At 39.2% G+C, this 57,671-nt stretch carries 61 protein-coding genes and 1 tRNA gene (1 of these 62 cut by a window edge); 47 read left to right on the top strand and 15 right to left on the bottom strand.

The features are described 5' to 3' along the window. Positions 1-551, top strand: the final stretch of a protein-coding gene (locus G4Y78_RS18400) for a COG3014 family protein (RefSeq protein ID WP_163834420.1). It extends 862 nt beyond the left edge of the window; only the last 551 of its 1,413 coding nucleotides appear in the window; its start codon lies off the left edge, out of view; its stop codon occupies positions 549-551. A 13-nt stretch (positions 552-564) separates the two neighbouring features. Beyond that, entirely contained in the window at positions 565-1,587 is a 1,023-nt protein-coding gene (locus G4Y78_RS18395) for an LPP20 family lipoprotein (protein ID WP_163834419.1), read from the top strand. Between the two features lie 74 nt (positions 1,588-1,661). Here G4Y78_RS18395 and gbpA read toward each other — a convergent pair whose 3' ends face one another. Next, positions 1,662-3,140 (bottom strand): N-acetylglucosamine-binding protein GbpA, encoded by a 1,479-nt coding sequence (gene gbpA / locus G4Y78_RS18390; RefSeq protein WP_163834418.1) that lies wholly within the window; start codon positions 3,138-3,140, stop codon positions 1,662-1,664. A 612-nt stretch (positions 3,141-3,752) separates the two neighbouring features. On the opposite strand from gbpA, the gene G4Y78_RS31410 reads away from it, so the two are divergent. Continuing rightward, positions 3,753-4,217 (top strand): thioesterase II family protein, encoded by a 465-nt coding sequence (locus tag G4Y78_RS31410; RefSeq protein WP_163834417.1) that lies wholly within the window; start codon positions 3,753-3,755, stop codon positions 4,215-4,217. Positions 4,218-4,263: 46 nt separating this feature from the next. Then, entirely contained in the window at positions 4,264-4,524 is a 261-nt protein-coding gene (locus G4Y78_RS31405) for a thioesterase II family protein (RefSeq protein ID WP_268934993.1), read from the top strand. A gap of 76 nt (positions 4,525-4,600) precedes the next feature. On the opposite strand, the gene G4Y78_RS18375 is transcribed toward G4Y78_RS31405, so the two are convergent. Then, complete coding sequence (locus tag G4Y78_RS18375) at positions 4,601-5,041, bottom strand: universal stress protein (RefSeq protein WP_163834415.1); 441 nt, start codon at positions 5,039-5,041, stop codon at positions 4,601-4,603. A gap of 228 nt (positions 5,042-5,269) precedes the next feature. Here G4Y78_RS18375 and G4Y78_RS18370 point away from each other — a divergent pair, with 228 nt between their 5' ends. After that, positions 5,270-6,247 carry a retention module-containing protein gene (locus tag G4Y78_RS18370; protein ID WP_163834414.1) on the top strand — a complete coding sequence of 326 codons (978 nt, stop codon included), beginning with the start codon at positions 5,270-5,272 and terminating at the stop codon, positions 6,245-6,247. 45 nt (positions 6,248-6,292) lie between these two features. Here the strand turns inward: G4Y78_RS18370 and G4Y78_RS18365 are convergent, their stop codons facing one another. Then, a complete protein-coding gene (locus tag G4Y78_RS18365) occupies positions 6,293-7,963 on the bottom strand; it encodes an amidohydrolase (protein WP_230425615.1) in 1,671 nt (556 codons plus the stop codon). 273 nt (positions 7,964-8,236) lie between these two features. Here G4Y78_RS18365 and G4Y78_RS18360 point away from each other — a divergent pair, with 273 nt between their 5' ends. The 5 genes from G4Y78_RS18360 to G4Y78_RS31750 all read left to right on the top strand — a co-directional run bounded on the left by G4Y78_RS18360 (position 8,237) and on the right by G4Y78_RS31750 (position 11,375). Then, positions 8,237-9,544, top strand: coding sequence for a M20/M25/M40 family metallo-hydrolase (locus tag G4Y78_RS18360; RefSeq protein WP_163834412.1), 1,308 nt, complete (start codon positions 8,237-8,239; stop codon positions 9,542-9,544). A 153-nt stretch (positions 9,545-9,697) separates the two neighbouring features. After that, positions 9,698-10,201 (top strand): hypothetical protein, encoded by a 504-nt coding sequence (locus G4Y78_RS18355; protein ID WP_163834411.1) that lies wholly within the window; start codon positions 9,698-9,700, stop codon positions 10,199-10,201. A 178-nt stretch (positions 10,202-10,379) separates the two neighbouring features. Beyond that, a complete protein-coding gene (locus G4Y78_RS18350; RefSeq protein ID WP_163834410.1) occupies positions 10,380-10,763 on the top strand; it encodes a DUF805 domain-containing protein in 384 nt (127 codons plus the stop codon). 233 nt (positions 10,764-10,996) lie between these two features. Further along, positions 10,997-11,203, top strand: a complete 207-nt coding sequence (locus tag G4Y78_RS18345) for a hypothetical protein (protein ID WP_222937528.1) — start codon at positions 10,997-10,999, stop codon at positions 11,201-11,203. A gap of 1 nt (position 11,204) precedes the next feature. Further along, complete coding sequence (locus tag G4Y78_RS31750; RefSeq protein WP_408022100.1) at positions 11,205-11,375, top strand: ClpX C4-type zinc finger protein; 171 nt, start codon at positions 11,205-11,207, stop codon at positions 11,373-11,375. Between the two features lie 107 nt (positions 11,376-11,482). Here G4Y78_RS31750 and G4Y78_RS18335 read toward each other — a convergent pair whose 3' ends face one another. Continuing rightward, positions 11,483-12,052, bottom strand: coding sequence for a hypothetical protein (locus tag G4Y78_RS18335; protein ID WP_163834407.1), 570 nt, complete (start codon positions 12,050-12,052; stop codon positions 11,483-11,485). 219 nt (positions 12,053-12,271) lie between these two features. On the opposite strand from G4Y78_RS18335, the gene yidD reads away from it, so the two are divergent. Further along, positions 12,272-12,565, top strand: coding sequence for a membrane protein insertion efficiency factor YidD (gene yidD / locus G4Y78_RS18330; protein WP_408022077.1), 294 nt, complete (start codon positions 12,272-12,274; stop codon positions 12,563-12,565). Between the two features lie 71 nt (positions 12,566-12,636). On the opposite strand, the gene G4Y78_RS18325 is transcribed toward yidD, so the two are convergent. Further along, positions 12,637-13,629 carry a GlxA family transcriptional regulator gene (locus G4Y78_RS18325; protein ID WP_163834405.1) on the bottom strand — a complete coding sequence of 331 codons (993 nt, stop codon included), beginning with the start codon at positions 13,627-13,629 and terminating at the stop codon, positions 12,637-12,639. A 233-nt stretch (positions 13,630-13,862) separates the two neighbouring features. Between G4Y78_RS18325 and G4Y78_RS18320 the strand changes: the two genes are divergently transcribed. Next, entirely contained in the window at positions 13,863-15,707 is a 1,845-nt protein-coding gene (locus tag G4Y78_RS18320; RefSeq protein ID WP_163834404.1) for a beta-ketoacyl synthase, read from the top strand. 359 nt (positions 15,708-16,066) lie between these two features. Then, positions 16,067-16,885 (top strand): hypothetical protein, encoded by an 819-nt coding sequence (locus tag G4Y78_RS18315; protein ID WP_163834403.1) that lies wholly within the window; start codon positions 16,067-16,069, stop codon positions 16,883-16,885. A 348-nt stretch (positions 16,886-17,233) separates the two neighbouring features. On the opposite strand, the gene G4Y78_RS18310 is transcribed toward G4Y78_RS18315, so the two are convergent. The 5 genes from G4Y78_RS18310 to G4Y78_RS18290 form a co-directional block, all read right to left on the bottom strand. After that, positions 17,234-17,611, bottom strand: a complete 378-nt coding sequence (locus G4Y78_RS18310; protein WP_163834402.1) for a hypothetical protein — start codon at positions 17,609-17,611, stop codon at positions 17,234-17,236. A 28-nt stretch (positions 17,612-17,639) separates the two neighbouring features. After that, the gene (locus G4Y78_RS18305) at positions 17,640-18,794 is read right to left on the bottom strand and encodes a glycosyltransferase (RefSeq protein ID WP_163834401.1); all 1,155 of its coding nucleotides are present in this window, start codon (positions 18,792-18,794) and stop codon (positions 17,640-17,642) included. 142 nt (positions 18,795-18,936) lie between these two features. Further along, positions 18,937-19,347 carry a CBS domain-containing protein gene (locus tag G4Y78_RS18300; protein WP_163834400.1) on the bottom strand — a complete coding sequence of 137 codons (411 nt, stop codon included), beginning with the start codon at positions 19,345-19,347 and terminating at the stop codon, positions 18,937-18,939. Positions 19,348-19,444: 97 nt separating this feature from the next. Continuing rightward, positions 19,445-20,896, bottom strand: a complete 1,452-nt coding sequence (locus G4Y78_RS18295; RefSeq protein WP_163834399.1) for a dihydrolipoyl dehydrogenase — start codon at positions 20,894-20,896, stop codon at positions 19,445-19,447. Between the two features lie 214 nt (positions 20,897-21,110). Further along, complete coding sequence (locus G4Y78_RS18290; RefSeq protein WP_163834398.1) at positions 21,111-21,842, bottom strand: glutathione peroxidase; 732 nt, start codon at positions 21,840-21,842, stop codon at positions 21,111-21,113. 191 nt (positions 21,843-22,033) lie between these two features. On the opposite strand from G4Y78_RS18290, the gene G4Y78_RS18285 reads away from it, so the two are divergent. From G4Y78_RS18285 to G4Y78_RS18265, 5 genes are read left to right on the top strand one after another with little or no spacing between them, the layout of a single operon-like run. Further along, positions 22,034-23,443, top strand: coding sequence for an efflux RND transporter periplasmic adaptor subunit (locus tag G4Y78_RS18285; RefSeq protein ID WP_163834397.1), 1,410 nt, complete (start codon positions 22,034-22,036; stop codon positions 23,441-23,443). Positions 23,444-23,456: 13 nt separating this feature from the next. Beyond that, positions 23,457-26,600, top strand: a complete 3,144-nt coding sequence (locus G4Y78_RS18280; RefSeq protein ID WP_163834396.1) for an efflux RND transporter permease subunit — start codon at positions 23,457-23,459, stop codon at positions 26,598-26,600. A 5-nt stretch (positions 26,601-26,605) separates the two neighbouring features. Continuing rightward, positions 26,606-28,009: a DUF4139 domain-containing protein gene (locus G4Y78_RS18275; protein WP_163834395.1), complete on the top strand. Its 1,404-nt coding sequence runs from the start codon at positions 26,606-26,608 to the stop codon at positions 28,007-28,009. Between the two features lie 7 nt (positions 28,010-28,016). Further along, positions 28,017-28,715: a Sir2 family NAD+-dependent deacetylase gene (gene cobB / locus G4Y78_RS18270; protein ID WP_163834394.1), complete on the top strand. Its 699-nt coding sequence runs from the start codon at positions 28,017-28,019 to the stop codon at positions 28,713-28,715. Positions 28,716-28,750: 35 nt separating this feature from the next. Next, complete coding sequence (locus G4Y78_RS18265) at positions 28,751-30,481, top strand: sugar phosphorylase (protein ID WP_163834393.1); 1,731 nt, start codon at positions 28,751-28,753, stop codon at positions 30,479-30,481. An 89-nt stretch (positions 30,482-30,570) separates the two neighbouring features. Here G4Y78_RS18265 and G4Y78_RS18260 read toward each other — a convergent pair whose 3' ends face one another. Next, positions 30,571-31,782 (bottom strand): glycosyltransferase family protein, encoded by a 1,212-nt coding sequence (locus G4Y78_RS18260; protein WP_163834392.1) that lies wholly within the window; start codon positions 31,780-31,782, stop codon positions 30,571-30,573. Beyond that, positions 31,775-32,587: an HAD-IIB family hydrolase gene (locus G4Y78_RS18255; RefSeq protein ID WP_163834391.1), complete on the bottom strand. Its 813-nt coding sequence runs from the start codon at positions 32,585-32,587 to the stop codon at positions 31,775-31,777. Before G4Y78_RS18255 ends, G4Y78_RS18260 begins: the two co-directional genes overlap by 8 nt. A gap of 325 nt (positions 32,588-32,912) precedes the next feature. On the opposite strand from G4Y78_RS18255, the gene G4Y78_RS18250 reads away from it, so the two are divergent. Together G4Y78_RS18250 and G4Y78_RS18245 are read left to right on the top strand one after the other, a co-directional pair. After that, on the top strand, positions 32,913-33,101 hold the full coding sequence (locus G4Y78_RS18250) for a hypothetical protein (RefSeq protein WP_163834390.1): 189 nt from the start codon (positions 32,913-32,915) through the stop codon (positions 33,099-33,101). A gap of 331 nt (positions 33,102-33,432) precedes the next feature. Continuing rightward, a tRNA-Ser gene (locus tag G4Y78_RS18245) sits at positions 33,433-33,523 on the top strand. 150 nt (positions 33,524-33,673) lie between these two features. On the opposite strand, the gene G4Y78_RS18240 is transcribed toward G4Y78_RS18245, so the two are convergent. Beyond that, on the bottom strand, positions 33,674-34,519 hold the full coding sequence (locus G4Y78_RS18240; protein ID WP_163834389.1) for an HDOD domain-containing protein: 846 nt from the start codon (positions 34,517-34,519) through the stop codon (positions 33,674-33,676). A 626-nt stretch (positions 34,520-35,145) separates the two neighbouring features. On the opposite strand from G4Y78_RS18240, the gene G4Y78_RS18235 reads away from it, so the two are divergent. The 26 genes from G4Y78_RS18235 to G4Y78_RS18110 all read left to right on the top strand — a co-directional run bounded on the left by G4Y78_RS18235 (position 35,146) and on the right by G4Y78_RS18110 (position 55,337). After that, positions 35,146-36,300 carry a tetratricopeptide repeat protein gene (locus G4Y78_RS18235; protein ID WP_163834388.1) on the top strand — a complete coding sequence of 385 codons (1,155 nt, stop codon included), beginning with the start codon at positions 35,146-35,148 and terminating at the stop codon, positions 36,298-36,300. A 224-nt stretch (positions 36,301-36,524) separates the two neighbouring features. Further along, complete coding sequence (fliQ, locus tag G4Y78_RS18230; protein ID WP_163834387.1) at positions 36,525-36,797, top strand: flagellar biosynthesis protein FliQ; 273 nt, start codon at positions 36,525-36,527, stop codon at positions 36,795-36,797. Continuing rightward, positions 36,794-37,510 carry a flagellar biosynthetic protein FliR gene (locus tag G4Y78_RS18225; protein WP_222937527.1) on the top strand — a complete coding sequence of 239 codons (717 nt, stop codon included), beginning with the start codon at positions 36,794-36,796 and terminating at the stop codon, positions 37,508-37,510. The genes fliQ and G4Y78_RS18225 overlap by 4 nt, the downstream gene beginning before the upstream one ends. A 5-nt stretch (positions 37,511-37,515) precedes the next feature. Beyond that, on the top strand, positions 37,516-37,719 hold the full coding sequence (locus G4Y78_RS31745; protein ID WP_408022076.1) for a flagellar biosynthetic protein FliR: 204 nt from the start codon (positions 37,516-37,518) through the stop codon (positions 37,717-37,719). Between the two features lie 44 nt (positions 37,720-37,763). Continuing rightward, positions 37,764-38,603: an EscU/YscU/HrcU family type III secretion system export apparatus switch protein gene (locus tag G4Y78_RS18215; protein WP_163834385.1), complete on the top strand. Its 840-nt coding sequence runs from the start codon at positions 37,764-37,766 to the stop codon at positions 38,601-38,603. A gap of 65 nt (positions 38,604-38,668) precedes the next feature. Further along, the gene (locus G4Y78_RS18210) at positions 38,669-40,753 is read left to right on the top strand and encodes a flagellar biosynthesis protein FlhA (RefSeq protein ID WP_163834384.1); all 2,085 of its coding nucleotides are present in this window, start codon (positions 38,669-38,671) and stop codon (positions 40,751-40,753) included. After that, on the top strand, positions 40,746-41,438 hold the full coding sequence (locus tag G4Y78_RS18205; protein WP_163834383.1) for a flagellar hook-basal body protein: 693 nt from the start codon (positions 40,746-40,748) through the stop codon (positions 41,436-41,438). Before G4Y78_RS18210 ends, G4Y78_RS18205 begins: the two co-directional genes overlap by 8 nt. A 3-nt stretch (positions 41,439-41,441) precedes the next feature. Continuing rightward, positions 41,442-42,203, top strand: coding sequence for a flagellar hook-basal body protein (locus tag G4Y78_RS18200; protein ID WP_163834382.1), 762 nt, complete (start codon positions 41,442-41,444; stop codon positions 42,201-42,203). Next, positions 42,154-43,173 carry a flagellar basal body P-ring formation chaperone FlgA gene (gene flgA, locus G4Y78_RS18195; protein WP_163834381.1) on the top strand — a complete coding sequence of 340 codons (1,020 nt, stop codon included), beginning with the start codon at positions 42,154-42,156 and terminating at the stop codon, positions 43,171-43,173. Before G4Y78_RS18200 ends, flgA begins: the two co-directional genes overlap by 50 nt. Before the next feature lie 2 nt (positions 43,174-43,175). Next, complete coding sequence (locus G4Y78_RS18190; RefSeq protein ID WP_163834380.1) at positions 43,176-43,730, top strand: flagellar basal body L-ring protein FlgH; 555 nt, start codon at positions 43,176-43,178, stop codon at positions 43,728-43,730. Positions 43,731-43,732: 2 nt separating this feature from the next. Then, complete coding sequence (locus tag G4Y78_RS18185) at positions 43,733-44,857, top strand: flagellar basal body P-ring protein FlgI (RefSeq protein ID WP_163834379.1); 1,125 nt, start codon at positions 43,733-43,735, stop codon at positions 44,855-44,857. Positions 44,858-44,868: 11 nt separating this feature from the next. Next, positions 44,869-45,258, top strand: a complete 390-nt coding sequence (locus tag G4Y78_RS18180; RefSeq protein WP_163834378.1) for a flagellar basal body rod protein FlgB — start codon at positions 44,869-44,871, stop codon at positions 45,256-45,258. Next, on the top strand, positions 45,258-45,665 hold the full coding sequence (flgC, locus tag G4Y78_RS18175) for a flagellar basal body rod protein FlgC (protein ID WP_163834377.1): 408 nt from the start codon (positions 45,258-45,260) through the stop codon (positions 45,663-45,665). The genes G4Y78_RS18180 and flgC overlap by 1 nt, the downstream gene beginning before the upstream one ends. Then, positions 45,665-45,949 carry a flagellar hook-basal body complex protein FliE gene (gene fliE / locus G4Y78_RS18170; protein ID WP_163834376.1) on the top strand — a complete coding sequence of 95 codons (285 nt, stop codon included), beginning with the start codon at positions 45,665-45,667 and terminating at the stop codon, positions 45,947-45,949. The genes flgC and fliE overlap by 1 nt, the downstream gene beginning before the upstream one ends. 36 nt (positions 45,950-45,985) lie before the next feature. Continuing rightward, complete coding sequence (gene fliF, locus G4Y78_RS18165) at positions 45,986-47,380, top strand: flagellar basal-body MS-ring/collar protein FliF (protein WP_163834375.1); 1,395 nt, start codon at positions 45,986-45,988, stop codon at positions 47,378-47,380. Further along, positions 47,370-47,828, top strand: coding sequence for a hypothetical protein (locus G4Y78_RS18160; RefSeq protein ID WP_163834374.1), 459 nt, complete (start codon positions 47,370-47,372; stop codon positions 47,826-47,828). The genes fliF and G4Y78_RS18160 overlap by 11 nt, the downstream gene beginning before the upstream one ends. Next, on the top strand, positions 47,809-48,546 hold the full coding sequence (locus tag G4Y78_RS18155; protein WP_163834373.1) for a FliH/SctL family protein: 738 nt from the start codon (positions 47,809-47,811) through the stop codon (positions 48,544-48,546). The genes G4Y78_RS18160 and G4Y78_RS18155 overlap by 20 nt, the downstream gene beginning before the upstream one ends. Positions 48,547-48,559: 13 nt before the next feature. Further along, positions 48,560-49,888, top strand: coding sequence for a FliI/YscN family ATPase (locus tag G4Y78_RS18150; RefSeq protein ID WP_163834372.1), 1,329 nt, complete (start codon positions 48,560-48,562; stop codon positions 49,886-49,888). A gap of 13 nt (positions 49,889-49,901) precedes the next feature. Next, positions 49,902-50,363: a hypothetical protein gene (locus G4Y78_RS18145; RefSeq protein WP_163834371.1), complete on the top strand. Its 462-nt coding sequence runs from the start codon at positions 49,902-49,904 to the stop codon at positions 50,361-50,363. After that, positions 50,364-51,029, top strand: coding sequence for a hypothetical protein (locus G4Y78_RS18140; protein ID WP_163834370.1), 666 nt, complete (start codon positions 50,364-50,366; stop codon positions 51,027-51,029). A 5-nt stretch (positions 51,030-51,034) separates the two neighbouring features. Further along, a complete protein-coding gene (locus G4Y78_RS18135) occupies positions 51,035-51,442 on the top strand; it encodes a flagellar hook assembly protein FlgD (protein ID WP_163834369.1) in 408 nt (135 codons plus the stop codon). A 19-nt stretch (positions 51,443-51,461) separates the two neighbouring features. Next, positions 51,462-52,646, top strand: a complete 1,185-nt coding sequence (locus G4Y78_RS18130) for a flagellar hook-basal body complex protein (protein WP_163834368.1) — start codon at positions 51,462-51,464, stop codon at positions 52,644-52,646. A 53-nt stretch (positions 52,647-52,699) separates the two neighbouring features. Further along, entirely contained in the window at positions 52,700-53,437 is a 738-nt protein-coding gene (locus tag G4Y78_RS18125) for a FliM/FliN family flagellar motor switch protein (RefSeq protein ID WP_163834367.1), read from the top strand. Further along, positions 53,437-53,754: a FliM/FliN family flagellar motor switch protein gene (locus G4Y78_RS18120; RefSeq protein WP_163834366.1), complete on the top strand. Its 318-nt coding sequence runs from the start codon at positions 53,437-53,439 to the stop codon at positions 53,752-53,754. The genes G4Y78_RS18125 and G4Y78_RS18120 overlap by 1 nt, the downstream gene beginning before the upstream one ends. A gap of 102 nt (positions 53,755-53,856) precedes the next feature. Beyond that, positions 53,857-54,621, top strand: coding sequence for a flagellar type III secretion system pore protein FliP (gene fliP, locus G4Y78_RS18115; RefSeq protein ID WP_230425613.1), 765 nt, complete (start codon positions 53,857-53,859; stop codon positions 54,619-54,621). Positions 54,622-54,629: 8 nt separating this feature from the next. Next, positions 54,630-55,337, top strand: a complete 708-nt coding sequence (locus G4Y78_RS18110) for a sigma-70 family RNA polymerase sigma factor (protein WP_163834365.1) — start codon at positions 54,630-54,632, stop codon at positions 55,335-55,337. Here the strand turns inward: G4Y78_RS18110 and G4Y78_RS18105 are convergent. Both G4Y78_RS18105 and G4Y78_RS18100 read right to left on the bottom strand, forming a co-directional pair. Beyond that, positions 55,334-55,708 carry a hypothetical protein gene (locus G4Y78_RS18105; RefSeq protein ID WP_163834364.1) on the bottom strand — a complete coding sequence of 125 codons (375 nt, stop codon included), beginning with the start codon at positions 55,706-55,708 and terminating at the stop codon, positions 55,334-55,336. The genes G4Y78_RS18110 and G4Y78_RS18105 overlap by 4 nt on opposite strands. An 11-nt stretch (positions 55,709-55,719) precedes the next feature. Next, complete coding sequence (locus G4Y78_RS18100) at positions 55,720-56,322, bottom strand: tetratricopeptide repeat protein (protein WP_163834363.1); 603 nt, start codon at positions 56,320-56,322, stop codon at positions 55,720-55,722. 1,030 nt (positions 56,323-57,352) lie between these two features. On the opposite strand from G4Y78_RS18100, the gene G4Y78_RS18095 reads away from it, so the two are divergent. Next, complete coding sequence (locus G4Y78_RS18095) at positions 57,353-57,652, top strand: hypothetical protein (protein WP_163834362.1); 300 nt, start codon at positions 57,353-57,355, stop codon at positions 57,650-57,652. Positions 57,653-57,671: the final 19 nt, after the last annotated feature.

Genomic DNA, 57,671 nt, shown 5'->3' with positions numbered 1-57,671 from the left:
GAGTTAATCCACTGAGATTGAGTGTTAATGGTGACAGCTATTATACAGGTGCAATTGAAAGTGTAGAAAAAATGGCTCGAGAAGATCTCGATGCACAAAGTACCGTAATATATACCACTGCTTTGGCGCGTATGGTGGCCAAGCACATGACAATTAAAGCCAGCCAAAATCAAAATAATGATAATCTGACGATGTTACTCAATATTGCATCTATATTTAGTGAAGCGGCAGATGTTAGAAGTTGGAATATGTTACCTGCTTCTATTCAAGCTGCAACTATTCAATTGGCACCGGGTCGCTATCAATTATTTTCTAATCAGTTTACTCCCATATCTCAACACACTAATGCTAATAGTTTACTTGACTGGTTTTTTACAACTGATGATAAGAATGTGGTGGAAAATAGTGGGGCTACTGAGCATGAAACTACCATGATTAAACAAGGAGTAAGGCCAGATCAGTTTACTTTGGATATTAAAGCAGGCCAGAAGGTGCTGTTGTTTGTGCCAAGAGTTAGTAATCGTGTTTATAGCACATATTTACATAATTAAGTGGGCAGAATATATGAGTAATCAATTTCATAAAAAAACATTAAAACTAAGGCGCTGGTTTTATTTCCCTTTATTGTTTGCTTTTATAGTCTTTGTTACTGGTTGTTCTACGCACCAAAAACAACCTGATTGGATTACGACACAACCAGATGGTTATCCTGCAAAACAATATTTGGTCGCAGTAGGGGAGGCAGATAATCAGGCGCTGGCTGATAATAGAGCACTCGCCAATTTAGCTAAAATTTTTGAGGTGTCTATTGCTGATACCTCTACTGATTTAGTGCAGTCAAGTGTGTTGGGGTTTGGTGTAGATAAAAAAATAACAACAGAACAGCAATTAAGTCGTTCAGTAAGTACTGAAGTCAGACAAGTATTAGAAGGGGCCAGAATCACTGACCGATATAAAGGAACAAATGGATTATACTATGGTTTGGCTGTACTCAAAAAGTCTGAAGTTGGCCGTAAACTGAGAAGATCGATCTTAGCGGCCGATAGGGAAACGACTGATGCAATTAGCTATGCTCAGCAACAAGTGACAACTAATCCATTTCTTGCTTTAGCCACTTTAGAAAAAGCACGACAAGTACAACTAAAGCGAGCCAGTGATAATCGTAAACTGCATGTATTGGCTGGCACAGGGGTACGGGAAAAATCCAATAGTGCTGACATAGAGCAAATGATTCGCCAAGTCATTGCAGGTTTACAGTTTGATGTTGATGCAGATACCAAGCAGGAATTTGAGTTATTAACAGCTGCATTGAGTAGTGTGGGAAGTCAAGTTACAGAGAATGCCCCTTATTTTGTTAATCTGAAGTTGGATAAACTACCCATTAAATACCGACAAAACTGGTATTGGCAACGAGGCTCTGTAGAGTTAACTATTTATAATGCAAGTGGAGCGTTGTTAAAAAAACGTTGGTCGTTTAAGGTGTCAGGGCAAGAACCTGAATTAACTGAGCAGCGTTTAAGTGACCATTTAACAAAGGAGTTACCTGGTTATTTTTATTCGATGCTGACCTCGGAAATAGCCAAGTAACATTTAATTATATATTTTGGGGTTGTAAAAAGTTGTAGCAGCAAGTTTTTCGCTGCTACAGTATTCAAGTTATATTATTTTACATCCCATGCTGACTGCCAAGCACTACCTACGCCAGGTTCAAACTGGTTTGCATACTTTGACCATTGTTGGCAATAACCGCTGTATGGGAATGGTTTACATTGGTAAATTTTCCCATCTTTTGGCTGTAGCACTTTGGTTCCTGCTTTATAGCTGGATAGACCGTCAGGGAATTTAAAATCAAAATCACCAGAGGGGCCTGGATTAGGCTTATCGCCACCATCTTTTATCAATTCAAATTGATAGGTTTGTTGCATAAAGCTGCTAGCAATGCCCTGTGATTTAGCTTTTATTACCAGTGTATGTTTGCCTGGTTTTGCATTGGCTATATTAGTCTGAATATTTTTAGATGCGTTATCAATTGACTCTGAACCAAAGGCGACTTGTGAATTATCAGGGCTATAAATGGCATAGTCCACTTTCAGTTTAGCCTGAGTCGTTAAAGTAAAATCTACAGTTGCTTGGCCATTAGTAATGATATATTGGTCTTGTAAACCACCTACATCAACTTGTGGGTCAGGCTGTTGATCTTTATTGATTTGAGTTTCTACTCGTGTAATGCCACTATCTTTTTTTGCATAAACATTATTTTTACCCATAGCAGGCACTACATTGCCTTTATTATCCAGGTGACCTGCGGCAATAGCTGTGTGCTTTTCATTAATGGCTTTAGCCAACAAATAAGGCCAGCGGTTTTTATTTCCATCCTCTGTCGTATTAATGGCTAATTCTGTTGCCATATCTGGCAACTCACCTTGATCATTAAATACTCTCGCTTTAACACTGTCTCCAGGCTGAAGGGTAATGGTTGGATTGATATTACCAATATCACTCCATTGGTTGGTGGGCGTGGGATCTGGGTCTGGATTGGTGCTGCCATTAATATTGACATCTATTGCTTGATAAAAACTCATGACCGTATCACCAACATCCCAAACAGCTAAGATAACATGATAACCTTTTCTATTGGGTACATTACATTGATGGGTTACATCAACGGGTGGTCGTGCATTATTGCCTGGAATAGTACAAAAGGGTTGTAAGTCAAACGAACTGCGACTTAATTGTGCATTTGGGTTCCAATTTGGTTTGGTTATATAATAATTAAAGTTTTTAGTGACGTGGTTGGCGGTAAAGTGCCATGAAAATTTATTAGGCCCTGGTTTTAGATTGGTTTTATTCCAGCGATTAACCGTTTGCTCGTTAAGCTGGGAGAATTGACTAAGCCCAGCGCTGGCGATTTTTCCATCTTCTGGTCCACCATTAGGAAATCCATCAGGGCCTTCGACACTTTGTGGCTCATACTGTACAGGGCCACATTTTACATTATCACCTTGTTTGCATTTGAGTGAACGTGATTCCGGCTGCGATACATAGCCATGGGCAAAAACACCTTGCGCGATAATGATCGAACTCACTAAAGCCAGTTGCGTTAAATTAAATGGGATAAAACTTAGGTATTGTTTTTTCATTAAAAATACCTCACTTATTTATTGATTAATTATTTATAAAAGAAACTAGAACAACTACTAAAAATAGTAATTTTTTTGATAGCAACGTATGAAGCCGTTGTCGATGGCCACAGAGTATAAGTAATACATGAGGACCTACGTAGCTAACACAGCTATCTCAGAAAAAGTGCATTTTTAGAGGTGCCCACTATTTTATTATTACAGTATAGATGACTGAGATAACTATAATCTGTTGTATTTCAAGATTTCGGAAATATATAAAAATTCAAATAAATAATGATTTGTAAAAAATTTTGTAAGAACCGGGTCATAATTGAGTAGTGGTTTTTGATTGGAGTTAATATTCAGAAATTCTGTGGTATAAATCATGAGAAAATACTGCAGAGAGTTTGCTAACTATTATTTATTGTTTCTGCTGCTTCTTTGACTCAGTAGGCATATTTTCATGTCTTCTATATTGGGGTGTTTGAAAATAAAAGGTGGTTGGTTGATGCTAATAATGGCTTAATAGTGGGGGGGGTAGTTATAAAGTCAATGCTATTTTGCCTTGACTGCTTTTGGGTATAATGTTGTTGCTAACCATAATCAGGTGTTAATTCGTTAGGAGTTAAGTTGATAAATAATAAACAACAACCCACTAAAGGGTATTTTGATCATGATCTATTAATAGCTGATCACAATAAGCTAAGACTTTTTTGTTTCCCTTATGCTGGAGGGAGTGCTGCTATCTATCGGAGTTGGCCAGCGTGGCTGGATTCATCAATTTCCCTGTGCCCTGTATTATTACCAGGACGAGGTACCCGTCTTAATGAATCACCTATTGATCAGATAGACTGTTTAATTAACGCTCTATTTGCTGTTCTAGCTGATAATATAGATAAACCTTATGCATTTTTTGGCCATAGTATGGGAGGGTTAGTTGCTTTCGAGTTGGCGAAAAAGCTTCATCAAGCGGGTTTAAGACAGCCTGAACACTTGTTTGTTTCGGGTAGGCAAGCCCCACATTTGTCACGAAAAAAACGTAATATACATGACTTGCCTGATAACGAGCTAAAGCAAGCTAAAGCAAGCACTTAAGTTATTGAATGGTACACCACAAGAAGTATTAGATTCTGAGGAGTTAATGGAACTCATGCTACCAGTTGTGCGTGCTGACTTAAAATTAGTCGAAACGTATGCGTATCAGCCATTAGGATCATTATTGACTATGCCCATTACTGCTTTTACAGGTATTGATGATGTTGATATTCCATTGGTTGATGTTATTGAATGGCAAAAATTGACGCAAAATAAATTCAGCTATTATGAGTTATCAGGTGATCATTTTTTTGTTCATCAGATGGGGTATGAAATTTGTGGAGTTATTAACCAGCAATTGTGTTAAATCAACCATTATACTCTTCGCAAATTTTTTTAGGGGTCTGCAATAACCCCTAAAAAGGCTTTATCTTGTACTATCTTTAATCGTCTTCCTCTCTCCTTAATACCAGAACAGGGCAGGGGGCAAGTCTAACAACTCGTTCTGCCACTGACCCAAGCATAAGACGTTTTATGCCATGATAACCATGAGAAGGTATAATGATTACACTTGCGTTTATCTCTTTTGCATAGGTGACAATTTCTTCGCCTGGTTTGCCAGTGAGAAGCTTCCAGTTAAGTGCTTCCCATTGATGTTTTTGCATAAACTGTTGAAAGTGATCTTCTATCTGTTTTTTATGTTCTGCCTCATCAAGCTGCACATAGGCTGTACCACAAGTAATGTAAGTGGTTGGATACTTTACATGAACAAGGGTCACCTGTTCAGGTGAGTCCACTTGTGCCAATGCTGTTTCAACGGCACCCACACACGCTTCTGAAAAATCAATTGGAACAATGACTGAGTTAAAGGAAAGTAAGTTCATTTGAGGGCTCCTAACAGTTTGTTGTTGTCTTTACTCTTAAGTATCTAGAATCAGTGGCAACCATGAGATGATCTAAATCAATATCATCACTTTTGCTGGCATCAAGGCATCGGCTTACTACCATTTTTATCATTGTCTACTAACCTAGGGGATAGAGATAAGTATATTTATTAATCATTTTCAACAACATTACAGACAGTTATATTTTCCATATCAGGTAGTATCAAAATGGCCACAGCAGCTCAGTTAAAGGCAACCCCAATTGGTTTTGTGAAAAAGTCTTATGGTGAAGTATACGCTTATGATACGGGCGGGAAGCAGCGTAGTTTAAAGACAGGCGATGAGATTTACGCATTTGACACCATTAAAACCCATTCTGGGTTTATCATGGTGGAGTTTATTGATGGTAGCTGGATGGATATGGGAGCCTATGATCAATTGACGTTTAATGAAAGCCTATTTGGGAAAGAGGCATTAACGGCTTTAATGATGACAGAGCCTGATGATGTGGAACTGATAAAAGAAGCATTAATAGCTGGTAAAGATCCGACTGATATAAGTCAACCTACTGCTGCAGGTAGCCCTGAAACAGAGGCGACGATTGAGGATCTTGGATCTGTTCCGCCTGTTGTTGAGCATGAGTCCCCAGCAATTTTAGTAGCAGAAGATCAACCTTCGATAAGCACCACTGAAATTCAGCAAGATGTCGGTCAGGCGCAAACCTTTTCAGAAATTGAAGTGGATGAACCAGATAAAACGGTTGCTGTTGCCCCTGTTAGCATTATAGGGAGTGCTGCCGATGATATTATTTTGGGTACATCTGGCAATGACTTAATCCAGGGCGGTCCGGGCAATGACACTATTACCGGAGGTGCTGGAGCAGATGGATTTATTTGGAACCAAGGTGATGATGGAACAGCCATAGCGCCTGCTATTGATACAATTACTGACTTTAGTCGTAGTGAGGGTGATTTTTTAAATTTCAGTGATTTGTTGGTGGGTGAGAACGCTGGTAATTTAGATCAGTTTTTACAGCTTAATTTTGCTGGAGGAAATACCACCGTTAATGTTAGCCCTGATGCTTCAGGAGTGGTTACACAGCAAGTGTTGCTCGCTGGAGTTGATTTATCTGTTGACTTTGGTACCGCTGATTCAGCCACTATCGTCAATAATTTACTTGATGAAGGCAGTGTTGTAATCACCTAAGTCTATCTACTCTGCCCTTGAACAGGGCTGAGTAGATAGTGATCTTTATTGTTTCGCCAACTGAGTAATGGGTTGTTGATAAACGGGTTTGCCTGCCACCCATGTTGCTAACACTTTGGTTTGCCAGAGTGTCTGTTTTTGGGTCGTAAATGGATCCCTGTCTAGCAAGATAAAATCGGCCCAATACCCTGGTCGTAAATTACCGACTTTATTTTCCTGGTGTGCGGCATAAGCAGCATTATAAGTAAATAGTTTGAGTGCTTCTGCCACCGTTAGCTTTTCTTCTGGATACCACCCTTTGCTTGGCTGGTTATTATGATCTTGACGGGTAACGGCTGCATGAATCCCATAAAAGGGATTAGCCGGTTCAACTGGAAAATCTGAGCCACCCGCAATAAGGGCGTTGTGGTTAGTTAATTTACGCCAGGCGTAGGCCCCTTTAATACGCTGTGGTCCAAGTCGATCCTCGGCCATATTTTTATCGCTGGTAGCATGAATAGGCTGCATGGAAGGGATGATATTAAGTTTGGCAAAACGAGGAATATCTTCAAGCTGAATCACTTGGGCGTGTTCTATTCGGTGGCGCAAGGATGAATGGGGATTCAATGGGCTCAGTTGCTGGAAGATATTCAGAGCCTCTGAATTGCCACGATCACCAATGGCATGAATATTGACCTGAAAACCATTATGTTGAGCTTGTTTGGCTAGCTGTAATAATTGTTTTGGTGAATAAAGTAATAGCCCTTTGTGGTTTTTTTTATCTGTATAACTGGTATGTAAAGCAGCACCTCGGCTACCTAAAGCCCCATCAAAAAATAATTTAACACTACGAATAGTTAGGTAGTCATTAGCTGATTCAAATGGGCCTGCTTGAAGTAATTGGTCGTAGTCTTTACTTGAGCCTGATAGCATGGCATATACTCGAATAGGTAACTGTGCTTGCTTAACTAGAGTTTTATAGGCAGTTGCTGTTTGACTATTGATGCCGGCGTCATGAACACTGGTGAGCCCCACTTTTGCTAAACGTTTTAATGCTTCAGGCAATAGGGATAACTCCTCTTGCAATGAGGTTTCAGGGATATACTGACTAATGAGGTCCATTGCATTATCAATAAAAATACCCGTAGGATTACCTTTGCTATCGCGAACTATTTGTCCACCATCTGGATCAGGTGTTGTACGATTAATACCGGCTATTTTCATTGCTTTGGTATTAGCCCAGCCTGCGTGACCATCAACCCGTCTTAACCAGATTGGGCGGTCTTTGATAACTGCATCTAACATTGCTGCTGTAGGGAATTGTTTACCAGCCCATAGTACTTGGTTCCAACCTCTTCCTTGTAACCATTGTAAATGTGGGTGCTTAGTACTATAAGCCATTACCTTGTTAACTGCATCGGTTGCAGATATTGTATTTCGTAAATTAATTTGTAGTTTAGCCAGTGCATAGCCTTTGATATGACCGTGAGCATCAATTAATCCAGGTAGCATCGTCTGACCTTCGCCATTTAACCGTTTACCTTGAAAAGTTTTGGGGATATCAGCTTGGTTTGGATAAACTGCTTTTACTTTGCCTTCATTCAGGTGAATGGCTTTAAAGGATTGCCACTGATTTTTTTCCAGAAAATAACCATTAAGATTGTAAATAAGTAATTCCTTTGCCTGGGAAAGGCAAGATAACCATAATATGGTAATGAGCAGGATTGTTTTTAACATATCTTTTATCATAATTGTGTTGGTTGGTTTAAGTAAGAAGAAGGTATTTGTAGTTTTATAAAAATCCTCACTGAAGAATTTATTCCCCAGAATAGAGTATAGAAAGCAAAAGTTAATTGCAGTTATATTAAAGCATCCATAAAATTAGAGATGCCCCAAGGAAAGCCTACCATCTAAATAGAAATGGCACGTTAATATAAAATATAAGCAGTACAACTCAAAAATTAACAACCAACAAAAGAAGCTAGAGCCAAAGTGCAGGAACTCAGACTAATGATAAGACTAATCAAAGGAATACTCGCATCAAGCATAGTCGCCACATTTTTAATTCAGCCTGTAGTGGCACACACAGGTGATCAAGAGCAAAAATGGATTACATTAGGTAAAGATGCAGCGCTTAAAATAGAGAAGTTAATACCTGGATTATTAGTTGAGAGAAAAAAACAAAGTAAGTCAAATGATAATGCGGTGAGTGATAACTACGTTAATTTACTTGAAGAGAAAAAGAAGTCTACAACAATTGTTGTGAGAGCGATTAATACAAAACGTATTGGGCTGTTATCTATTTATATGCATCGCTTATTTAACCGATGTGGTGGGTTTGTCGTCCATTCAAACTATCAGGCTGCACAAAAGCACCTAAAGCAAACCTATGGTTATTTAGCTAAAGCAAAACGACGTATGTTAAGTGAGACGGTTGCAGATACATATTCAATTAATCAACAGCTGTTAGTCACTGAACTATTGCATCAAGTGGCAGAAACCCAAATCAGACATACTATTGCCAAACTATCAGCCTATCAAAACCGTTATTATTTAAGTGAAACAGGAGTAAGTGCTGCTAAATTTATCAAGCGACAGTGGGCTCATCTAGCACGTAATCGGAATGATGTCATGGTTAAACTATATAATCATGACAGCTATCCTCAGCCATCAGTGATAATGACCATACCCGGCAAGTCTAAGCCAAATGAGATAGTCATCATAGGCGGGCATTTAGACTCAATTAATGGTGGTAATCCCCGGTTGAATTCGCTTGCTCCAGGGGCTGATGACAATGCTTCAGGTATTGCTAGCATCACTGAAATTATTCGAGTTTTGCTAAATAATGATTTTTACCCAGAACGTACTATTCAGTTTATGGGGTATGCAGCAGAAGAAATAGGCCTATTAGGTTCATCTGATATTGCTGCAGAATATCGAGATACAAATAAGACTGTAGTAGGAGTAGTTCAGTTTGATATGACTAACTTTCAGGGCAGTACCAATGATATTGTGTTAATGGAAGACTTTACTGACTCCCTACAGAATCAATTTTTAGCTCGACTAGCTAGAACTTATTTACCTGACATGCAGGTTGGCTACTCAAAATGTGGCTATGGCTGTTCAGATCATGCCTCTTGGACTGCAAATGGCTATCCTGCTTCTTTTCCTTTTGAAGCTACTATGGATAAATTAAATCAAAAAATTCACTCAACTGAAGATACAATAGCACAGTCAGGTGGTCACGCCTTACATGCGCAAAAATTTGCTAAGTTGGGTGTTGCTTATGTAGTGGAAATGACTAAAGAACAGCTCTAAAAATGCACTTTTTTCACGATAGCTGCGTTAGCTCCGTACTCAGCTCCTCATGTATTGCTTGTACACTGCGGTCTCCCGTGTGGTGCTGCCTTGCTCTCCCGAAAAAGTTACTATTTTTAAAAGTGCACTTTATTTATGGATAAGGATGTTGAAATGAAAACGAAATGGCTAGTTAAATCACTAGCAATCATTGGCTTTAGTTGTCAGCTTAGTTGGGCAAGTGGATTAAATGAAGGAATTACTTGTGGGCTGATTGATCAAACCACAGAATCAGTTAAATCAACTCAGGCAAACTTGCCAAATCAGTTAAGTTATTCAGCAGCAATACACCAGATAATGAATTATTTATTTACTCCCTTGCCAGACAGTGGTTATGAATTTGATAATTTTTTATCCTATTTAAATGTTTTGTATGAGGATAGTTTAGGTATAAGTATTACTCCAAGGGAGTTAGACTTATTGCTCTGCACCTTTTTAAGTGAATCGACTATTGAGTTGTATTCAGACCGTGGTGAAGCTGGTTTAGCAGAGTATTTACCAGAGAATTATTATTTATTTCATTTAAAACTCAATGTTTTAGATGGGTTTATTGCCCATGGCTGGCTATTGGTTAATAAACAGAGTGGACAAGTGAGCTTAGTAGGGTTGGATGACTAAAAATTATTTGATTGTTAGGGCCTGTTAATAGGCCCTAGTATTTAGCAGGGTATCACTGAAGTTGATGAGTTTTTTTAGTCGTTTGTTTGAGTGGCACTCGACGAATGGCCAAGCATAGATAATAATCAGGTTTACATTACCTAACTTCCCAGGCTGTTTGAATAAAAGAGAGTTGCTTATGGAACAAAATAATGTATATCAAAGCCCTAATAGTGACTTAAGTAAAGAAGGGCAGGACGAGATTTATGGTGATCTGAACATACTGAATGCAAAAGGCAGAATAGGGCGAGTTCGGCTACTTGTCTGGGGTATTATGGTAGGTTTATTATTTATAGGGCTCACCGTAATCGTTAGCGTGCCATTTGCTGCTATTGGCGGGGCTGCAACATTAGTTGGTGGAGGCTTAACGATCATTCTCTATGTTGCTTTGCTATACTTTTATGTTATTTATACTATCCAGCGTTGCCATGATATTAATATATCAGGTTGGTTTTCAATTTTATTTATAATTATCCCATTTGTGTATCTCGTTTTGTATTTTATACCCGGTACTAAGGGTTAAAATAAATATGGCCATCAGCCACCGCCGAATTCTCGTAAAGTAATTGTAGCTGCGCTTGCCGTACCTATTATTGTTGGAATTTTAGCTGCTATTGCTATTCCTGCATATCAGGGTTATATAGAAAGAGCTCAGCAAAAACAGTTAGGGAACTGAGAGGTTTTTGAGTATTGTTAATTTTACTCATTATTAATTATTATCTTTATGAACTATGGTTAGGTTTGAAATTTATATCAATGGAAAACTCTATTCCGAAGCTGATGTGGCAGCTGGAAACGGCTGTATTCAAATTAGTCGGTGATGAAGGAATGGGTATGGTCGTGACTGCTTATTTACCAACTTCCCTTGAAGCAAAAAAAATTTTGCACTGGGAATATGAGTGTTTAGATGTAGGTGATGAAATAACAATTAAACTGGTTAAAGCGGAGTCATCAGTAAACTAAGATAATAGATCATTCTGAGTCTGAAAATGAAGAAGAAGGTGAAAGCACTTTATTTTGCTCGTTTTGTGGAAAAGGTGATATGGAATTAAAAAATATTATCAAAGGAGAAACTGGTAATATTTGTGATGAGTGTATAGAGCTTTGTTATAGTATGATTGACGATGAAAAGTGACGTTGGAAAAATAACTAAAGATATCAGATTAGTGGTTAGCATTAGGGTTGGAGCATCAGTGATACCATGATACTCCTAATCTAAGCTTTATATTTCATTACAATAAACTATGACTCTTCTGTGCAACACTGAAAGACATATCCCATTAAATATTCATGAATTTCTTTACACCGTTCATGCTCAAGACCATAAACAGAAGACTCTTCTGGAAAATAAACTTTCCATTGCCCTTGGTCTTGTGGGGTTAAGGTAATTTGGGTATTAGTGGTTGCGAGCTTGACAGGGGTGGTGGAGGCTACCACAGGAATAACTAAAGCGTCACCAACTTGGACATACAAACCCTCTCGACCAGTGCTTTCAGCTCCTTTGCAACCTGCTAGTAAACAAAACTTAAAACGAGTGGGGATTAGTCCTAAGCTAACAATTTGTTTGGCAACGTCGTTACCTGATTGATAGGTTTTATAGCCACCACTATTGTAATCGGTAATAAAATTTTTATTGTTAGCGTGGCTAAGCAGGGTGATTGGGTGTATTTTTCCGCCGTTGTAACTATTTAGGTCTGGGTCTTTCCAATAACGTTTGGCTACACAGGCCGCATCGGTACTGACAATTTGTAAATAGTCATCCAATGCGGAGTCATTTTTTGATATTTCAATTACTAGGCTTTTTTTAACCATTTTTTCATCCTTGAAAACTGCGATAATTTCCTTTATTTGAAGGTGTTGCTACAAGTTTTGAATATAATTAAGGTGAAGTTATAAGGAAGTATATAAACAAGCTGGCTGTTATACTAAAGTACATTTTGTTATAGCCTGTGTGAATGGTTATTGGCTGTTTATGGGGTTATTGGTTTTGCGCTGGGTTGCCTGTACAATCTGCTTATGAAAAAGCTATTTATGATTCTCATCAAAGCTTATCAGCTGGCAATTAGCCCGCTATTAGGTAGAAACTGCCGCTTTTATCCCAGTTGCTCTAGTTATGCGTTGGAAGCGTTGGAGCAATATGGTGTGATTAAAGGGTGTTGGTTTGCGCTTAGGCGGCTACTGTGCTGCCATCCTTGGCATCCCGGTGGTTATGATCCGGTGCCAGGTATTATTAGTAATACTGCGCAGACAGAAGAAAGTTGTGTTGGTCAAAGTCATTCCCTTCATGGCGATAAATGTTCCCACAAGCTGAATAATTCCAAGTAATGATTGATTGGAAATAAATCTAGTGTTGAATACCCTGTTAACTGATATTCGCTAGCCTATGGGGGAAACAATTAGGCAAGCGAAAATAACTTACCTCTCACTTGATGTCGGTAATCGCTTGGGCTTGCTAAAGCATGTTTTTTGAAGGTTCGCGCAAAGTAGCTTTCATCATTAAAACCAACGACATCGGAAATTTCAGCAATGGTCAGATTCGTGTGGTTGAGTAGTTCTTTGGCCGCTTGAATTCTAATTTTCTGTAAATAAGTCGATGGTGTTTGGTGGGTGGCGGCTTTAAAGCGTCGATTGAAGGTACGTAAGCTCATTTGTAACTGTTCGGCTAGCCGCTTCCATTCAAAGGCTTCACAATGGTGGGCTGCTATCCATTGTTGCGCTTCGATGATGACTTCATCTTGATGGTTACGGGTGTCTTCAAAAGAGTAGTAAGAGGTCTCGTAAGGTCGGCGAATTTCCCGGGAAAACTGTTGTTCAACTCGCGTAGCAATTTTTTCACCCAACAATTTACCAACTAAATGCACGGTTAAATCTGCAATAGAATTGACACTGCCTGCGCAATAGATTCGCTCACTGTGGGTGATTAAATGGTGACGGCATAGTTCAATATTGGGATAACGGCGACTAAAAGCATCGAAATAATACCAGTGGGTGGTGGCAGGCTGGTTTTCCAATAAACCAGCTTCGGCGATCAGACAGACCCCAGTACCGGCCGCACACAAAGTTGCTTGTTGTTGATATTGCTGTTGTAGCCATTTAATCAATGACGGGTGATTATGAATTGTGGTTTGAGGATTTCGCCACAGGCCAGGAATAATGATTAGATCAGTTGTTTTAATCTCACTAAGTGAGCAATGCGGTGTGATGCTTAGCCCACCTGTAATAGCAACGGGTTGCCCATCCCAACTGCCAACTATGATTTCTAGAGGATGTTGGCGGGTTTTATGATAAGCCTGATAAGTGGCATTGGCTGCATTCAGCATTTCCATGGGTAAGGTTAAACTGGTGCCTAGCATGTGCTCAATGGCAATCAGGGTAATTCGGGTGTTCATTGCAATAATACGAAGCCAGTTAAAAGCTATTGACCAAATAGTCCTAGTATTTGGCGAAAATGTCCAGCCCTATTCTCTCGAACAAAATTACACTGTAGTGAGTGTTTAGTGGTGCATCCATGTAATTGAAGGGTGCCTTTCAAGCGTTCTACTCGTTCCAAAACCATTGGCTTACACCTTTTGCAACTAAGCAAAGCGTTGCTGCAGGTAAATCAAACTCAAGGAGTAATGGTTTGTCTAGACTTCCTGTCATTGTTGGTATGGGGGGTATTAACTCCGCCGGCCGTACCTCACTACATCATGGTTACAAGCGTTTAGTCATTGACCAGCTGGCTCATGCAGATGCCGATAGCACTTGGCAAAGCTTGGCACAACTGATGGGTATACATTATCAGGCTGATCAACAGGATTATATCAAGCAGCACACGCTTATTCGCCGGATAGAGTCCAGTTATTTTGATACAGAACAACTGTCTTATCATCAAGCCGAGCATTTTCAGGCGGGTAACAGTGTGGTGTTGGCTAAACGAAAGCTGCCGGTTGATATTCCTGCGCACTGGCAAGTTGAAGCAGTTGATGAACGCCATGTCAAAGTAACGTTTACGGATAATCAAGCTTGGCTATTACCTGCTACTCGGCAAGCGACTGTTCGTGCGGCAGGGCAATTACCCAGCGGCTTTCGGCCTGATCAACTCTACCCATCCCGCAATCATCCACGGGGCTTACAGCTAACCGTTTATGGGGCATCTGATGCACTGGGCTCATTGGGTATCGATTGGCAGCAGGTTATGCAACTAGTCAAGCCTGATCAGGTAGCTGTTTATGCAGGCAGTGGCATGAGCCAATTGGATTACAATGGCAATGGCGGCATGTTAAAGGCTCAACTATTGGGCAAACGTGTCACATCAAAGCAATGCCCTTTAGGGATGGCGGAAATGCCAGCGGATTTTATTAATGCTTATTTATTAGGAAGTGTTGGTAATACTGGTACTAGCATGGGGGCTTGTGCCACTTTCTTATATAACCTGAAAAATGGTATAGACGACATTCGTAGTGGACGTTGCCGGGTAGCCGTTGTGGGTAATGCTGAAGCCCCTTTGCTACCTGAGGTTTTTGATGGCTATGGCACCATGGGGGCATTAGCAACAGACAACGAGTTACGTGCTTTAGATAAGTTAGCAGCCGACCATCCATTAAATTATCAACGTGCTTGCCGACCTTTTGGGGAAAATTGTGGCTTTACCTTGGCAGAGTCTGCTCAATTTGTTGTGTTATTTGATGATGAGCTGGCGTTGGAGCTGGGTGCTAATGTATTAGGGGCAGTCGGCGATGTGTTTGTTAATGCTGATGGTTTTAAAAAATCCATTTCCAGCCCGGGAGTTGGTAATTACTTGACTGTGGCTAAAGCGATGGCATCTGCTCGTGCTATTTTAGGTGAAGAAGCGCTACGGTTAAGAAGCTTTGTCCAGGCTCATGGAACGGGTACACCACAAAATCGGGTAACAGAATCGCATATTTTAGATAAGGCTGCTGAAGTGTTTGGCATTACGGATTGGCCCATTACAGCAGTAAAAGCGTTTGTTGGACACTCTATTGCAGCGGCAGCAGGTGACCAGTTAGCCAGCACGTTAGGGGTATGGCAATATGGAGTATTACCAGGCATTACTACTATTGATAAGCCAGCAGCCGATGTTTACCAAAAACACTTGAAACTTAATACCCAGCATCAAACATTGGATAAAACAGCACTGGATATTGCGCTGCTCAATTCTAAAGGGTTTGGTGGTAATAACGCCACAGCATTTATTTTGGCACCTCATATTACCCAGCAAATGCTACAGAAAAAACATGGTAAAGCAGCTTATCAACATTATTTAAAAGCTAACGAACAAGTACAGGCCAATGTAGAAGCATACGACCAGCGTTGTATTACTAATCAACAACAGCCGGTTTATCAGTTTGGAGAAGGGGTTATTGATGGAGAAGCTATCCAGTTTGATTCGCAAACGATCCGTTTGCCTGGGTTTGAACACGAAGTTTCATTGGATTTAGAAAACCCTTATCCTGATATGGTTTAATTTAAATATTTCACTGGGCTGTATGTCTTTGTCATGTGGCTCAGTGGAATCATAGAATATTCACACATCAATTTATTGTGCCTTGTCGGTTTAACCAGAATATCCTTTCTTTAATATCTACTGAAATCACCAGCTATTTCATAGTATCTAATCCATACTCGCACACGTAATTGATTCACTATTAAGAGTGAATACGTATTTTCCGAGAAAAAAATAGTTATTTTGGCTGATAATAAGTTGGGTTTATATGTATGAAATAGAGTTGCATTTATTTTAAGGTTGTTTAAAATTTGTTCATTCTGGAGCTCTTCAGCTGAAAGTTACTTAAGTTTAGTATTGATAAATCACTTGTGAAGCTAATGAAACGACTGCCTACCCCTTCTGAAGTTAAAATTAACTGTCTCATCTTTATTGCTGTGTTATGTGCAATGTCTGGGATAGTTTACTATGGTAAAAACCCCAGCCCACCAGAGAGTGTGGAGCAAAAGTATTTAAATCTGAGCTCCTACGAGCAGTCTAAAGAAAAATTTAAGGACTTGGTATTGAACTCAGAAGACCCCGAACAACTGGATTCGGCTTATAACGAATTTGTTGATGATGTTCAAAGTAATATTGCCTTTATGGAGAGAGTAAAATCAGGAAAAGATAAGTTGTTTTACAGTATTTTGAGAAAATTTGTTGAGGAAACGGCTCAAAAAAACAAGCAATTGGATGATGCAATGATTGCAGTTCAATCACCTAGGATTCTTGACTATGCTCTGTTAAAAAGAGAAGGTGAATTTGAGTTCCAAATAGGAGTGGTTAAAAACTATATTAAAGAAGCAACTGAAAATAATGAGTATACTCTAAATGCTATTTTAAACTTAAATGAAAAGTTAAAAGCGCTTGGGGAAGATAGTCAAATATATAAAGGCTCAGTAAGTGTACTAAATATAACATTTTCAAGGCAAAAGCCTACTTTAGAGTTATTAGGTCAAGCGCATGTTGACTATGGTAATCACATGCTAGAAGTTCTAGAGAACCTTAAGAATAACAAGGAAACATGGCTATATGAAAATGATGAGCTAATAATTAATGATGATGCTGTTCAAACTAAACATAATCAGCTTGTAGATTCTCTAAATGGAGATGAGAACAAAATAAATTTGTTGGTAGAAAAGCTGGTGCAATTAATATAAAGCGCTTTTGATTGAAGTAAGGTAATATTACTTTTGTCTTCGCACTCAGTAAGTAGTAGTCAGTTAATACACCCCAAGTGTATCTTTAAATCATGACTTAAACACACAGAGATATCCCTTCCAGTAGATTTGGTTTTTCCTAAACTTTGATCTCAATCCAGCTTTGCTATTTTGTTATGGTTTATTGAGTATTCTAGGAAGCAGATCTTGCATCATGTGAGTTGAGTGGCAATGCAAGATCTGATAAAACAAATCATTTGATTAGGTGTGTTATTGGTTACTAGAAATGAGCTTGTATGACTGAAGTACTTTTAGAGTTGAATTTTAGGCAGGCATAACTAACACAGTTTATGTGTTTTGCACTGGGTATATAGTGATTACAATGCTACCGCCAATATCTGTTAGTTTACTGACATGCTGAGCGCTAATATGGGATTGGAAGTAATTTGGTTTATTACCGCTCTCGTAGCCAAAATCAAATTTTCGACTAATTGCATGATCCCAGATATGTTTTGACTTTCGGGTTAACCCCATTACTAACGTATAATATTCCTCAATGATTTCTTCTAATTTGTTGCAGCTAGTTTCAAAAGAGCCATGATAAACATCACCAATTTTTTCATGTTGGAAGACAATAACACGATCCTCCCACTCTTGGATGATGGGTGTTAAATCTTCTGCTGATTCAATATCAAGATCAATATTGAGAAAACATATTTCGTTCATTGTATAATTCACCACTACCTTATTGTTTTTAGCTGTTAGTAAGTTCTACTTTATCATTCAGATTATTTAAGATAGTTGATAGTGCATCAACAGCTTCAAATACACCATAATTTCTTATGTTTGCCACTTTCTTTTGGTAAGTATTGAATTGTGTAGGCTCAAGTAGTTTGGCAATAGCCGGTGCTGTGTTACGGAATGTTTTGATAACCAGACCAAACTGATTAGCGATAATCCACTCACAGGTATGGCGTTCTTGTTGCATTGTTCGCCAGCTATTTTCGGTAATCACAGGTAAACCCATTTGGATTGCTTCTCCAATGCTATTTGGACCTGGTTTGCCAATAAAAAAATCGCCTAAACTCAAGTAGTAAGACATATTTGTCGTAAAGCCTTTAACCAAGAGTTTTTTTGATGTTTTAACCTTTAGGATTTTTTTGGCTAAGGTCTTATTCTTTCCACAGATAAAAATACACTGTAAATTGAATGGAGATCGTGCAAGTTGATTGGCAATTGATAACATTTCATTAGAGCCATTACCGCCAAAACTAATAACGGCTGTGGTCGCATTGGCGTCTAATCCGTGCTTTTGGCGTTCTTTCTGTTTGCTCGAGAATGGAGAGAAATATACATCTGGGTCTAGCACTGGGCCTGATAAACGGTGAATATGACTATCAATATAACCCAGCTGACGTGCTTGCTCTTCTGCCGTGTCAGTTGGGCAAATGGCATGTGAAGGGTAGTGGTTGTTGCGTTGGTTGGTTAAGTAGTATTTATCTAAATCCACAAGGTCGCAGAGTGAGGTGATAAAAGGAACCGTTGGGTGAACAGCCTTGACGGATTTTTCTAGCACGTCATTAACAAAAGGTAATAAAGAAACAACCATTGATGGATGGTTGTTTTGCCAGTAAGACTTTAGAGCTTTAAGGGCGTATTGATGTTTAAGAGGGATTTGCAAACGAATTAGAGGTACCATTACTGGCCAATAAATCCAACTAAAGCCGGACTTTAACAGGAAATTGTAAAATGCTTCCCAGTGTTTTCCTCTAGTAAGAATTTCAGTGTAAATATTTACAATCCGTACATTCCAATTAAGCTGTTGTGCTTGAATGGCTTTTTTTAGTGCTAGCGCATGGGCACGATGTCCTCCACCAGCATCGGTTATTAACAGATATATCTCTTTCACTCGAATTATCCTTATTATTTGTGAAAGGAGGCAGTTAAAGTAACTATAACCACCTCAATTAATATCTGGAATACATAATTAAGGATATTTTTAAAATTAAAAAATACCCTTAATTATTATTGAGCAGGGAGTTAGCGCTTAATTAATAACACTGGGTAGAATGCTTGGTTAATGCCCGCAAAATATCTGATCGAGTAATAATACCTACCAGTTTTTCATCTTCTACTACGGGGTATATTTTGGGTTGATGGTTAATAATCCGTTGTGCTACGTCAATAATATCATCGTTAGGTGATACCGTGAGTACTTCTTTTTGCATCACTTCATTGACTCTGGCATTTTGGTTGCAGTAATAAGAGCCTTCTAAAGCTTGTTTGACACAATCTTGTTCTGAGACGAAGCCAATCACTCGTTTATGTTCATCGACTACTGGCAGCCCTGTTAAGTGGTCATGAATGAGTCGTTCTACTACTTCATTTATAGGGGTTCCACAGCGGATAGGTTGGTGATGCTCGGTCATGTAGTCTGCTACACGAATCAACGTTTCTTTCATTGCTATCACTCTTAAATAAATAAGGCACCACAGTGTTTATCAGTTGTTTGTGGTGCACTACTCAACCATTAGTGTAGATCAAGCTTAGCAGTTTAGGTTAGGCACCTGGCCCACAATCAAGGCAATACTTAATCATTTCTGGGCCTAGTTTAAGTTTGCTGTTTAAATCTCGTAATGCGGTACGTAGCCCTTCTTCGATCACTGGATGATAAAAGGGTAAAGCTAATACTTCATTAATAGTTAAACGCTGTTGAACCACCCAGGCTAACAAGTGAGCCAGATGTTCTGCTGCTGGGCCAATCATTTCAGCACCCAATAACAAGCCAGTGCCCTGGGCACCATACACCCGTAATAATCCCTTATTTTTTAGCATTACACGGCTTCTGCCTTGGTCCTCAAAGGAAACTTCCCCCACAGCATAACAACCACAGGTTTGGTTTTCTTGATTAACTTGCTTAAAAGTTTGGCCAACCATCGCCAATTGTGGGTCAGAAAATACAACACTGATCGGAGTACGTCGTTGACCACTACGAATGGTAGGGTATTGACCGGCATTGTCACCCGCAATACGCCCTTCATCAGCCGCTTCATGAAGTAACGGTAGGTCATGGTTGGCATCACCGGCAATGAAAATATGGCTATCACCGCATTGTAGAGTATAACGATTATATTCAGGAAGGCCGCGTTCAGATAAAGGTATAGTGGTATTTTCCAATCCTAATTTATCGACATTGGGTGTACGGCCAGTTGCAGCCAATAAATATTCAAAACTGTCTTGCTGGGGATTGCCTTCATCATCGAGATATTCAATGGCTACTCCTTGCTCTGTACGTTGAATACGCTCTAACTTGGCATCTGCAACAAAAGGCAGTTGTTGCTTAAAGTGGTTGCGAGCATAGTCAATTACTGCTGGGTCAGTTAGAGGCCCTACTAAATTGCCAATACCAAATAATTTAACGTTCACGCCTAACCGGCTAAGCGCTTGCCCTAGCTCAAGACCAATCACCCCAGGACCAAATACGGCAACTGAATTGGGTAAATCTTCCCAATCAAATACATCATCATTAACGATTAATCGGTCACCGGCTTCAGTAAAAATAGCGGGATAACTTGGCCTGGAGCCTGTAGCTATGACAAACCGTTGGGCAGTAATAACAGTGTGGTTATCTACCTGTACTCGGTGATCATCAAGAAACTGTGCATAACCACGAATTTTATCTGCTGCGGAAATACTCTCTACAGACTCAACAACAAAGCCAGCAAAGCGATTCCGTTCAGAGCGAACCCGTTGCATAACTGCTTTTCCATCAATAAGAATCTCACCATTGGCTGTTATTCCAAAACCCGGCGCCTGCTCAATATGGTGAACTGCTTCAGCGGCAGCAATTAGCAGTTTGCTTGGCATACAGCCCACTCGTGCGCAGGTTGTACCATAAGGACCACCTTCGATTAACACAACACTATTCGTATGCATTTTAGCGGCTCGGTATGCACCTAACCCGGCTGTTCCTGCCCCAATAATGGCGACATCAACATTTAACTGCTTCATTAACTGGTTCCTTAATGATTTTGAATTTCAGATGTGGTTTATTATTGTGGGAAGTTATAAACAGGTAAAATTGATTAAATAAAAATGGCTTATTAAGAAAACTAATGGTTGTGTTAACAGGCCCTAAAAAAAAGCCACCTTAAAAGGTGGCTAAATGGTTGAGTAGGGGAGTAAGTACAGTCTGAATGTATTCAGAACTGAATTTATAGTGAAACTATTGAGCGAAAAATGCTTCCAGGTCGTCAGCGCCACCAATACGAATACCGCTGCGGAATACCTGAGGTACAGTATCGGCACCAGAGACAGCACGGAGTGAACGGCTAGTGGTATCACGGCCGATTTGGATTTCCTCGTATTTAGCTCCTTTTTCAGTTAGCAGCACTTTAGCTCTGGCACAATGGGGACAACCGGGTTTACTAAATAAGGTATAGAACTCAGGCTCTTCTGCTTTGGGGTTAATGTAGTTAAGCATGGTATCGGCATCAGATACTTCAAAGGGGTCACCTGGCTTATTAGGCTCAATAAACATTTTTTCGATGACGCCATCTTTTACCAGCATGGAGTAACGCCAGCTACGTGCGCCAAAACCAAGCTCGGCTTTGTCAACCAACATTCCCATTCCTTCTGTAAATTCACCATTACCATCCGGTATCAGTTGGATATTTTCAGACTGTTGGTCTTCTGCCCAAGCATTCATTACAAACGTATCGTTAACAGAAATGCAGGCAATGGTATCAACTCCATTGGCTCTTAAAACATCAGCCAGTTCATTGTAGCGAGGTAAGTGGGTACCAGAGCAGGTGGGGGTAAATGCCCCTGGTAAAGAAAATACTACGACTGTTTTATTCGCAAATAGCTCATGAGTTGTAATACTTACCCATTCATTGTTTTGTCTCACCCTAAAAGTTGTTTCAGGTACTCGTTGGCCTTCGCGATTGTCGAACATGTTGATTCACCTTAGTGTTAAATTAAAAAAACATGAATTTGGGCTATACATCTAAATTGGCTATATAGCCTATGCTTTGGATAAAAAAGCATTGTTGCCTTGAAAGTGAGCTTGATTATGCTGGGGGACAGGCTATTTGGAAAATTGATAATCTCTTTTTTTGCGATAGTTTTAATTAATTGTGAATTGTAATGAACTTACGCTTATCCAAACGCGCTATATCTCTGCTCATTGCTATTGGTTTAATAGTGTTAACAGCCAGTGGGTTGTTAGCACTTAAGTTAACGGCAAAGCAGCCTGAGCGTAAAGCTAACCAAGACCGCACCTGGAAAATAGATGTGATGACGGTGGAAAAGCAAGCGCATCAACCTGAAATTACTCTGTATGGACGAGTGGAGTCACCTTTTGAAACCACCCTGACTGCAGCCACCACAGCTTATATTGAGGCAGTTCCTGTGAGAGAAGGGATGTTAGTTCAGCAAGGTGAAGTACTAGTGATATTGGATCAGCGCGATTTATTGCTGATAAAAAGTCAAAGAGAGGCGGACATCATCAATATTAAAGCAAAAATAGCCGCTGAAAACACCCGTTATGAATACGATCAACGAGCTTTAATCGAAGAAAAAAAATTACTGCTAATTGCGCATAACGCAGTTGCACGGCAAAGCTCACTTAAGCAAAGAAACTTGTCTTCTGTCACTCAGCTTGAAGAAGCCAAGCAAGGAGAAGCGCAACAGGCGCTTAATGTTAATAAAATGGAACAGACGATCGTCGATTATGAAAACCGTTTACTGCAATTGCAAGCACAACTTAAGCAGGCAGAAGCTCTGCTTGCCCAAACCTTGCTTGATCTAGAGCGTGCAACAGTGACGGCCCCTTTAACCGGCAAAGTATCCCAAGTACAGGTAGCACCTGGTGCACGTGTACAAGCAGGAGAGCCTTTGTTGACTTTGTATGATGTGGCTAACTTAGAGGTGAGAGCACAACTACCTAGTCGGTTGCTGTCCCAGTTAAAAGCACAGTTGCCGTTAACCAAACAACATGTGCAGTCTAATGCTGCAGTTCAAGCCGATAAAATGACTAATGTTTCCAGCCTATCCGGTATTTTACAAGGTACGCTATCTGAAGCTAATGACATGCAACCAAATAAAACACTCGTTGTTCAATTAGATAGGTTTGCGGCTGCTGTTAGTCAGGGGCAGGGGGGAGTAGACGGCATTTTTCGAATTACTTCCACAACACTACCAAACTTGGAGCTGGGGCGGTCGGTGGTTTTGACATTACAGTTACCGCCTGTCTCAGATTCTATTGCTGTACCAGTAACGGCTATATACAACAGTCAGTATGTATTTAAAGTAGTCGACAACTTTTTGCAATCGGTCACTATCGAAAAAGTAGGTGAGCTGAAACAAGCAGGTAAAGAGTGGGCGTTAATTCGCTCAGAAAAACTGCAAACAGGTGATCGGTTAATGATCACACAAATACCAAATGCCATTACAGGTATGAAAGTTCAGCTGACAAGCGAGGTGGTTAATCAAACAAAAAAGCAACAGCTAACCACACAATCTAATAAAAGTAACTTAGCCTTGCAATCCTCATAATTGGACAGGAAGAATGGCTGAGAAAAAACCTCAACCAGGTCTGATCAATTTATTTGCCAGTCATCGAGTGGCAGCTAACTTGCTGATGTTTATTGCCATTTTGGCGGGTACCTGGGGCATAAAAAAACTCAATACCCAGTTTTTCCCTAACTTTGAAGTGGATGTCATCACGATCTCTGTAGTGTGGAGTGGCGCTACTGCAGAAGATATTCAATCATCTATTACTATTCCCATTGAGCAGGCACTCAAAGGTATAAATGGCATTGATAAAATATTTGCAACCTCTGCTCCAGGAAGTAGTCGATTGCGTCTGGAAGTGCAACCGGAAGCTGACTTAGTAACGGTGCTCGATGAAGTGAAACAGGCGGTTGATAATGTACGTAACTTGCCGACTGAATCAGAAAAGCCAGAGGTTCTGAAAGTTACCCGGTTTGAAAACATTGCCAAAATTTTATTAACCGGCTCTGTGCCTCTTGCTGAATTAAGACCGCTGGCATTTGAATTAGAACGGGACTTACTCCGGCAGGGAATTCGTAAAGTAGCGTTTGTGGGGTTACCAGAGCTGGAAATTGCTATTGCCATTGCTCCAGAACAACTGCATGAACTGGGTTTAACGCTAAACCAACTCGCTACAATCATTCGTCAGCGCAGCATGGACTTACCTGCAGGCACAGCTGGAAGGAAAGCTGGTGCTAAGCAGGTTCGCAGTTTAAGTCAGCAGCGAGAGGTTGAGGGGTTTTTGCAGTTACCTGTGTTGGCAAATGAACAAGGGCGGTTAGTTCGTTTAGGTGACATTGCTGAAGTAACAAAAGGACCTAACCCTGATGATGAGTTTATTACTTATAAAGGCCAGCCAGGGATTGAAATGCAGTTATTACGCACAGAGGCTGATGATACGCTTAAGTCAGCAGAGATTATGCGTCAGTGGCTGGAAAAAGTCAGGCCAACCTTACCCAAAGGTATCCAGCTGGTGGTGTATGATGAGTCTTGGGTTTACCTTAACGAGCGGATTGAATTGTTGTTGAAAAATGGAGTCGGGGGGTTAGTTCTGGTGATTGGCATGTTGTTTTTATTTTTAAATGTGCGAGTTGCCTGGTGGGTAACAGTGGGCATCCCTATTTCATTTTTAACAGCACTGGCTGTGTTGTATTTAATTGGCGGTAGTATCAACCTGATTAGTTTATTTGGTTTAATTATGACTCTTGGCATTATTGTGGATGATGCCATTGTGGTAGGTGAAAATGCATCAATGCGTATTCAACAGGGAGATAACCCAGAGCATGCCGCGATAGCGGGCGCCAATATGATGTTAGCGCCAGTAACGGCTTCGTCCTTAACGACTATTGCAGCCTTTTTACCTTTACTGATTTTAGAAGGAAATATTGGCAATATTTTAATTGATATTCCAACCGTGGTTATATGTGTGATTTTAGCTTCATTGGCAGAGTGCTTTTTAATTTTGCCAGGGCATTTAAACCATAGTTTTCGTCGACGTCGGGTTAAAGAAACCCAGTTAAGACAAAAATTGGACAAGTGGTTTAATCAATTTCGAGAAGGGGTATTTTTAAAAACCGTTAAACTCGCTATTGAATATCGGTTTCTCACCATTTTATTGGCTATCAGCTTGTTTGTATTCAGCTTAGCTATGTTGGTGACAGGGCATTTAAAGTTTACTTTTTTTCCTTCTATTGACAGTACTGTTATAAATGCAAGTGTTCAGTTTAGTGCTGGGACACCCGCGACTACAGTCGATGCATTTTTAGTAGAGTTGGAACGTGCACTTTACGAAGCGGAAAAAAAATTGGGTGAAACACTGGTAGTTAGTGTATTTGCTAATCATCGTAAAGCTGCTTTTGATAGTTTTTCAGGCACTCGAATTGAGGGAGATGAATTTGGGGCATTAAAAGTACAAATTGTGTCGGGGGATGAGCGAGCTGTTACCAATGCACAAATCATTCGGGCTTGGCAGCAATCTATTCAGCGGCCAGCGGGTATAGAACGCTTTTCTATTGCCCAGCGACGTCCTGGACCACCAGGTAAGCCAATTGAGATCAAATTAATTGGAACTGATGTCATAGGGTTAAAAGAAGCCGCGTTAAAATTACAACAAGCCATTAAAAATTATGCGGGTGTGAGTAATGTGGAAGATGACTTACCCTATGGTCGGGAACAGTTAATTTATAAATTGACCCCCATGGGGCAATCGTTAGGTTTAACCATTGAAGATATTGGAAAACGGTTAAGAAGTGCGTTAGATGGCGAAATTGTACAAATATTTCATGACAGTAACGAAGAAATTGAAGTAAGAATTGAACTGCCTGCCTCTCAACGGGATTATTTAACCCCTTTATTACAATTGCCTATTGTTTTACCCAATGGCAATACAGCACTACTTGCTAACGTAGTGTCATTTGATACACGACAAGGGATTGATACTTTAAATCGGGTAGATGGTGAATTAGCCGTATTAGTCAGTAGTGATGTGGATGAAAATACCACCAATGCCAATGATATTACTGCTGAGTTGGAAGTATCCGTGTTGCCTGGGTTGAAAACCCGTTATGGGATTAACTATGCATTTGAAGGGCGTAGTGCTGAACAACAGGAAACCCTAGCAGATATGCGACTTGGGTTGTTTATTGCGTTAGCATTGATATACATTATTCTAGCCTGGGTATTTGCTTCTTACAGTTGGCCTGTTGCTGTAATGCTAGTAATTCCATTTGGGATAACTGGAGCTATTCTTGGCCACTTTTTGATGGGGCTGAATTTAACAGTACTCTCGTTATTTGGTTTATTTGGCTTAACAGGGATTGTTATTAATGACTCTATTATTTTGGTCAGTGTTTATCGTCATTTGCGTGGAGAAGGCGTGATTATTGAGCAAGCGATTGTGAAGTCTGTGTGTATGCGGTTGAGGGCTGTACTGTTGACTTCGTTAACTACAATTGCAGGATTAACTCCTATATTGTTTGAAACTTCTTTGCAGGCTCAGTTTTTAATTCCAATGGCAACTTCTATTGTATTTGGTTTAGCCTTTGGCACAGTACTAATTTTACTGGTAGTGCCAGCAATGCTGGTAGTGGTTGAAAATATCTCACTGACAACTAAACGACATTTACGTGGTCTAATTGCAAGAATTTCATTTGGAGAATAAATAATATGACAACTGAGGAACGTTGGTTATTAAGGCCATTAGCTGTTTTGGTACTATTACCTGCATTAGCACTCCAAACAGTTGTCGCTGAAGAAGCGACCTTAGACGCAAGTAAAGAAGCGAAATCCACTCAGTTAACACTGTATCGACAAGCCACGTTAGTTAAGCAGCAATTTGCTAAGGCCTTACCCCAGGGCGATTATCAGCTATTACTACATAATATCAGTGATCAATTAATATTAGACTCCCTACAGGTACAAGTGGCAGGTGGGCAAATTAACGCACTGGAAATGATTCGTAAACCACTCACCGTTGATGAAGTGTTTAAACGATTGGTGGGGAAACCTGTGCGTGTTTATCAAGCAGGTAAATATCAAGCCAAAGCAGGAAAAGGGGTATTACAGGCTTATTCAAATAAGCTAGGTATTGTGGCACTGGATCATGGTGAGCAGGTAATTGTTAATTGGCAGGATAGTAATGGGTTACGGTTGGCGTTGCCAGAAAATACCTTGGCAGAAGCGAGCTTTGCACCTCGACTTAGTGCTCAAGTGTCGGCGTCAAAAGCATTGGAGTCAGCAACGGTTCAGTATTTAACCCGAGGTTTGTCGTTTAATACCAATTACAGTATTCAATTGCATCCAAGTCAATCAACACTAGACTTTGCTGTTACCACGGTTTTATCCAATAAGACGAATACAGTCTATCCTGAGGCTCAGGTAACTTTAGGGGTGGGAGATGTGCAAGAGCCAATGCCCCGAGGAGCAAGAGCTGAAATGATTGCTCAAGCAGCCCCTATGATGGACAAGGCGGTTTCAGAGCCTGAAGCGGTTGGTGATGTTCACTTTTATCACTTTAATCAACCGTTAACCATTCCAGCTCATTCTGAACAACAGTTGCCGTTATTTGAAAAGCAACAAGTAGCGTATAATCAATACTACCGACTAAATTGGTATGCCTATGCCTTTGACCGTAACTGGCAATCAGAAAAAGAAAATCCAGTTACCATGTATCAGTTTAAGAGTGATACCCCAATGCCTGGTGGAGCCGTCAGGGTATTTCAGGATGATAAGCAAGGCAGTTCCCGTTGGATTGGCTCTAGTCAATTAGCCGATACGGGGGCTAACCAGTTGGTGGATTTACAGTTAGGTAAAAGCTTTGAAATTGCGATTAAACGCAATCGCTTAGCCTATCAGCAATTGGATAGTAAAAATGCCAATATTGACTGGGAAGTTGAAATACACAACAGTAAAAAGGAAGCTGCGACAGTAGAGCTAGTCGCGAATGATCATAGCTTGGTAGAGATTAGCAAAATGACTGGCGCTAAACTTAAGGATGTTAATACCCTTGTTGTAGAGCTACCTGCAGAAAAAACAGTAAAAATTAATTATACCACGACTCATCAACGGTAAGTTTTCAATGGGTTATCAATCAATTGTTGTATTAACAGGTGCTGGTATTTCAGCAGAGTCTGGCATTAGAACTTTTCGGGCCAGTGATGGCCTATGGGAGGATCACCGAGTAGAGGACGTTGCTACGCCAGAAGGGTTTGCGGTGAATCCTGCATTGGTGCAAAACTTTTATAACCAGCGACGCCAGCAGCTGTTATCAGAAAGCATTAAGCCTAATGCAGCCCACCTGGCATTAGCTGACTTTGAAGCCCATTTTAACGGTGAGTTTTTATTGGTAACACAAAATATTGATAATTTACATGAGCGAGCAGGGAGTCAGCATTTATTGCATATGCATGGTGAATTGCTTAAGTCACGTTGTATTGCTACTGGACGCATTCGTGAACAAGCTGATGACATTCAAGTTGATTCTCGCTGTGAGTGTTGCCAGCAACCCGGTTATTTGAGGCCTCATGTAGTATGGTTTAATGAAATGCCGTTACATCTGGATGAAATTTATCAGGCATTAAGTCGCTGTGATCTTTTTATTGCCATTGGCACCTCTGGTAATGTGTATCCAGCTGCTGGCTTTTTTCATGAAGCAAAAAGCCATGGAGCGACTACTGTTGAACTTAATTTAGAGGCTTCATTATCAAGCGCCCAGTTTGATGTTCAGCGACAAGGGTTGGCAACTGAAATAGTACCTACATTTTTTAATGAAATTTGAAATTAATAGTTAAATAATAACTGTTTAAGGAGAAAATGGAAGAAGCTAGGTTTAAGCAGCGTGTTAAAACACGGTTAAATCGAATTTATGGTGAATGCCAAGCGAACACTCTGTTGACTAAACTGTGTCAATTAGTGGAGCGATATCGCCAGTCGACTGAGTCTGTTACCCTAAAGCGTTGGGATGAAACGGACGCCATCCTGATTACCTACGGCGATAGTCTTCTTTCTGAAGAGTCAACGCCATTACAAACCTTATCAGGTTTTTTAAATAAATATTGTCAAAAAGCATTTTCAACTGTACATATTCTTCCATTTTTTCCCTACAGCTCTGATGATGGATTTGCAGTTATTGACTACCGACAAGTCAACTTTGAGCTGGGGTGTTGGCATGACATTATTGAAATTAACCAAAACTTTGATTTAGTGGTGGACTTGGTCATAAACCATGTGTCTAGGGAAAGTTTATGGTTTATGGACTTTGTGGTTGGGCAGGGATACGGAAAGGATTTTTTTCATGAACTTGAACCAGCCAGTGACGTCAGTCAGGTAGTAAGGCCACGCAATAGCCCTCTGCTGGTGCCTATTCATACTCGTCGAGGTGTAAAGTATGTATGGGCAACCTTTAGTAATGATCAGATTGATTTAAATTTTGCAAACCCAGATGTTTTGCTTGAATTTGTGGATATTCTGTTATTTTATACCACCATTGGAGCTCGCTTTATTCGATTAGATGCCATTGCTTTTTTATGGAAAAAACGGAGTACTCCCTGTATTCATTTGCCGGAAACCCATGAAATTGTCAAATTATTCCGGGATGTACTGGAATATCTAGCATTAGGTGTAGTGTTAATTACTGAAACCAACGTGCCTGTTGATGAAAATATCAGTTATTTTGGTGAGGGAGATGAAGCACAAATGGTATATCAGTTTGCATTGCCACCGTTGGTACTGCACGCATTGTACTATGGCAAGGCTGATTACCTGACCACTTGGGCACAGCAAATCCCCCCTTTGTTACCAAACTGCACTTACTTAAATTTTGTTGCATCGCATGACGGGATAGGGTTAAGGGCTGTTGAAAAAATTATCCCTGAAATTGAAGTGATGCATATGATAGAAACGGTTCATCGTTATGGGGGCTATGTGAGTTTAAAATCGAATGTTGATGGCTCCGATTCCCCTTATGAGTTGAATGTTTCTTTATTTGATGCGTTGATGGGAACCCGGCGGGGGCCTGACCAATGGCAAGTACAACGTTTTTTATGTAGCCAGATTATTTTGCTGTCGGTACAGGGGATACCAGCGATTTATATTCATAGCTTAACGGCTACACCTAATGACTTGGATAATGTAGAGCGTACAGGAAGAATGCGCTCAATTAATCGCGCTCGATGGAACTTGCTAGCTTTAGAAAACCAAATAACACATCAGCATTCTGCACAGGGTGAAGTATTTAAAGCGATTATTCGGTTGTTACTTACGCGTCGTAAATATAAGGCTTTTCATCCGGATGCGCCACAACAGGTAATGTCTGTACATAAAAATATATTTGCGATTAGGCGGACCAGTTTATGTGGAGAAAATGACATTATTGTCTTTTGTAATGTTTCTCAAGTGCCTGTTACGCTAGCATTAGCTAGCTTCCCTAAGCAAAAACAACCCACTATTGACTTAATTAGTGGCAAGTCATGGCAGGCTGGTGAGAGTGGATACAGATTGCAACCCTACCAGTGTTGTTGGTTGCTTGTTAAGGACACAAAATAAATAAAGGGCAACTATTGTCAGTTACCCATCATTTGTTGTAAGTACACCATTCACTTTGGCTGTAGATATTGCTTATTTTGTATAGACCTCTAGCTGTTATCTGCTTCTACAGCATCATATAACCTTTCCAAAAAGTCGGGAATAGCACTGATAATACGATTCCAACTGGGAATAAAGGGGGCTTGCATGGGTCTTTTTAAGTAGTCGTCACCTGCTTCCAGAATATTACTGGCAAATAATTCTACTGCTTGTTCTTCCTTATGGCGATCTAGAGTGAGGCCATTTAGTAACGCATCATTATAATAAGACTCAATTAAATCCAGTGCTACTCGGTAATAGGTGGCTTTAATTGTACGAAAGGTTTCCATATGAAAAACCTTACCACGTGTAGCTAGTTTGCGGAAAATCGCTTTGGTAATATCGGTACTCATTTTGGCCAACCCTTTGGTTGGATCATCTATTGATAATGGCTGATGCTTATGGTCATAATTATCTGCAATATCCACCTGACAAAGACGATTATTTGCAAAATTTCGCTTCATTTCCAATAATACCCCCACTTCTAATCCCCAGTCACTGGGAATACGAAGGTGATTGAGGGCTTCAGTTTTTAAGGCAAATTCTCCCGCTAATGGGTAACGAAAACTGTCTAAGTACTCAAGGTAATCCACATGCCCCATTACTATTTTTAATGCACGTAATAAGGGAGTGATTAATAATCGACTGACTCTGCCGTTGATTGTGCCTGTGGCTACCCGTGAATAATAACCTTTACAAAAAACATAATTAAATTGGGGATGAGAAACGGGATAAAGTAGCCTGGCTAACATATCTCGATGGTAAGTTTTAATATCACAGTCATGAATTGCCACCGACTTGGCTTTGGCGGATGCGAGTACATAACCGTAGCAGTACCACACATTCCGTCCTTTTCCGTGTTCTAAGGGGGCTATATTTTTTTCTTTTAGTAGTTCGTCAAGTGCTTGTAATCGTGGGCCGTCATGCCATAACACTCGATGAGGCTGGGGGAGTCGGGAAAAATAGTCTTTTGATGCTACATAATTAGCTTCATCTGCTTGGTCCAGGCCAATGACTATTTCTGACAGGTAGGGTACTTCTGTTAGTTCACTAACAATTTGCTGTAAAGCGGGTTTGGCTAGTTCGGAATAAAGCGAGGGGAGTACTAGGGCCATTGGTGTTTGCCGGGAAAAAGCAAGCAGCTCTTTTTCCAGCTCAATGACAGAGCGTTGAGTAAGGTTGTGGAGTGTAGTGATACTACCATTTTGATGAAAGTCAGACATGGGGTAACGTTCCTTGTTGTTCAAACTGATTTAGCAGCTTGGACATCACTTGTTCCCATCCTTTAGGGCCTGGGTGAGGTGCTTGAATGAGTTGGGGGTGGTCAAGCTTTATAGCAAACTCGCCTGTTGTTTGAGGTAGCATCACCGCGATAGTCGTGGCTGCTAACATGGGCAGATCATTTTCATGATCACCTAAACCGATAGTACAGTATTGTGTACAGTGACTGGTCTGGTAGTACTTTAGCAGTGCTTTTACAGCAATTCCTTTATCGGTTTGTCCCATAACGTGTAAAAATCGTCCCCCTTTAACCAGGCTAATTTGCTGTGCGGATAAAATTTTGTGAAATTGAAGTAATTGTTCGCTAGTGTCTTGCCAAAGTATTGGAATAGAGCCCTGGCGGTTGAGTGCTTTTGCTGCCATCACTTTAGATAAGCCGGTTATTCCGACGAGGGTTTGCTTATCCCACTGGTGGAAGCCAGTAAACTTAAACCCTTGTTGATGGCATTGTTGGAGTTGCTCAACAAGGGTTTGATAGTGACAACCCAAGGTTTGCTTGATAGGTTCTGGATTACTGAAGTATTTGGCAGGTATAACAATAAAACTGCCATTTTCAGTAATAACTGGGTGATTAAGCTCTAAGGCCTGAATAATTTCAGCAATTTCTGCAAAGGTTTTACTGGAATTTATAACTAGTGGCAGCTGCAGTTGTTTAATTTTTTGCAAAGCAGGTATAGCGGCTTCAAAACGGTATTGACTGTCTAGCAAAGTGCCATCAAGGTCAGAAAATATTATCAATTGCGTCATGGCGTATGTGCTTGTGGTCAGTGTCTTGAGATTAATAGTGCAGGGTATCGATAGGTGCTAATAAATGGTAGCGATAAAAACTATTACTAAAAGTAATAACTAATAGTGCTGTTGCTACGTTTTGGCAGAGTCACCGAGTTAAAATATGACAAATTTGTGATGGCTTTTATGGAGGGCTTATTAACGAAAGGCATACCATATCCTTAAAGGCTTGTAGAAAGAGTTGCTAGTCAAACAAATACCGCAACCAAAGCAGTAGTTAACAAGAAGCGGCTGACAAAAAAGTAGCTGATAATTTATGCAGCCAAGCCAGTGGAGAGGCACGATGAATCGATTTTTTGAAGCACTTGTAATGTTAGGCTTGTTTTATTTAGTTGTTGTCGCCATCGGCATTATCGCCCTGCTTTTTTATCTTTATGGTTATTATGCATTAATACCTGCAGCAGGATTAGTTGTAGTGGTTTATCGTTTACTTAAGCGGTCCCCCTCCACAGACTTGAAGGAAACTATTTAACCCAATAAACAGCTAAATTAAGAGAGCTGGCTTTTCAAATTGACACTTGTTTTTATCCTGATGCTTAACTTTTTACCTTTATGAAATAGTTAGGCGTGATGCTGTAGCTTTTGTTAAAAACTGGTTAAGCTATTGCTGGAGCCAAGCGTATTACAAAACAATGGCTTGACTCTTCTTCAACCTGAGTAATTCTTAGCCCCTTCGGGGGCATTTTTAGTAGGTTGCTTACTTCAATGCGTTATAAGGTTGTTTTCTTTAGTAAAGTGGGGTAGAGTACGCGCCTCTGTTGCAGGGGATATAGCAGTACTGCTACATTCTATAGCAGCAGCAAGGTGAGGTGTCCGAGTGGTTGAAGGAGCACGCCTGGAAAGTGTGTATACGTTAATAGCGTATCGAGGGTTCGAATCCCTCCCTCACCGCCATTTTATTGTCTTCGAGATTTTTCCAGTCTGCCTTTATATTATAAATAATTTATTTGTTCACCATCCTTAATAGTTACTGTGAGAGTCAAATCTTTCAGTGTTATCTTGATAAAATTTTGAGCATTTGTATTTAATAAGTGGTTATTTTCTCTAGAAGCTTTGCATGGCTAAGCCAATATCCGGCTTGTGTTGGTTAACCAGTTCTAGTTCATTATTGTTGGAAGCAACGGCAAGCTTTGCTGGTAATTTTCGAAAGGCAGTAATGGTATTAATAAGCGGGAGTTCTGCTTTAGGAGAATGAATGCGAATTGCACTAAACAGGCCAAGATTAATTAAATCAATTAACTTCAAGGTTTCTCCTGTATCTTCCTGCCATTGGCCAGAGTAACGGACTGCTTCAATATAATGGTCACTCACACTCCATTTTTTTAGGAGCACAATACCTAGTGACTTGCTGTACTCTTTACATAATGTGTAGTATGTAGTTTCACTAGGCACTTCTTTCCTGCTTTTAAATGCTGAAAGTACAGCTAACGTCCCTAAGTCACTAATCAAGCTGGCAATGAGCACTTCTTCTAGAGGCCGATACTGTAATTGTTTAGCAATAACATAGCTGATCGCTGACTTCAGTTTTTGTCGTTCCCAGGCGATATTAAAGAGTTTTTTCAGCTGGGGAGATTGCATAATAAATAAACTTTTAATGCTGTGGCTCATGACAATTCGATCTACGGTTTCCCAGCCTAAATGAGCAATGACCTCTGTTAGTGATTTAGGTGATACTCGAGTGCGATAAAGTGGACTACAGGCATATTTCAATAAAATGGCTGTTAGGCTCGGATCGGCCTTAATTAATTGGGCAAGTTGTTTGTTTGTGGTACTAGGTTGATTCAGTGCAGTGCGGATTTTCATGGTAATAGTGGGTAAACTCGGTAACTGCTCCTCTTCCCGAAGTACTTGTTCAATCACTGTCCGGTAGATTGCGTAGTCCTCTAACATGGCCTTGTTCCTGGTAATATGCTTACAGGATAGTCTATTTTGGCAAGAAATATTCAGGGGAGAGACGGGCGAATAAAACCAGTGAAGCTTCTTTAATAAACTTGTAGTGAAGTTTATTAAAGAAGCTTCATGAACTAATATTACAATCACTGTTTGACCTCTAAAAGAAAAATTTTTTAGGTATAGAATTTGTATTTATAAATTAGGTGATATAGATGAAAAAAGTGATTATTTTTTATTTTACTCTAGTTGAAATATTTGTTTTTGTTGTCTTATGAATACTTAGCAAAAAAAATAAAAAATGGATCAAGAGGCTGGTTGTTTCTTTGTTTATGATCTGGTTGATATTTGCTCTGTGAGCCGTATAAAAGTATTGACCTGTTTTGTTAAAATGTGCACAATTGCACGCCTTTAAAGTCAACAGTAATACCATGGTCGATGCTAACAACACTCAAAGCTAATACTATGAAAGTGACGTTGCTCGTATCTTTGGAAGAAAGTGAGATTTGTAGTGTAGTTAAGATCTGGTTTGTTGAGGTGTGGTTACTCGGAACTATTTGTTTCTTAATGAGCGAATAGCTGTAAGTAACTGGTTTTTTTCCGTAACGTAAAGGCGTATTGGTGATATGGATCGTTTTTCAGAGAAATTATCACAGTATCTTGGCTATTTGGCGAGTGATCCGAATAATCCGATACTCTTTGCAACGGCTCTAAATATTTGTATTGAAGAGCAGCAATTAACTAAAGTCGATGAGTTGCTGAGTGCTGCGCCGGGTGTATTATTAAATGCACCGCCAGTCATATTATTAAGAGGTAAGCTGGCCTTTTTTAAGGGGGATGATGATTGTGCTTGTCAATTATTCAGCTCACTTATTGATGGTAGTGAAGAGGGAGAAACCTTACGCTACTATTATGGCGCTAGCTTATTAAGGCAGTATCAGGCGGTAGAGGCTGTAAAAGTACTTGGTTATACAGTAGGTAGTGACAACTTAATTAAACCCAGCGATTTTTCTCCCGCTTATAGACTACTTTTAGCAAGAGCTTTATATGCCTCCAGTGATGTCCAACAAGCGAAACAAGTGTTGTTGGACTGTATCCAGCAGCATCCTGGCTTTATTGTAGCAAAAGGCTTTTATAGCCTTGTATTATGGGATATGGAAGCATTTGATGAAGCATATACCATCGCAAAAGAAGTCCTAGAGCAAGAGGCTGATAATTTTGATGCACGTTTGGTGTTAGCCTATCAACCACTCTGGAATGGGCAGCTTAAATCAGCAGAAAAACAGTTTTTAGCGTTAATATCAGAGCGTTCTCATAGTGGTCGTGCCTGGCTGGGTTTGGCATTAGTACTCATGCAAAAAAACGAGCAAGCAGAGGCAATTAAAGCACTACAACAGACCGTTCGCTGGTTACCTCAGCATGTAGGGAGCTGGAATACCCTTACGTGGTGCTATTTATTAGCTGACAACATTAAAGAGGCAGAGCATGCCGCACTGCATGCAATTGAATTACAGCCTGCATTTGCTGAATCCCAGGCGTTGATGGGGTTAGTTGCTGTTGCTAAAAAGCAGTGGGATTCCGCAGAGCTTTATATTCGTAAAGCATTGAAATTGAACCCTGAGTCCATTGCTGCACGTTATGGTCAATTAATGCTGGCACAATATAATCAAGACGAGCCTGTGGCTAAGGCATTATCAGAAAACATTTTAAATACAGAGATAACTGAAGGTTTGTCGGTTCGTCAAGTTATTCAGCAACAAATGAAGAAAAAACTTCATTAGCTTGAATATTTAGTTAGAGCATAGGGTTTTTATCCGTAACCTGGCAGAAGCAAGACCTGTAAGACTAATTGAGTTTATTATTCTGAATAATGCCTAACCCCTAAAATGACTTGTAAAAAGTATAGTGCTCGACATTTCGTGTTATAAGAGTGCTTTACTTATCAAATATTACTATGCTTTACACGCTTATTAGTCAATTCTAATTAAATATAGCAGTTGTTGTAATGAAAATTGATCTAGCGCTTTTCCTTTCTGAAGATATGTTATGGCAAGCTTTAATTGTTGCAGCACCATTGCTGGGAATTAGCATGTTGGTTGGGTTGGTAGTCAGCTTGTTCCAAGTGGTTACTCAAATTCAAGAAATGACCCTTACTTTTATACCAAAAATGATCGCCATGGTTGTCGTAATTTTTCTATTAGGGCCGTGGATGCTAGGGCATATTACGGAATATACGACAACGCTTTATCAATCCATTCCGGACTTGATTAAAGAATGAGCGTAGTGATTGACCAAGCTTGGTTAGCATCACTGTTAATGTCAACGATCCGCTTTAGTTTGGCATTTTGGGCTTTATTTAGTGTAGGGGTGATAAAATTACCTGCAAAAATTAAACTGCTATTAATCTTTGGGTTGGTGATCGTTATTAATGGGCAGTTACCTGTAGGGGGCGAAATTACTGTTACTCAGCTCGTAGCGGGCATGGTAAACGAGTTAGTTAACGGAATATTGCTGAGCGTAGGAATTGTTGTCATTTACGGTGCGGTATTAATTGCAGGTCGGATAGTCGACTTGCAAGCAGGTTTTAATGCGGCTGGTGTTTTTGATCCTACCCGAGGTGGGCAGGGGGCTGTAGCAAGTGTATGGTTTAATTTATTACTGCTGATGGTGTTATTTAGCACAAATAGTCATTTAGTTATCTTAAGGTTAATAGCAGATTCTTTTGTGACAATACCCATTGGGCAGTCAGTGTTAGGCAGTTTTGGAACATTATTTAAACAGCTACCTGCCCTGTTCTTTTATGGAGTACTACTTTCATTACCTGTCATAGCATGTTTGTTTATTTTGGATTTTTGTTTAGGGGTGGTTGGTAAAACTATGCCGCAATTGAACGTATACTTTTTTGCCTTACCTCTAGGCAGTTTTGGAACATTATTTAAACACTACCTGCCCTGTTCTTTTATGGAGTACTACTTTCATTACCTGTCATAGCATGTTTGTTTATTTTGGATTTTTGTTTAGGGGTGGTTGGTAAAACTATGCCGCAATTGAACGTATACTTTTTTGCCTTACCTCTAAAACTGGTATTGGGCTCAATTTTATTAGCTATGTTACTTTATTCAAGTGCTGAGCTACTTGCTGATTTGATAGCTAATGTTGTTGACTATTTAAGTTTAGTATTGAGCAACCATGGCAAATAACAACCAGACTTCAGAAAAAACTGAAAAGCCAACGCCTTTTAAATTTGGTTTTTTTATCAACAATAGTTAGTCAGACTGGATCAACCTTTTTGCTATTACTGGTGGTCATGGTAGTCGCTGCTATTGCAGCTAACCTTTTACAAACCGGTTTTATCTTTTCATTTTATCCTCTGAAGCCTGATATAAAAAAAATAGATCCGATTAAGGGCTTTAAAAAGATTTTTTCAATGAAAGCCTTGTTTGAGTTAGTCAAGTCAGGGTTTAAATTTATAACAACTCTGGCTATAATTGGTTGGTTTTTTTATGATCATCTTGCATCGCTGCTGTTCCTTCAGGAAATGCAGTTATGGGCTGGTTTAAAAAGCACGTTATTTTTGCTATTCAAATTATTATCTTGGTTGCTAATCACGTTGTTCATTTTTGCTGCTATAGACTGGTTCTTTAGTAAGCGCCAGTATATACGTAACTTGAAGATGACTAAGCAAGACGTTAAAGATGAGTATAAGCGCCGTGAGGGTGATCCTCTCATTAAGCAAAAGCGTCGTGAAATTTTAACTCAGCTACTTAAGAAAACTCAGGGGCTTGGAAATATCAGTAAAGCTGATATGGTGGTAACTAACCCGACTCACTTTGCTGTAGCACTGCATTATGAGTGCAAAGTAATGGCTGCACCTGAAGTATTATGTAAGGGGGCTGATGAGGTTGCCTTATTTATTAGGCGAGAAGCCGTAAAACATCAAATACCAATAATAGAGAAACCGTCTTTAGCAAGGCTGTTATTCTATAACTCAGATTCTGGCAAGCCGATTCCGGAACAATCATTTTTTGATGTTGCTTTGCTTTTATATCGATTAAAAAGACAAAATATTCAAATATGCTCGTAGCCTAAAAGTTATCGCAAAGAGTGTACCCATAACGTTGTATGATATGTAGTAACTAGTTGACACCCATGACAAAACTATCAATCACAGATTTATTCGGTACTAAAAGTGAGCTCGTGTTGGTGTTGGCTATTATTGCTATCTTGCTCATCTTGTTTGTACCCATCCCAGCTTTTTTTCTTGATTTTTTGATTACCTTAAATTTTAGTATTGGTTTGCTCATTCTGCTAATGACGTTTTATATAGACCGTCCAGTAGGATTTTCCACTTTCCCCACTTTATTGCTAATTGCAACATTATTTCGGTTGGCGCTGAATATCTCCGCTACTCGGTTAATTTTGAGTAATGGTGATGCTGGTAATGTAATAGATGCTGTAGGACAGTTTGTGGTAGGTGGCAATTATATTATTGGATTAGTTGTATTTTTTATATTAATCATTGTGCAATATGTGGTTGTCACTAATGGTGCTCAACGGGTTGCTGAAGTAGCTGCACGGTTCACTTTGGATAGTATGCCGGGTAAGCAGATGAGTATTGATGCTGATTTAAATATGGGGATTATTACAGAGCAGGAAGCTCAGCAAAGACGTCATCAGCTTTCACAAGAGGCCAGCTTTTATGGTGCTATGGATGGTGCTAGTAAATTTGTGAAGGGAGACGCAATTGCGGGTATTATCATCGTTTTAATCGATATTTTAGGTGGTCTGGCCGTTGGTGTTGGGCAACAATCTTTAAGCTGGTCAGAAGCACTACATACTTACACATTGCTTACAGTTGGGGATGGTATTGTTACTCAAATTCCTGCTCTAATTTTATCTACAGCTACAGGCATTATTGTCACACGTGCGGCGAGTGACTCTTTTTTGGGGCAAGAGATTACCAGCCAAGTAGCAAAATATCCAAAAAGCTTAAGCCTGGTTGTACTGGCTTTGATAGGTTTGTTCTTTGTTAATGGAATGCCATTTTTCCCTATTTTCTTGGTATGTGCAATTGCAGCTTATCTTTTATATAAAGCATTGACAGTTGATGAGCAAACGACAGTTGATGAGACTAAAGCGGAGGTCAATACTGACCAAGAAGCTCAGCTATATAGTGACATGACAGTTGTACCATTGGAAATTATGGTAGGTACCCAGCTAGCAGAGTCTTATGGTAAGGATAGTAGCCTCTTTATGGAAAAGATCCAGTCTTTTCGAAAGCAGTATGCAATCGAATGTGGGATCGTTATCCCTAAAGTGAAAGTGGTAATTAATCCTAAAATTAATGACTGTAGTTATGAAATAAAAATTCAAGGTGGCCGGGTTGATAGTAGTGAAATTTATCCTGATAGAAAGTTAGCTATTAGTGCGAATACTTCAATTGAGTTACCTGGCATTAAAGGGCATGATCCATCTTATCATTTACCTGCTGTTTGGATTGCTGAAGAGCACGTCGAGTTAGCTCGACAGCAGCAGTGTACCATTGTAGATGCAACAACTGTATTGTTTACCCATTTCACTGAAGTTGTTAGAAGGCATAGTAGTGAGTTGATAACCAGGCAAGAAACAGAGCAACTACTCAGTGTTATAAAACAAGCCCAGCCGGGTTTATATGAAGAGGTGGTACCTAATGTATTAACCTTGACAGATATTCAAAAAGTGTTTGGTTATTTGGCTGCAGAAGGGGTGTCTATCAGAAATGTTCAGCAAATTTTTGAAGCATTAGCCGACTTTGGCAGACAAACCAAAGATATTTTGCAATTGGCTGAAATGACACGAAAGCCATTGGGGCGGATTATTTGTGAGCCTTTATTAAGCAAAGAAAGTGCTCTACATGTGTTAACTTTAGCGCCGGGACTCGAGCAGTCGCTACATCAAGCAATTCGTTCCTCTGAGGAAGGCAACTCAATCATATTACCGCCCAATGTATTAGAGCAACTATTGTTGAAATTGGCGAAAGCGGCTGAGCAAATGATGAAAGGAGGATTGAAACCTGTTTTACTTTGCTCCAGTCAAATTAGACGACCTGTAAAAAAACTAACAGAACGGATGCTATCACAATTAACAGTGATTTCGATGGTAGAGGTGCCCTCTATTGTTGATATTCGCTCTTTTCAGTTAATTAATATTGAAAAGGCTTCAATTGGTTTACAACAAGAGGTAGCAGATGGTTGAAACTGTTGAGTTAGTCAACCGTGCAATGAGTGTTGATTTGGCTAACTTAAAAATGATTAGCCACAATTTATCAAATGTTCATACCAACGGCTTTAAACGGATGGTGGGAGTTGTCAGCCAGCAGTTTAATACGACTTTTGTTGGACAAATGAATACAGAGCCATATATAGATTGGTCTGCAGGCTCAATGCAAGCAACCCATAGTTCAGCGGATTTAGCCATAAATGGCGACGGTTATTTCTTGGTCGAGAAGAATGGTACTCAATTAGTTACTCGAAAAGGACAAACGCAAATTGATGGCCAAGGCGTGTTAAGGTTAATAACAGGTGAAAAGCTTTATGGCCAGTCGGGGGAGATTGTTTTAGATCCCCTTCCTTTTGAGGTAGATCAAGTGGGAAATATCTACCAACAAGGACAAATTAAAGACAAACTACAATTAGTTAAAGTCAACTCCAGTCAATTGCAGCACTATAATAATGGGCTTTATAAGGCACTAGCCGTAACGTCATTAGCTGACGACGAAAGACAAATTCAGCAGGGATTTATAGAAAGTGCCAATGTTAGCTCCATGACTGAAATGGTTGGGTTAATGCAGTTGTCAAGGCACTTTGAGTCAATGGCAGAAGTGGCAAAAAGTTATCATCAAATCATGGGACAAGCTGTACAGCAGCTGGGGGAGTTTTAATTTATGTTGGACTCAATGTATGTTGCTGCGACAGGTATGTTAGCAGAGCAACGTAGTATTGATGTGGTAGCCAATAACTTGGCCAATTTGAATACACCTGCCTTTAAGAAGCAGCGAGCTGTATTTAATGAAATGCTACAACTGCAACAGGTCAATTCTAAACAAAATTCAGTGTTAACTGAGGGTAATGGGGTTGCTATTGCCCAGAATCAAACTGAAATGACTGCAGGTGAATTAAAAGCTACAGAAAGAAGTCTTGATATTGCAATTACAGGAAAAGGTTTTTTTGAGCTGGAGCTGGCTAATGGTGCTATTGCTTACACGCGAAATGGTAGTTTAAAGCTTGATAATAAAGGCTATTTAACGACTCAGTCAGGACATTTGTTAGCAGATAGGATTCAGATACCCCCAGATAGCAAAACAATTTCTATTTCTGAGCAAGGGCAAGTTACTGCATTAGTTGATCAGGAATTAATAGAGCTTGGTCAGCTACAGTTGGTTTCTTTTATGAGTGAGTCCGGTTTAGATGCACATGGTAATGGTATTTATACGCCTACTGATAAAGCTGGTGCACCTTATTATTCTATGGCAGGTGAAAATGGAACTGGTAAAATTCAGCAAGGGTTTCTAGAAACCAGTAATGTTGAGTTAACTGATGAACTCATGTGGTTGACTTTAGCACAACGTGGTTATGAAGCTAATGCTCAGGTTATTCGTGCAGCAGACAATATTCTTAGAATTACCAATAATTTGCGCGGTAACTAAATTGATCAACCCTGGTATCCTGGTAAAATTGGTTGCTGGGTTAATAATGATTGTGGCTATGAACAGTTATGGGCGTGAGCAATCTTTGTTTGTGATTGATTTGTGGCCAGTCATTAAAATTCATTCACCTCAGGTTGGTGTTGAGCAGCTGGGAATATTTAGTGATAAGAACTTAAATAAATGGTTGAAGATAAAGTCTGTAGTGGTCGATTTACAACCTGGACAATATCAATTTTTTAATAAAATACAGTTGAGAAAACTATTTTCTATACCTAAAAATACCAAGCTTTCAGGCCCCAGGTTTGTTAAAATTGTTAGAGGTGGTCATCAAATTGAGATGACCCCGCTGGTTGATGAAGCTAAAGCATTACTCAAACAACATTATGGGAAAAATATAAGACTTGAACCATTGGCGAAAATTAAGCCACTGGAATTAGCAAGTCGAGAGTATCATTGGCAATTATCCCATCAAAAAAAAAACGGGAATATAGCTAGGCTTTGTGTACTGGCTGAAGTGTCTTATGGTAATGGGAAAAAAGCAAAGACTAAACGTAGAACAGTACCTTTATGGTTTAAAGCAACATTAGAAAAATATGTTTGGATATTAACTACAGATGTTGCATCAAAAAGCCATTTTAGCCCTGTTTCTGTTATGCTAAAACAGCATAATATTGCTAATGTTCAAGGGCGGGTATTACATGAACTACCGAACTTAAACCAGCAGCGGTTTGTAGCGGCATACCAGCAAGGGGCTGTATTAACAACGGCAATGTTAGAACCGATACCCCCTGTTGAAAAAGGCAAACCGGTAAGGGTAACCAGTATTTCTGGCCGGGTTATTATTAACGCTAAAGCGATTGCACTGGAAGACGGCAAGTTGCAACAGCAAATAAAAGTGCAGTCATTAAGCAGTGGTGAAACATATTTGGCAACAGTAATTGGTGAAAATACAGTATTAGCTGGACATTAAAAATGAAGCGATTTATTTCCACCCTAGTTTTTTTAAGCCTCGTGAAAATTGCTGGTGCACAAAGCTTGTTTTCAGAAGCAGAGTATAAGTCATTAGTTGCAGATCCTATTGCAAAGCAAGTAGGTGACAGTGTAACAGTATTAGTGATTGAAACATCGAAAGCAAAAACCAATAGTCAAGATCAGGATGATGGTAGTTTGGATGTGGGAGGAAAATTCAGTACTACCAATCGCTCCGAACAAGGCAGTATAGGGTTAAACCTGGGATATGACGCCAGATCGGCCAATGCTCGGGGTGGAGAGTTAAGAGCACAAATTAGTGTTGATATCAAACACCAGGATCATTTAGGTCGTTTGTATATAGAAGGTAGGCAGGTCATTGTTGTGGATGGTGAAGAACAGTTTTTAAGTATTAGTGGTTGGATAAGGCCTGAGCATATTATGGCAAACAACACAGTTTTATCGACACGTATAAGTAACTCAAGAATTGAATATACTGGATATGATACTGAAGAAGAGGGCTTCTTTAGTCGTCTGTTATCCTGGATTGGTTTTTAATTATGCTGTTTATCAGGTTTTTAGTTGTTATTCTCTTGAGTATATGCGCTGTAGCCAGTGTTGTAGCAAAAGGTATCCGTTTAAAAGAATTAGCACGTATAGAAGGTGTTAGAGATAATGCTTTGGTTGGTTATGGCGTAGTGGCTGGTTTAGCGGGAACAGGAGACACACGTCGTAGTTTGTCTACTGCACAATCGATCATGAATACGCTGCGCCATTTTGGTATTCAGGTTAATGAAAAAGATATTAATAGCCGAAATGTTGCAGCTGTTATGATTACAGCAAATTTACCCGCTTTTGCCCAAGCAGGTGATAAATTGGATGTCAATATTGCTTCCATTGGTGATGCGCGTAGTCTAGTAGGTGGTACGTTATTTCTAACTCCGTTAAAGGCTGCTAACGGTAAAGTATATGGTTTAGCACAAGGCCCTGTGTCAGTAGGTGGTTTTAAGTATGATATGTATGGTAATGTCATCCAAAAAAATCATCCAACAGTAGGCATTATTCCAAATGGATTAACGGTTGAAAAAGCGGTAGTCGAAAATGCATTTGGGGAAGCGGGAAAGCTATCAATTTTACTGCATAATCCAGACTTTACCACAGCAAAAAGAATTAAAGATAGTTTAAGAAGAAGGTTGTCCCAAGCTAAAATTATTGCGCCTAATCCAGGGAAAATCATTATTTATTATAATGCAGAACGAATGGATATGGTTGACTTGGTGGCTACTATTGAGAATATACAGGTAACACCAGATAAAATTGCCCGGGTGGTGGTCAATGAACGAACGGGTACTATTGTGTCAGGTGCTAATGTTATTTTAGATAATGTGTCGATATCTCATGGTAATCTTGAGATATCTATAAGTACCCGATTCAATGTTTCTCAACCAAGTATTGTTAGTTTTGGTAATAATCAAATTTCAGATGCAAAAACGACAGTTGTTCCAGATACCCAAATTGATGTAAAAGAGTCTGTAGTGGACTCTGTTACTTTACCTAAAGGATCTACAGTAGGGGAGCTGGTGGCAGCATTACGACAAATACGTGTCAGTACCAGAGATTTAATTGCTGTTTTACAATCTATTAAATCGGCAGGTGCTTTGCATGCTGAGCTAGTTATTAAATAACAGGTACTTTTATGGAAATTTTTACTGAAACTATTACAGAAGCTTTGATTAATAAGATGCTTGATCGTTCTGTTTTGGAACACAAGTTAATTGCAAATAATGTAGCTAATGTTAATACAAAAAATTATGTACCATTAACAACAAAAAACAGTGAAACCTTTGAAGCTATTCTGGCTAGTTTTGAAGAGCAGGCTGAAGAAGTGCGCCAATCGCAATTGAAATCAATTGTGAAAGACTGGGATATAACAGCAGAAATAGCAGCGGAAACTAATAAAGATACTGTCGCAATTGACGATGAAATGGCAAAGCTGTCAATGAATACTTTACATTATCAAGCACTGCTACGTGCCAAGTCAGAATTAAAAGATCTAATGACTGTGGCTGTGCAAGGAGTGAAATAATGGATTTAGCTAATAGTTTTGACATTAGCTTGACTGGTTTGCAGCTGGAAAAATTACGAGTGAACACCGTTGCGCTCAATCTAGCGAATGCAAATACTGTTGCAAAGGCTGATGAGGAAGCATTTAAAGCTGTAGAAGTGGTGGTTGAAAACTTGACTCAACAGCTGGTTAAGGGGATACAACCAGAGGCAATTCAGTTGGTTGAAAAAGATCAAGAACCATTAAAAGTCTATGATCCAACTCATCCATTAGCCGACGATGCTGGGTTTATTAGAAAGCCTAATATTAATCCAACAAATGAGATGTTAACCCTGATGACAGCTGTCAGGAGTTACGAAGCAAACTTACAAGTGCTAAAAGCTTCCAGGCAGATGGCATTAATGGCAATTGATCCAGGTAAAGCATAGTGGAAATTTTCTCATTAGACGAAGCTACCAAAGTTTTTCAGCAGTCATTAAGCATTGATCAGGCACAATCGAGTTTTAATTCAGTGTACGATACTATTGCTAAGCTAAATCAACCACTAGTAGATGCTGATAAAGCCGCCCAGCAAGTTGCATTAGGAAATTTGGATAATTTACATCAAACTATGTCCACAATTCGGCAGGCTAAAATTACGCTTGAAGCTGCAATGCAAATAAGAAATACAGCTTTAGAAGCCTATAAAGAACTAATGCAAACACAAGTATAAATTATGTACTATCTTTAGAGGTGCACATAGAAAGTTATGATTCAGCAACTCGATGCCAATCAGAAAAAAAAGGTTTTAATACTCGCTGCTGTTATAGTCATTACTGTTATGATTGGTATGGCTTTGTTTATTTGGTCGTTTGATCGATATGTCAATGTTGCAACTAATTTAACGAAAGAACAAACAGCAAATATTATAGATGCATTTGAGCGGCATAAGGTAAATTACCAGTTTGATCAGGGTAATCTACTAGTGGATAAAAGCCAGTTACAACAAGCCAGACTGGTATTAGCAAAAAATGGCTTTTATGCTGAACAAAACCAAGGGTTTGAGTTGTTTGATCAGGAAAACTATGGTGTAACACGATTTTCTCAAAAAATTACTTATCAACGTGCACTACAAGGTGAACTGGAGAGAACAATTGTGTCTCTCGCTGAAGTGAGTAATGCTAGGGTTCATATTGTATTGTCTGATAAAAAACCATTTGCTAAAAAAGCAACAGCTAAAGCATCAGTATCTGTGCAGCTTAAGCCTGGTGCACAGTTAATGGGTTATCAAATAAAAGGTATTCAACAATTAGTGGCTGGTGCTGTGCCAGATTTGGCTATAGAACAGGTGACTGTATTGGATCAAGCTGGACGAGTTATTTCCAATGGTACCACTGATAGTGCATTAGCTTCAGATAAGCTTTCATTCAAGCAGCAATTAGAAAGTTATTATAAAGCGAAAATAACCTCATTAATTTCATCATTACACCAGGTTAGACCACTTGTTAATGTGGATATTGCGCTTGACTATACCAAGCAGCGAGTTACCCGTGAGTCTGCATTACCTGTAGAGGGTTCCCAGCAAGGAGTCTTGATTTCCAGTAAAATAAATAAACAGTTTACTAATGAAAGCCCACAAAAAAATAAAGTGAGTAAACCGCTTAAATCAGAGGTCGTAGAACAACGTTTTGCCGTAACAAAGGAAGTATCTGAATCGGTAAACGCGCCAGGAAGTATTAGTCGGATTACAATAGCAGTGATTATTCCTTACGCATTAGATAATGATCAGTTGCAAAGTGTCGAAAATGTTATTAAGCAAACAGTTGGCTTCAATACCTCAAGGGGTGATGCGATTGCTGTGACTACTTGGGAGCCAGTAGCTGTAAATGAACCGTTAGAGATAAAAAGTAATGACACAGCAGTGTTTGATCATTCAGGAGAGGGTGAAGCTTTGGAAGCTCACTTACCTCGCTCAAATGACGCTTTTATAGCTTTTTCTCAATTAAGTTCAACACATTTGGTAGTGCTGGCTGGCGCTTTATTAGTTTTGTTGCTTGTATTTGGACTTAGCTACTTTAGACGCAATCGCTTAGCGGCTAATGAAAGACAACAGTTGTTATCTGACATCAATGAATGGTTGAAGGTAGCTGACCATGCAAAATGAGTCGTTTACTGTAGAAAAGCTAATTGCATTGAAACTGATGACATTACACTGGTTGGATCGTCGTTGGTTATTAGCACGTTTAAAACAAGATCGGCGTCAACAAGTCATTTATTGGCTAGAACAGTTTAAGCAGCGTTATAAACATTTATCATACCAGTCGATAACGGAAATTTTAGCTGAACACCAAACACTATTTGTTGGTCAAATTAACTCACAACTAATAAGGTCAGCTACTTCAACGCGGTCTATAGATGATGAGTTACAAGGGTTACCTTTATCTGTTATGCAGGTTTTTTCAGAGCAGGTTTCCCCTTTTTTGGCAAAGCAGTTGACTCAACAAAAGATGCCATTGCTTGAAATAACCGAGCATACAAGAGAAACACTAAAATCCATTGTAATGGAAGTATCGAGTCAGGGAGAGGTGATCCATGGCCCAGATTATTCGTGATGCTTCAATTGTAGGGAAACGACAACTGTTGGAGGCATCTGGAGCATCGGGTGCTCAAGCAAGTGTAAATAAATCAGAACCGTCAAATAAAATAGAAAATTTAATTTGCGAGAATAACCAACTAGTAGAACAGCTTGCTTTACTTCAGCAAGAAAAAAAACAGTTGCAGACAGAAAATGCTACTTTGCAACAAGCGCTTAATGAATATCAACAAACAATTGTTAGAGATCGCCAGCAGGCGGAACATGAAGGCTATCAAGCAGGCCATGAAAAAGGGTTAGATATTGCAACGAATGAAGTAAACCAGCAGTTTGAAGTACAGTTGAGGCATTTAGAAGCAGCTACAGAGCTGTTAAAAAAACAGTTGAAGGTTGAGCAGGCTAAACTTGATGAGAAAATAGTCAGTCAAGCATTATTAGTGATATCTCATTTGGCTGGTAAGTTGTATTTAAATGAAGACTTTTTTATTCACTGGGTAAAAACTAGCTTACAGCAGATTTCAACCAATAAAAAAATAACTGTGTTGCTTAGTCAGGTTGACTTTCAACGCATTAACCCAGTGATAGAGCAAATCCAGGCACAGCTGAGTCCACTCAATATAGAGTGGCAAGTTGATCAGACAAAACCAACTGGTGAATTGCATTTTATTGCAGATTATGGATGCTGGAAACTTTCTTATAAGGAACAGTTGGAACAACTTGAGCAATTATTAGAGTAAAAAGTGCAACCTAGTGAAAACAGAAAGTTTTATTGACCAGTTTAATCTCAAGTTAAAGCAACAGTCTCGGTTGGAACGCTATGGTCGTGTCGTTAATTTTTCGGGGGGTATTATCGAATGTAATGGTCCCGATGTAAAAGTAGGCTCGGTTTGTGCAATTATTAGTCAAAATGAGATTGTTGGTATTGAGCAAGAGCCACCTATTTTAGCAGAAGCATTAGGGTTTAAAGCGGGTAAAATATTACTTATTCCTTATCAGTCGGCTGAAGGCATTCAGCCTGGCAACAAGGTTATGGTAGTCAGTGATAAACCAATCATTAAAGCATCTAGTGAATTACTGGGTAGGGTACTGAATGCTTATGCAGAGCCTATTGATGGAGGTCCCTCAATTGGTCAATACACCCAATATCCAATTAAGAAAAGTAGTACTAATCCTTTTCAACGAGTACCGATCAAAAAGCCATTTATTACTAAATCACTAACCGTTGACACTTTTTTAACCATGGGTTATGGCCAGCGGATGGGAATTTTTGCCGGTAGTGGCGTAGGTAAGAGTACCTTATTAAATCACATGATCGGAAATGTTGCTGGCGTTGATGTCAATGTGATCGCGTTGATTGGTGAACGAGGCAGAGAGGTTATTGAATTGGTAGATAGTTTGCCCTCGGATCAACGTCAACACACAGTTTTTGTAGTAGCTACTGCAGATGACCCCCCGCTGAAAAAAATCATGGCTGCTTATTCAGCAATGGCGATTGCAGAGTTTTTTGCTGGCCAGAACTTAAATGTATTGATCTCTATGGATTCCATTACTCGGTTTGCAATGGCTCAGCGAGAAGTGGGTTTATTATTGGGTGAACCTCCTACCACTAAAGGGTATACACCTTCTTGTTTTACAGCGTTAGGGCAACTGTTAGAAAGAGCCGGAAACTTTCAGCAGGGATCTATTACTGGCTTATTTACCATATTGGTGGAAGGTGATGATTTAATGGAGCCTGTTGCTGACCACGCTCGTGCGGTACTGGATGGTCATATTGTGTTATCCAGGGAACTTGCCAACAGTGGTCATTACCCCGCAATTGACTTATTACAAAGCAAAAGTCGATTGCTTAATCAACTGGTTAATGTTGACCAGCAAAGATTAATCAATCAGTCGTTAGCTATGCTAGCAAAATATCAACAAGCTAAAGATATGATTGAGTTAGGTGCTTATCAGTCAGGTGCAAATGAGGGTTTGGATAAGGCAATTAATTTTCATAATGAGTTGAGTCGTTTAATTTATCGTCAATCGAAAATCTCTTGTAGTGAGCTTTATGTCAGATTAAAGGGACTGTTGCCATAGAGGTGCTCTATTGATGAATAAAAGGCATCTCTCTGGGATAAATGCAGTTAGTTTACTGGCAAAATTAACTCAATATGAGCAACAGCAACAGTTGATTTCTTTGCAAAGTCAGCTGAAAAGCTGCCAGTCAGCTGTGGAAAAAGCGAAAAAAGATCAACAAGCCCTTGCAAGCAAAGCCAAAGAATTAGCGAGCTCTACCAATGGGCTGGATATGCAGCAACTCGCTGCGGTGAACCATTATTATGGTTATTATCAGAGCCAATTAAAAACAGCTGAAGAAAACTATCAACAACAGTTTCAACTTTATCAAGCAAAATCCCAACAGCTAGCTTCACAAACAAAAAAGAAAAATAAATTAGCTACTATGACTGAATCGATAAGGCACAAATTAGCCGAACAACAAATGCAGCGCATAGATACTTTAGTGTACGAGGCATATCTTGGGTGTACTTTTCTTGATAAGAGAGATGGCTAAATGAGTAATGAAGTAGTCACTGAACTAATGATCCAGCCTAATTTACCTGGTTTCAGTCGCTCAGGCAAAGAGAAAAATCAGTTGTTGAAAAGCTGGGAGAAAGCCATTGATTTATCATCACATAGTGAACTCTTTGCTCAAAATAATGCAGAACCGATAAACACTGAAACCCAGCGAAGTACGTTAGTTAATAGTAATCAGTTACAGCAAGAGAAATCAGGTGTTGAGCATGTACTTGTAGATAGCAATGAACAAAGGTTTCAGCAATTGAGTTTACAACAAAACCGATTACGTCAATTAAGCTATCAAGTTAGTCAAAATCGGCACTATGCGACCGAAACGGTTGCTGTTACTCCTCAACTGCAAGTACGTAATGGGGTAGGAAATAATAGTACTATTGCAAAAAGTAACACTAATCCATTGCAGTCTAGTCAAGTAGCCAACTATTTTAAGCAAAGCTACATAATTCCTAAGCAAGCAATACATTGGCAGTTACAACAACAGCAACTAACTGTATTTATTCGTGATTATCAAGAGATCGAAAAAAAATCAGTTAACGCTTTTTACGATGATTTGAAAAAAATGTGTACTGAGTTTCAAATTGAACTTAACGACGTTATAATCAACGGTCAGCCAATTAGTGCATTTTTTGCAGTGCAGGAGTAAAGTCAGTGGCGGTAGAAGCAATAGGTCAGGTTGTCGATAATGCGGTTGTTTCAGAAAGAAACCCAATTAAACTTGATGAGTTTTTGAATATTTTTATCACCCAGCTAAATTATCAAGATCCCATGAATCCGGTTGATAACCGGGAATTTATGGCCCAGATGGCGCAGTTTTCTAGCCTGGAGTTGCAACGTAATTCAAAAGAGCACTTAAATCAATTATTGGAAATGACTGCTTCTAGTCAGTCAATAGGCTTATTAGGCAAGTATGTGGGAGTCACCACGAATGGTGAAGCAAAAACAGGGGAAGTAACCACGATTAATTTTGTGCAGGGTCAGCCATTATTAACAGTAACAGTTAGTGAAAATGAGATAATTCCTAATGTTAAACCTTCATCTATCACCCTGATTAAATAAGAGTAATAGGCTACATAATATGTCTACATTGGGTGCAATTTTTAAAAGCTTTTCCGGTATTCATGGCTTTACCCGTTCTCTTGATAACCTGAGTCATAACCTATCGAATATCAATACGCCTGGGTTTAAAGGGAAAGATGTATTATTTCGGGATATGGCTTCCAATACAGAAGGGGCTGGGGTAAGACATTCTGGGGAAAAACTGCGATTTACCCAAGGTGATATCGTTTCAACAGGGCGGGATACCCATTTAGCTATTGATGGAAATGGATTGTTTGTTTTAACTGATGGTGACAAAAAAGTCTTTACTCGAGCAGGTCAATTTGAGTTAAAAAATAATAAACTGGTGGATAGTGCTAGTGATTTAGCGGTACAAGCAATCAAGGTGGATAATCTGCATCAACAAGTCTTGGATATCAGTGCTTACCAATATCAGCCACCTAAGCCAACAACCAGTATTTCCCTATCTGGTAATCTTAAGGCTGATGCACCAGTGGATAGTGTTTACCCAGCAGAAGACAATAGCAGTGAATTATCTTTTGAGGTGTATGATAATCAAGGAGGCAAGCATAAGTTTACGGTTAGCCTTAAAAAAATAGCTAATAAAGAATGGCAGCTATTTGTAAAAAATAGTAATGATGTTGATATGTTGAAAGATGCAAATAATAAAATTAAGTTTAATGTTGGTGGTTTAGCTATAGATTCAAAACTCGAGTTTTCCATTAAAGACCTGCAGGGGAATGATCAAACAATTCAGATAAATATCGGCAATGGGCTGCAGGGAATTACCAGTCTTACAGGTGCGCAATCAAAAGCTTTAGTTAAAGTGGATGATGGCGCACCAAAAGGGGATATTAAATCCCTTAGTTTTGATCGTCATGGCTATTTAGAAATTACCTACACCAATAATGAAAAAGTGAAGCCTTATCAGGTGCTATTAGCGAATGTGCCTGAAACTCAATTAGAGTCAATTGGCAATGGCATGTTTGCCGCAAGTGAAAATGCTGAAATTACTTATGGCAAACCTAATAATGGGGTATTTGGTGTTATTCGTGGTGGTTCTATAGAGCAGTCCAATATTAATATGTCTAAAGAGTTTGCTGAAATTGTGGTAGTGCAACGAGGCTATCAGGCAACTGCTCAATTAATTAATGTAACCAGCCAAATGCTGGAAGAGTTGTATAATAGTACTCGAGGACGATAATGCAAAATTATCCTTTCAGATTATATGATCAGACAACTCTAAGTAGCATTGAAATGGCTATTGCTGACTTAGTCAGTGATTGGTGTAAAAAATGGTTTTTTAATACAGTTGAATGTCAATCAGTTGTTACACCTGCTTGGCAAGTTACTGACTCAATTGACATGCAGGCTAATACAACTTACCAGCTTAAAGATGATGGAGTTGGCTGCTTATTATTAGAAGAAGAAAGTTTCAGGCTCATGTTAATGGATTATTTGCTGGGGCAGTCTGTAGCTGAGCAAGTTGAATCTTCTGAAAAGGGGGTGAACCATCCTGTAGTCAAAGCATTAATTAATAAATGCCAAGAAGATTTTCAACAGCTATTGGATGTAAGGCAAGACGTTAGTATTCTGCCAAAAGCGTGGACACTTTCTAGCCAATATGCCAGCGGCTGGCTTTATGCCACTATTTCGTTAGCTGACGTGTGGGTGGTAGGTTTGTTATTTGATCCTGCGAATTGGCTGATAACGAAAAATCTATTGAAGTACTTGCCGAAGACAAAGGCTAGTTATGAATTGGCTGATAAATATGACTCAATCAAACATGAGTCAGTAGAAGTGATTGCAGAGCTTGGTTGCTCATCACTATCAGTTTCACAATTGGCTACTTTGCAAGTAGGTGACATTATTACTCTTGATCGGTCGTTAGCCGATGGAGTAATGATAAAATCTCTGTCCGGTGACAATATTGTAACCGGTTTATTAGGTACCCATGAGGGTAATAAAGCCATTGTAGTGAAGAAGGCTAAATAATGAGCAAAGCTGAAACAGCTGTAGAAGCAGTAGAACTTACTGAAGTCAACCCATTAGATCAATTGGGGCAACCTGTCTTTAATCAAATTCAGCACGATATCATCAAAGACCTGAGTGTCGATGCCAGTGTACGATTAGGTAAGGCAAGTATAACGGTTGAGAAACTGTTTAATCTTAAAGAAAACGAAACGATTCAACTGGATTCAGCCGCTACTGATCCTCTAGAGCTGGTAGTTAATGGGAGTGTGGTTGCAAAAGGTGAAATTGTTATTGTTGATGGATGTTTCGGTATTAAAGTCACTCAATTGTCTGAATAAAACTGATCTTTTACTAGGTGTATTTAACCTAGATTTATACTCATAATGATTTATTTCCAGGTGTTAAATAGAAGAGTATATCTACTATTGTGGTAAGTATTTGTGGTTAAATTTATACATTATCCTGTCATTCTCTGCTTATTAAATCTGATCCTGAGTTATTTTAATATAGCACTGGCAGATGATATTTCAGTGGCTGGTATCAGTGTCAGTTTTAATGATGATACTGAAAATACAGAATTGGCAACCCCAATCCAGTTTATTATTTTGGTGACGATTATTAGTTTGGCGCCCGCTTTTCTAATGATGCTGACCTCTTTTACTCGAATAGTCATTGTTTTATCGATGCTTCGCCAGGCACTTGGCATGCCGCAAACCCCACCCAATAGCGTATTGATCAGCTTGGCTTTATTTTTGACAATTTTTTCAATGTTGCCATTAATTGAAAAAATTAATGAGCAAGCTTATCAGCCATATATTAACCATGAAATATTGGCAAAAGCAGCATTTGAGCGAATAGAAGCCCCCGTTAAACAGTTTTTAATTTCCCACACCAGAGAAAAGGACTTATCGATGGTGGTGGAAATGTCTGGTAAATCCATGCCAACTGATCTCTTATCCGTTAGTATGACAACTTTAGTACCTGCATTTATGTTAAGTGAACTGCAAGTGGCTTTTCAGATAGGGTTTATTATATTCCTGCCGTTTTTGCTAATCGACCTGTTGGTTTCTTGTACGCTGATGTCAGTTGGAATGATTATGCTCCCGCCAATGACCATATCATTACCTCTTAAAATCCTGGTGTTTGTATTGGTAGATGGTTGGTCGTTAATTGCTCAATCTTTGGTTGGCAGTTTTTTAGGCTAATAAGGCTAATGTCTGGTGATGGGTATGATGAGCAAGTATTATGGTCACTTTCACAAGCCAATGATGCTGATGCCAAAACGAGACTAATTGAGTTATATACACCCTTTGTCAAGCAAATTGCCAGATCTTGGTACAACAAACTAAATTTTACTGGAATTGGTTTGGATGACTGCTATCAGCAGGCTTATGTTGCTTTGTTAGAGTTAATTCCAAGGTTTGATCCAGAAAAAAACAGTGATTTTAAGCCATATTTAGCATTACGAGTTAAAGGGGCTATTTTAAATGTAGTTAAATATTACTCTGAAAATGGACACTATTATTGTTGGTTACGCTCTCGGAATAAGGAGGCAATTGATTCATTTATCACAAATGAAGCTTTGAAGGATGATAAACTAGATTCATTGGTTGATTTAACGTTAGAATTGGCAGTTAGCTATTGGTTGAGCGCGGTAGATTATAACTATATTATTACAGAGTTTAATAATAGTTATAAGATGGAAAATACTATTTATAAGGAGTTAATAGAGGTTGTAGAGCGCTTGCCTAAAAGTGAAAAATTTATTATTAATCATTATTATTTTTATCAACTTTCGTTTGTAGAGATTGCAGAGCTGATGGCATTATCAAGAGTTAGAGTGTCCCAGCTTCATGCACAGGGAATAAAAAAATTATTATTTTATTTGTGTAATGGTGATAAGGAGCTATTAACTTGTTAAGTCAGTAATTTTGTTAGGGTGCTTTCTAGCTGTTTTGCTAGCTCTTTATTTTGGTTGAATGCTGTAGCTACAGCCTCAACGGTTTCATCAAGCAATGTTTCATTAAGCCTGTCAGCGCCTATTTTAAGGATCAATGCCTGCCTAATAAAAGCTGTTTTTAGTTGTTCTATCGCTATTCCTGGGTGATGGAGCGCTTGAAGCTGGTTAATCAACTTCTGTTGTATCATGTTTTGTGAGCTGTATTGGCTAGTGCAAGTGTGAGAGGTGTGCTTTTTGTGGTCAATAGTATCCGAGGCCGCAGAATCCTGTTTGTCTTCTGTGGCCAAAAAATTGTTTAAATAATGAGCTAGTTTATTGTTATCTATTTTCATTACTGTGGGTATTAATCATCCTGATTATAGCGTGATAATAATAAATAATTAAGTGATGGGTTGGTGTCGTTATTTTGCTCATTGTCAGTGGTTAAGGCATCTTGCTCTAGTTGTACTGCGGCTGGCTTGCCAGATTCTACTTCCTGAATAATATTGTTGATGTCATTATTCAGAGGTAGGTTTTCATTGTTTAGTTCAATGCCTTGCTTTAACTTGCCAATGCCTTCTGCTAGCTGGTCCTGGTGAATAAGGAGTAAGCCTTCGGCAAAATAATGGAAGTACTGCGGCGCATCACTAAGCATCAGTTGTTGCCAAATGGTAGATGCTTGTGCGATGTCTTGCTCAATGAGATAAAGCAAGGAAAGCTGAAAATGTGCAATCCATAGACTAGAATCCAGTGTTATGGCTTGTTTCATTTCAGCTATGGCTCGTTGATAGAGACCAATTTCTGCATGCTCAGCTGCCAATAGCAAGTACCCTTTGCCGTCAGGGGATTGCATTAGGTATTGTTTAAACAAGCGAATTGCCTGTTCATGATCTTTTTGTTCACTGGCGGCGAGTGCGCAGTGTAAAATTTCATCAGTATCGAGTTGTTCAGAGATTATTGTTTCCATAACGGTCATCTATAGGGAAAACAGATACGTTATTCTAATCAATTGACTGGTTATTTTCACCTGTTTTTTGATACTTAATATAAAAAGAGTCTGGCATATAGAATATGCAGAGTATTAAGGGGCTGTCCAATAAAGATAACTGAAAAATACGTTTAATTTTTAATATTTTTATTTGGTTTTTTATAATTTTATACTTGTGCAAATTAGTTACATTTTTGTCGCCTTTTGTCAGCTCAGTGAATAGCTATTAGGGTGATTAGAATAATTGATTAGCTGTGTAATATGGTTGTAATAATTAGCTGTACAATTAAAGGTATATCTTTTGCTACCATAGTTTTTTAGATGGCATGGAATGGTTTTTAACTGGTCTTTTGAGTTGGAGTTATTATTTGTATTTATTTTATCTAATGAGCTTAATTGTAGATTTGGGTGAAATAAGCACTGTTTAGTGATGGCTAATAAACCATTTGCTGTACAAAAGCAAAAAGTTGCTACTTATCACAGTTAAAGATTTAAATAAGCACAATGTAATTATTTTATATGCCGCGGAGAGTTTTATATATTAGTATGTCATTTCCGCTGATTATATGAAGAGCAAACCGTAAAAATGCTTGTATAAAAATACAACAGTAAGTTTTTTTAGAAAGCTTGAGCAAGTAAAAAGCTTTTGAGTGATGCTATATAAAAATTAATGCAACAAGTGTCTGCTAAAATTTTACCATTACTGCCTTATTTTAGAATGTGCTTATGCTTAGCTGGTTAGCGCTGTATTTTAATAGTAAACGAAGTAAAGCTATAACATATAGTTATTGTTTGATGTCAATTGTGCTGATAGGTACTTGCTAGCTGGTTATAGCACTTAAATATACTAATTAAGATGGGAAAGTATTTATAAAAAGTCACGACTTTTATTGACAGTGGATATGGGTTGAGGCTCGTACTATCAAAGAAAGTCAATTGTTTATAGATGTTTTTAGTCGTCTTCTTTTTAGATTTTTTTGAATTATTTTGCCTATGGATTGTTCAATATATGAGTACATCTGATAAGCAGGTTGAAGAAAGACTTCAACAAGAAATTAGAAACAATGAACAAGCAATGGATGAGCTTAAAGAACAGCTTGATCAGCTGAGTCAATTAAAGCAGCAGATTAAACAGTTAGGGGTATTGCCTACCAAAGAGGACTTAACCCCCGTTCAGCAAGCAGAATTTGAAAAGCAGATGGCTGCTTTCAATGCGCAACTTGATCATGATGAAGAAATGATCAAAAGTCACTCACGAGCTAACCCTGCTCGTGTTTTTAAAAAAAGGCTACGTGGCCTTAAAATCTGAGGTATTTAAACCTACTAGG

The organism is Spartinivicinus ruber (assembly GCF_011009015.1).
GTDB lineage: Bacteria > Pseudomonadota > Gammaproteobacteria > Pseudomonadales > Zooshikellaceae > Spartinivicinus > Spartinivicinus ruber.
This window is presented reverse-complemented; position numbering and strand designations above follow the sequence as displayed.

Excerpts from the sequence above, each read along its gene's own strand:
- G4Y78_RS18395 (WP_163834419.1), top strand. The coding sequence starts at position 565 with ATGAGTAATCAATTTCATAAAAAAACATTAAAACTAAGGCGCTGGTTT.
- gbpA (WP_163834418.1), bottom strand. The coding sequence starts at position 3,140 with ATGAAAAAACAATACCTAAGTTTTATCCCATTTAATTTAACGCAACTG.
- G4Y78_RS31405 (WP_268934993.1), top strand. The coding sequence starts at position 4,264 with ATGGAACTCATGCTACCAGTTGTGCGTGCTGACTTAAAATTAGTCGAA.
- G4Y78_RS18375 (WP_163834415.1), bottom strand. The coding sequence starts at position 5,041 with ATGAACTTACTTTCCTTTAACTCAGTCATTGTTCCAATTGATTTTTCA.
- G4Y78_RS18370 (WP_163834414.1), top strand. The coding sequence starts at position 5,270 with ATGGCCACAGCAGCTCAGTTAAAGGCAACCCCAATTGGTTTTGTGAAA.
- G4Y78_RS18365 (WP_230425615.1), bottom strand. The coding sequence starts at position 7,963 with ATGTTAAAAACAATCCTGCTCATTACCATATTATGGTTATCTTGCCTT.
- G4Y78_RS18360 (WP_163834412.1), top strand. The coding sequence starts at position 8,237 with ATGATAAGACTAATCAAAGGAATACTCGCATCAAGCATAGTCGCCACA.
- G4Y78_RS18355 (WP_163834411.1), top strand. The coding sequence starts at position 9,698 with ATGAAAACGAAATGGCTAGTTAAATCACTAGCAATCATTGGCTTTAGT.
- G4Y78_RS18350 (WP_163834410.1), top strand. The coding sequence starts at position 10,380 with ATGGAACAAAATAATGTATATCAAAGCCCTAATAGTGACTTAAGTAAA.
- G4Y78_RS18345 (WP_222937528.1), top strand. The coding sequence starts at position 10,997 with ATGGAAAACTCTATTCCGAAGCTGATGTGGCAGCTGGAAACGGCTGTA.
- G4Y78_RS18335 (WP_163834407.1), bottom strand. The coding sequence starts at position 12,052 with ATGGTTAAAAAAAGCCTAGTAATTGAAATATCAAAAAATGACTCCGCA.
- yidD (WP_408022077.1), top strand. The coding sequence starts at position 12,272 with ATGATTCTCATCAAAGCTTATCAGCTGGCAATTAGCCCGCTATTAGGT.
- G4Y78_RS18325 (WP_163834405.1), bottom strand. The coding sequence starts at position 13,629 with ATGAACACCCGAATTACCCTGATTGCCATTGAGCACATGCTAGGCACC.
- G4Y78_RS18315 (WP_163834403.1), top strand. The coding sequence starts at position 16,067 with ATGAAACGACTGCCTACCCCTTCTGAAGTTAAAATTAACTGTCTCATC.
- G4Y78_RS18310 (WP_163834402.1), bottom strand. The coding sequence starts at position 17,611 with ATGAACGAAATATGTTTTCTCAATATTGATCTTGATATTGAATCAGCA.
- G4Y78_RS18300 (WP_163834400.1), bottom strand. The coding sequence starts at position 19,347 with ATGAAAGAAACGTTGATTCGTGTAGCAGACTACATGACCGAGCATCAC.
- G4Y78_RS18295 (WP_163834399.1), bottom strand. The coding sequence starts at position 20,896 with ATGAAGCAGTTAAATGTTGATGTCGCCATTATTGGGGCAGGAACAGCC.
- G4Y78_RS18290 (WP_163834398.1), bottom strand. The coding sequence starts at position 21,842 with ATGTTCGACAATCGCGAAGGCCAACGAGTACCTGAAACAACTTTTAGG.
- G4Y78_RS18285 (WP_163834397.1), top strand. The coding sequence starts at position 22,034 with ATGAACTTACGCTTATCCAAACGCGCTATATCTCTGCTCATTGCTATT.
- G4Y78_RS18280 (WP_163834396.1), top strand. The coding sequence starts at position 23,457 with ATGGCTGAGAAAAAACCTCAACCAGGTCTGATCAATTTATTTGCCAGT.
- G4Y78_RS18275 (WP_163834395.1), top strand. The coding sequence starts at position 26,606 with ATGACAACTGAGGAACGTTGGTTATTAAGGCCATTAGCTGTTTTGGTA.
- cobB (WP_163834394.1), top strand. The coding sequence starts at position 28,017 with ATGGGTTATCAATCAATTGTTGTATTAACAGGTGCTGGTATTTCAGCA.
- G4Y78_RS18265 (WP_163834393.1), top strand. The coding sequence starts at position 28,751 with ATGGAAGAAGCTAGGTTTAAGCAGCGTGTTAAAACACGGTTAAATCGA.
- G4Y78_RS18260 (WP_163834392.1), bottom strand. The coding sequence starts at position 31,782 with ATGTCTGACTTTCATCAAAATGGTAGTATCACTACACTCCACAACCTT.
- G4Y78_RS18255 (WP_163834391.1), bottom strand. The coding sequence starts at position 32,587 with ATGACGCAATTGATAATATTTTCTGACCTTGATGGCACTTTGCTAGAC.
- G4Y78_RS18250 (WP_163834390.1), top strand. The coding sequence starts at position 32,913 with ATGAATCGATTTTTTGAAGCACTTGTAATGTTAGGCTTGTTTTATTTA.
- G4Y78_RS18240 (WP_163834389.1), bottom strand. The coding sequence starts at position 34,519 with ATGTTAGAGGACTACGCAATCTACCGGACAGTGATTGAACAAGTACTT.
- G4Y78_RS18235 (WP_163834388.1), top strand. The coding sequence starts at position 35,146 with ATGGATCGTTTTTCAGAGAAATTATCACAGTATCTTGGCTATTTGGCG.
- fliQ (WP_163834387.1), top strand. The coding sequence starts at position 36,525 with ATGAAAATTGATCTAGCGCTTTTCCTTTCTGAAGATATGTTATGGCAA.
- G4Y78_RS18225 (WP_222937527.1), top strand. The coding sequence starts at position 36,794 with ATGAGCGTAGTGATTGACCAAGCTTGGTTAGCATCACTGTTAATGTCA.
- G4Y78_RS18210 (WP_163834384.1), top strand. The coding sequence starts at position 38,669 with ATGACAAAACTATCAATCACAGATTTATTCGGTACTAAAAGTGAGCTC.
- G4Y78_RS18205 (WP_163834383.1), top strand. The coding sequence starts at position 40,746 with ATGGTTGAAACTGTTGAGTTAGTCAACCGTGCAATGAGTGTTGATTTG.
- G4Y78_RS18200 (WP_163834382.1), top strand. The coding sequence starts at position 41,442 with ATGTTGGACTCAATGTATGTTGCTGCGACAGGTATGTTAGCAGAGCAA.
- G4Y78_RS18190 (WP_163834380.1), top strand. The coding sequence starts at position 43,176 with ATGAAGCGATTTATTTCCACCCTAGTTTTTTTAAGCCTCGTGAAAATT.
- G4Y78_RS18185 (WP_163834379.1), top strand. The coding sequence starts at position 43,733 with ATGCTGTTTATCAGGTTTTTAGTTGTTATTCTCTTGAGTATATGCGCT.
- G4Y78_RS18180 (WP_163834378.1), top strand. The coding sequence starts at position 44,869 with ATGGAAATTTTTACTGAAACTATTACAGAAGCTTTGATTAATAAGATG.
- flgC (WP_163834377.1), top strand. The coding sequence starts at position 45,258 with ATGGATTTAGCTAATAGTTTTGACATTAGCTTGACTGGTTTGCAGCTG.
- fliF (WP_163834375.1), top strand. The coding sequence starts at position 45,986 with ATGATTCAGCAACTCGATGCCAATCAGAAAAAAAAGGTTTTAATACTC.
- G4Y78_RS18160 (WP_163834374.1), top strand. The coding sequence starts at position 47,370 with ATGCAAAATGAGTCGTTTACTGTAGAAAAGCTAATTGCATTGAAACTG.
- G4Y78_RS18155 (WP_163834373.1), top strand. The coding sequence starts at position 47,809 with ATGGCCCAGATTATTCGTGATGCTTCAATTGTAGGGAAACGACAACTG.
- G4Y78_RS18145 (WP_163834371.1), top strand. The coding sequence starts at position 49,902 with ATGAATAAAAGGCATCTCTCTGGGATAAATGCAGTTAGTTTACTGGCA.
- G4Y78_RS18140 (WP_163834370.1), top strand. The coding sequence starts at position 50,364 with ATGAGTAATGAAGTAGTCACTGAACTAATGATCCAGCCTAATTTACCT.
- G4Y78_RS18130 (WP_163834368.1), top strand. The coding sequence starts at position 51,462 with ATGTCTACATTGGGTGCAATTTTTAAAAGCTTTTCCGGTATTCATGGC.
- G4Y78_RS18125 (WP_163834367.1), top strand. The coding sequence starts at position 52,700 with ATGGCTATTGCTGACTTAGTCAGTGATTGGTGTAAAAAATGGTTTTTT.
- G4Y78_RS18120 (WP_163834366.1), top strand. The coding sequence starts at position 53,437 with ATGAGCAAAGCTGAAACAGCTGTAGAAGCAGTAGAACTTACTGAAGTC.
- G4Y78_RS18110 (WP_163834365.1), top strand. The coding sequence starts at position 54,630 with ATGTCTGGTGATGGGTATGATGAGCAAGTATTATGGTCACTTTCACAA.
- G4Y78_RS18105 (WP_163834364.1), bottom strand. The coding sequence starts at position 55,708 with ATGAAAATAGATAACAATAAACTAGCTCATTATTTAAACAATTTTTTG.
- G4Y78_RS18100 (WP_163834363.1), bottom strand. The coding sequence starts at position 56,322 with ATGGAAACAATAATCTCTGAACAACTCGATACTGATGAAATTTTACAC.
- G4Y78_RS18095 (WP_163834362.1), top strand. The coding sequence starts at position 57,353 with ATGAGTACATCTGATAAGCAGGTTGAAGAAAGACTTCAACAAGAAATT.